Consider the following 55,432-nt stretch of genomic DNA (forward strand, 5'->3'; position numbering starts at 1 on the left):
GGCCACCCCCATCAGGCTCATCGCCAGCGCGGCAAAGGCGCCGCATTCGTCACTTTCCTGCAGGGCCACCGATGTGCCCACCGCATGCGCCGTCACACCCAATGACATGCCACGCGCCTCGGGGCTGTGCACGCCAAACCGGCTCAACAGCGCCGGGCCGAAAATCGCCCCGATCACCCCGGTAATCAGCACGAACACCGCCGCCAACGCCGCTACACCACCAATCTGCTCGGCTACCAGCATGGCGATGGGCGAGGTCACCGACTTGGGCGCCATGGTCATCAGGATCATATGCTCAGCTCCGAACCACCAGCCCAGCAGCAGGCAACAGAGCGTGGCGAACAGGCCCCCGAATACCAGCGTAGTAAATGTCGGCCAGAACAGCTGACGGATACGCCGCAGGTTGAGGTAGAGCGGCACGGCCAGGGCTACCGTGGCCGGGCCCAGGAGAATGTTCATGATCTCGGTGCTCTTGCGGTACTCGCGGTAGTCGATGCCGCACAGCAGCAGTACGCCGATCACCAGCAACATCGAGACCAGCACCGGTTGCAGGAAAATCCAGCGGGTCTTCTCGTAGGCGGCCAGCACCACCTGGTAAGCACCCAGGGTGATACCGATGCCGAACAGCGGGTGGTGAACGACGGCATCCAGTGCGCCTTGCCAATCGAACATCATGGCTGCTCCTCACGCTTGCCCTGGCGCTGCATGAGCCTCTGCATCAGCACGCCGACGAACACCAGGGTGAGCAGGCAGGAAATCAGCAATGCGCCGGCGATGGCCCAGAAGTCAGCGGCGATATCCTTGGCATACACCATCACCCCCACCGCCGGTGGTACCAGCAGCAATGGCAGGTAACGCAGCAGGCTGCTGGACGCCTCGTTCAGCGGCTTGCCGACTTCACCACGGGCCATGAGGAAGAACAGCAACAGCAAAAGGCCGATGATCGGCCCCGGCAGAATCGGCACGAACAAATGATTGATCGCCGTACCCAGCAGCTGAAACAGCACCAGCCAGGTCAAACCACGCAACAGCATAAGGATCTCCTTCGGGCATGCCGGCCATTATAAGCACGCCTCAGCCTATAAGCGGTTATTCGCCCGAATGCTGGCAACTTGACTCCTGCGATGCGTCGTGCTGATCTTGCACCTTCGTACCAAATGACAACCTTGGAGAGTCGCGATGCCCTATGTACCGGTTACCGAGCTTGCGCAGTACGTTGGAAAGGAACTGGGACGTTCCGACTGGCTGAAGATCGATCAGCAACGCATCAACCTGTTCGCCGAAGCCACCGGCGATTTCCAGTTCATTCATGTCGACCCGGAAAAGGCGGCGAAAACCCCCTTTGGCAGCACCATCGCCCACGGTTTCCTGACCCTGTCGCTGATCCCCAAGCTGATGGAGGACATCCTGGTTCTGCCGCAAGGCCTGAAGATGGTGGTCAACTACGGCCTGGACAGCGTGCGCTTCATTCAACCGGTGAAAGTCGACAGCAAGGTGCGGCTGAAGGTGGACCTGGGCGAGGTGACCGAGAAGAAGCCCGGGCAATGGTTGCTCAAAGCCACCGTAACTCTGGAAATCGAAGGCGAAGAGAAACCGGCCTACATCGCCGAGCCGCTTTCACTCTGTTTCGTCTGAACCTGTTCGGGGCCGCCACGCGGCCCCCCTGCCATGGCTGTCTCATCCGCCCCATTCTGCGGCATACTCGGCAGACCTTTTGCCTGGATTGCGCCATGCGTGCTCTGCTGCCCCTCGCCCTGACCCTGATGCTCGCCGCCTGTGGCGATGGCGAAGCGCTGTCCCCTCCGGACGCGCGCCTGCCCGACGGCGGCCGCTACCGGGGCCAGGTAGTCGATGGCCTGCTGCAGGGCGAGGGGCGCATCGACTACCCCAACGGCAGCTGGTATGCCGGCGGCTTCAAGGACGGCCAATGGCACGGCCAGGGCGAATGGCACGGCAGCAATGGCGAAGTCTATCGCGGCCAGTTCGCCGCCGGCCTGTTTCAGGGCCTGGGCGAGCTGAGCACCCCCGGCAGCCACTACGCCGGCACTTTCAGCCACGGCCGCCGCGACGGTGAAGGCACGCTCAAACAGGTGGACCAGACCTACCGCGGCCAGTTCAAGGACGACCAGTACCATGGCGCGGGCGAGCTCGAACTGGCCGATGGCAGCCGCTACCAGGGCCTGTTCGCCAAGGGCAAGCCCAACGGTGCCGGCGTACGCAGCGATGCCAGCGGCAACCAGTTCAGCGGCCGCTTCGTCGATGGCCTGCTGCAAGGCAGCGGCACCTATGACAGCGTCGATGGCGAGCAGTACATCGGCGAGTTCAAAGACAATCGCCTGGAGGGCCGTGGCCGCTACGAGAACGCCGACGGCGATGTCTGGATTGGCGAATTCAAGGACGGCTCGCTGGTCGGCGAAGGCGAGCTGCTGGGCAGCGACGGCAGCCATTTCAAGGGCAGCTTCGTCGACTGGCGCCTGGCCGGCCAGGGCAGTCTGCAACTGCCCGACGGCAGCAAGTATGTCGGTGGTTTTGCAAACGACGCCTACCAGGGCCAGGGCAAGCTGACCCTGGCCAGCGGCAAGGTCGAAAGCGGTTATTGGGTCAACGGTGTGCGCGTGCGCGACCACAAGGGCAGATTGCTCCCAGACCCACTGGACCTGGCCCTGCTCAACCAGGGCAAGCTGCTGGACGAGGCCCTGGCGCGCGTGCCCCACTCCGCGCCGCCGATCCAACTGTACAGCCTGGTGGTCGCCGGTGACGGCCAGCAGAGCGTGTTCCTGCGTGAAGCCGACTATGTCAGCAACCTGCTCAAAGTACGCTTCGGCGCGCGCGGCCAGGTGACCCTGGTCAACCACCGCGACCAGATGGCCACCCGGCCCATGGCCACCCGCGAAAGCCTCACCCGCGCCGCCCGCACCCTCGCCGAACGCAGCGGCCCGGAAGACCTGGTGTTCATCTACCTGACCAGCCACGGCAGCCAGGACCACCAACTGGTGTTCGACCAGCCGCGCCTGCAGCTGGCCGACCTGTCCGCCGACGAGCTCGCCAGCGCCCTGGCGCCACTGAAGAACCGCGACAAGGTGATTGTCATCTCCGCCTGCTATTCCGGTGGCTACATAGCCCCGTTGAAAGATGAGCGCACCGTGATCATGACCGCCGCACGCGCCGATCGGGTGTCATTCGGCTGCTCGGAAGAGGCCGACTTCACCTACTTCGGCGATTCCCTGTTCGCCCAGGCGCTGAACCAGACCGACGACCTGAAACAGGCGTTTGAACTGGCACGCGCCAGCGTTGCCGAACGGGAAGGAAGAGAAGGTTTCGAAGCCTCCGAGCCACAAATCTGGGCGCCGCCCGCAGTACTGGCACACTGGCAGCAATTGCGCCAGCAGCAGGCCGAGGAAGCCTTACGTAATGCCGCACAGGCGACCGCTGGGGAGCAGGAAAAAAAGCCCGCCAGCCACTAAGCTGTGTGTAACACAGGAGAGACATCATGTACTTGACGCCTCAGCATGTCCTGCTTGCCGGAGCCACTGGCCTGACGGGTGAACACCTGCTGGACCGCCTGCTCAACGAGCCCACCATCAGCCGCGTGCTGGCGCCGACACGTCGGCCGCTGGCTGAACACCCGCACCTGGAAAACCCGGTCGGCGACCCTGCGGTGTTTCTGCCGCAGCTGGCCGGGCGGGTCGATATCGCCTACTGCTGCCTCGGTACCACCCTCAAGCAGGCCGGGTCTGAACAGGCGTTTCGCGCCGTCGACCTGGACATGGTTGTGGCGTTCAGCAAACGCGCACGGGAAATGGGGGCGCGCCATCTGTTGGTGGTCAGTGCCATTGGCGCCGATCCCAAGTCGACGATTTTCTACAACCGGGTCAAGGGTGAGATGGAGGAAGCGCTGAAGGCGCAGGACTGGCCGCAGCTGACCATCGTAAGGCCGTCGGTGCTGTTGGGCGATCGCATTCCGCCGCGCCTGGGGGAACAGCTGATTTCGCCGCTGTCCCGGCTGATTCCGGGCAAGTACCGCGGGATCGAGGCTTGCACCTTGGCCCGAGCGCTGTGGCGGCTGGCGCTGGAGGAAGAGGACGGGATTCGGGTGGTCGAGTCGGATGAATTGCGAAAATTAGGCAAGAAATGACGGCATTCAAAGGCCACCCGTAGCCTGAAAACCAACCCCTGCCGCTGTCAGCAACGACAGCGGCAAGAACAAGGTATCCAGCAGCATGCTCCCTGGCAGATCCAACCTCGGATAAGCCGGCGCCTCAGCACCAAAACGGTCCTTCGGGCAGCACCCGCCATTGATCACATACAAATCCAGCCGGGTCCCGGCATACACCACCGGCGCGCCTGGCTTGTTGGCATCCAGCGTGCGCACCGTGGCACAGCCGGTAAGCGCCAGCATCGCCAGCACACCGAGCAAAATACGCTTCAATCATCGGCCCCAAGATGATGCTCACCCCAACGCGGCAGCATGTCCTGCGGAATGCTCAGCAGATTGAGAATGCGCGCCACGACGAAATCGACCAGGTCGTCGATGGTCTGCGGCTGATGATAGAAACCTGGCGCCGCCGGCAGGATCACCGCGCCCATCTGTGACAGCTTGAGCATGTTCTCCAGGTGAATGGTCGAGAACGGCGCCTCGCGCGGCACCAGGATCAGCTGGCGACGCTCCTTGAGGGTCACATCGGCCGCACGCTCGATCAGGTTGTTGCAGGCACCGATGGCGATGGCCGACAGCGTGCCCGTGGAACAGGGCACAACCACCATGGCCGCCGGGGCGCCGGAGCCAGAAGCCACCGGCGACATCCAGTCTTCCTTGCCGTACACGCGAATCTGCCCATCGGCAGCCCCGGTGTATTCGGTCAGAAACGCCTGCATTGCCTGGGGCTTGGCCGGCAACACCACGTCGGTTTCGGTCGACATCACCAGCTGCGCGGCCTTGGAGATGAGAAAGTGCACCTCGCGGTCTTCGCGCACCAGGCAATCGAGCAGGCGCAGGCCATACTGCGCGCCAGAGGCGCCGGTCATGGCCAGGGTGATGCGTTCCGGCCCGCTCACTTCAGAGCCTCGGCCAACTTGCCGTGCAGGCCGCCGAAGCCGCCGTTGCTCATGATCACCACGTGGGTGCCCGGACGCGCCTGGCCCTTGACCCGGTCGATGATCGCTTCGAGGCTGTCTGCGACCACGCTCGGCACCTTGCACTGCGCCGCAGTGGCTGCAAGGTCCCAGCCCAGGTTGGCCGGCGCATACCAGATCACCTGGTCAGCATCATTGACGCTCTCCGGCAAGCCATCCCGGTGCGCGCCCAGTTTCATGGAGTTGGAACGCGGCTCGATGATGGCAATCACCGGCGCCTCGCCCACGCGCTTGCGCAGGCCGTCCAGGGTGGTGGCGATAGCGGTCGGGTGGTGGGCAAAATCGTCATAGATGGTCACGCCCTGTACTTCGGCGACCTTCTCCATCCGCCGCTTGACGCTCTTGAAGGCGCTCAGGCCTTCGATCGCCATGGCGGGCACCACGCCGACGTGGCGGGCAGCGGCCAACGTGGCCAGGGCGTTGGCGACGTTGTGTTGACCGGTCAGAGCCCAATCCACGACACCTTGCGCCTCACCCTCAAACAGCACTTCGAAGCGCGAGCCGTCTGCGCTGAGCAGGCGCGCCTGCCACTGGCCGCCAACACCTGTGGTTTGCACCGGGGTCCAGCAACCCATGCCGATCACGCGCTCCAACGCTTGCTCGGTGGTCGGGTGAATGACCAGGCCTTCGCTCGGAATCGTCCGCACCAGATGATGGAACTGCCGCTCGATGGATGCCAGGTCGGGAAAGATGTCCGCGTGATCGAACTCAAGGTTGTTGAGAATCGCGGTGCGCGGGTGGTAGTGCACGAACTTAGAACGTTTGTCGAAGAAGGCGCTGTCGTATTCGTCAGCCTCAACCACGAAGAACGGCGTGTCGCCCAGACGTGCCGACACCGAGAAATTCTGCGGCACGCCCCCGATCAGGAAGCCCGGGCTCATGCCCGCATGTTCCAAGACCCAGGCGAGCATGCTGCTGGTGGTGGTCTTGCCGTGAGTACCGGCCACGGCCAGTACCCAACGGCCCTGCAGCACGTGATCAGCCAGCCACTGCGGACCGGACACATAAGGCAAGCCCTTGTTCAGGACGTATTCCACCGCCGGGTTGCCCCGCGACATGGCATTGCCGATCACCACCAGATCCGGCGACGGCTCCAGCTGGGCGGGGTCATAGCCCTGGGTCAGCTCGATGCCCTGGGCTTCGAGCTGGGTGCTCATGGGCGGATAAACGTTGGCATCCGAGCCGGTGACGCGATGGCCGAGCTCTTTGGCCAGCACGGCCAGCGAACCCATGAAAGTGCCGCAAATACCGAGAATGTGAATATGCATGGTCGACCTCGCAAAACATCGAGGCAGGTTAGCCCAGGGCGCAAAAAATCGCACCCGCTGTTTCGCTCAGGCGCCCCTGGCGATGCCGTGTTTGCGCAGTTTTCGATACAAGGTATTGCGGCTGATGCCCAAGTGCTCGGCGACACGGGTCAGGTGCCAGCGGTTTGCCTCCAGGGTGGACAGCAGGGCCTGACGCTCAGCCTCTTCCAGGCATCCAGGAATGCTTTTGTGGGAGCAGGCCCCATGGCCGCTGATAATTGCCGGCAGATCCGCAAATGTGACGAGACAATTCTCACACAGCGCCACCAGCGTGCGCAGCACATTGCGCATCTGCCGCACATTACCCGGCCAGGCAAAATCCAGCAGCGCCTGGCGCGCCCTCGATTCGAGCTCGATCACCTGGCCCTGCGCCTCCTGGCGCAGCAGAAAGTCCAGCAACTGAGCCTTGTCACTGCGCTCACGTATCGCCGGCAAGGCGACTTCCAGGCCATTGAGCCGGTAATACAGATCTTCTCGGAAGCTCCCCTGCTCCACTCGTTCCAGCAAGTCCCGGTGAGTCGCACTGACGATGCGCACATCCACCGCCTGTGGCTCACCCCCGATCGGCACCACCTGACGTTCTTCCAGCACCCGCAACAGGCGAGTCTGCAGCGCCAGCGGCATATCGCCAATCTCATCCAGCAGCAGCGTGCCACCATCGGCCTGCAGCAGCTTGCCACGCATGCCTTCCTTGCGCGCGCCGGTAAAGCTGCCGCCGCGATAACCAAACAGCTCGCTCTCGATCAGGCTTTCCGGGATCGAGGCACAGTTGACCGCCACGAACGGCTTGCCGCGACGCTGACTGGCCTGGTGCACGGCCTGGGCGAAGGCCTCTTTACCGCAACCGGTTTCGCCACTCAACAGCAGCGGCACATCCCGTTCGAACACCCGCACGGCACGACGGAAGTCATTCTGCAGCGCCGGGTCCAGCAGGCAGATGCCCGGCGCTTCTTCATGCCGGGCCTGAGGCAGACTGACCGGCACCGACCACACAGGCGCTTTCGCCTGACCCCGCAGGCTGGCGAACACCTGACGACCATCGCGGGTGTACAGCGGCCAGGCGGGGCTGCCGTTGGGCATGGCGCGGCTGAACAGTTCGTCATGGTTGCAGGCGAAGAACCGCTCCAGCGGCTTGCCCAGCACGCCGCCACGCACAGTACCCAGCAGGTTGAGAGCGCTCTGGTTGGCCGCACAGATGCGACCCTCGCCATCGAACGCCAGCAGTCCTTCGCTGAACAGCCCCACCGATTCGGCCTGAAGATGGAAGCGCAGCAGCCACTGCTGCTCGAAATGGCGCAGGAAATAACAACTCTCGATCATCTTGGCCGAGAGGTTGACCAGGGCCATTGTGTGGAACTGGCTCTGGCGCGAAACATCCGGCCGCGCCGAAGACACATCGAGCACGCCCAGCAACTCGCCATGCGGGTCGAACACCGGGCTGGCCGAGCAGGTCAGCCCGGTATGGCGACCGCGAAAATGTTCGTTCTGATGGATGGTCAGGGCCTGGCGCTCGACCAGGCAGGTGCCGATGCCATTGGTGCCCTCGCTGGCCTCGCTCCAGTCGGCGCCCAACCATAGCCCGGCGCGCTCGAAGATGCGCCGCTCGCTGGGCGCGGTCACACAGTTGAGGATCACCCCGCGGGCGTCGGTCAGCAGCACCGCGTGGCCAGCGCCGCTGAGCTGTTGATGGAGGCTATTCATTTCAGTGTCAGCGATCTGCAGCACCTGGCGCAGGCGCTCGCGGCTTTCCAGCAACCGGCCATGCTCAAGCACCACGGGTGCGGCCTGCATCGAAGGGTCGAGGTGGTAGTCCTCCAGGCAGCGTAGCCAGGAGCGGGCGATGGACGGGTCGCTGCCGCCCTCGCCATGGGCCACGGTATGCACCTGCTGGGCATGACGGCTGAGGTGGTTGCTCTGCATGGGTTGTTGTTCTCCGCAGATGAAGCCTGCCATCAGCATCCTCCACCCGCACAGGCTTTGCAACGCACCACCCTGGCGCGTGTCGCAAACGGCACAAAGTGTCACCCCAAACGTGCCAGCACCGGTACATAAGCCTTCAGCTTTTTTTACAGAAATGAGCTAAGCCATTGATTCAACTAGGCGCCCCGACGCTGGCCCGACCTTTGCTCTACGCTTTTCAACTCCTCAACAAACACAATTAACCAGGAGACACACCATGCGTTATGCACATCCCGGTACCGAAGGCGCGAAGGTTTCCTTCAAGAGCCGCTACGGCAACTTCATCGGTGGTGAGTTCGTAGCTCCGGTCAAGGGGCAGTATTTCGAAAACACCTCCCCGGTGAATGGCAAGCTGATCGCAGAATTTCCCCGCTCCACTGCCGAAGACATCGACAAGGCACTCGACGCCGCCCACGCTGCCGCCGACGCCTGGGGCCGCACCTCCGTGCAGGACCGCTCCAACGTGCTGCTGAAGATCGCCGACCGTATCGAGCAGAACCTCGAAGTCCTGGCCATCACCGAAACCTGGGACAACGGCAAGCCAATCCGTGAAACCCTCAACGCCGACATCCCGCTGGCAGTCGACCACTTCCGCTATTTCGCCGGTTGCATCCGCGCCCAGGAAGGCGGCGCCGCAGAAATCAACGAAGGCACCGTGGCCTATCACATCCATGAGCCGTTGGGCGTGGTCGGGCAGATCATCCCGTGGAACTTCCCGATCCTGATGGCCGCCTGGAAGCTCGCCCCGGCCCTGGCCGCCGGCAACTGCGTGGTACTCAAGCCGGCCGAACAAACGCCACTGGGCATCACCGTGCTGGTCGAGCTGATCGGCGACCTGCTGCCACCTGGCGTGCTCAACGTAGTGCAAGGCTATGGCCGCGAGGCCGGTGAAGCGCTGGCCACCAGCAAGCGCATCGCCAAGATCGCCTTCACCGGCTCCACCCCGGTCGGCTCGCACATCATGAAATGCGCCGCCGAGAACATCATCCCATCCACCGTCGAACTGGGCGGCAAATCGCCGAACGTGTACTTCGAAGACATCATGCAGGCCGAGCCGAGCTTCATTGAGAAGGCCGCCGAAGGCATGGTGCTGGCGTTCTTCAACCAGGGCGAAGTGTGCACCTGCCCATCGCGGGCGCTGGTGCAGGAGTCGATCTACCCGCAGTTCATGGAAGTGGTGATGAAGAAGGTCCTGCAGATCAAGCGCGGCGACCCGCTCGACACCGACACCATGGTCGGCGCCCAGGCCTCGCAGCAGCAGTTCGAGAAGATCCTCTCCTACTTGCAGATTGCCCAGGACGAAGGTGCCGAACTGCTCACCGGCGGCAAGGTCGAGAAGCTCGAAGGCTCGCTGGCCACCGGTTACTACATCCAGCCGACCCTGCTCAAGGGCAACAACAAGATGCGCGTGTTCCAGGAAGAAATCTTCGGCCCGGTGGTCAGCGTCACCACCTTCAAGGACGAAGCCGAAGCCCTGGCCATCGCCAACGACACCGAGTTCGGCCTCGGCGCCGGCGTGTGGACCCGCGACATCAACCGCGCCTACCGCATGGGCCGTGGCATCAAGGCCGGCCGCGTGTGGACCAACTGCTACCACCTGTACCCGGCGCATGCCGCGTTCGGTGGCTACAAGAAGTCCGGCGTGGGGCGTGAAACCCACAAGATGATGCTCGACCACTACCAGCAGACCAAGAACCTGCTGGTGAGCTATGACATCAACCCGCTGGGCTTCTTCTAAGCCCATCAGCAGAGCGGTTCGCGTGCACGAACCGCTCTGGCTCGCTTTCTGCAGTACTTATCACCATCGGCCCGGAACCCCTCCGGCCACCAAGAAAAACAACAGGTGAATCTATGCCAAGCGATCAATCCGCCGGCACGCCGGCAGGTGCATCCGTCGACTTCGAAAAGGTCGGCTCGGACTATTTCCAGCAACGTGAACTGAAAAAAGGCGCCGCCGGCTGGGTGCTGCTGGTGGGCCTAGGCGTGGCCTACGTGATTTCCGGCGACTACGCCGGCTGGAACTTCGGCCTGGCCCAGGGCGGCTGGGGCGGCATGTTCCTCGCCACCTTGCTGATGGCCACCATGTACCTGTGCATGTGCTTCTCGCTGGCCGAGCTGTCCTCGATGATCCCCACCGCAGGCGGTGGCTACGGCTTCGCCCGCAGCGCCTTCGGGCCTTGGGGCGGGTTTCTCACCGGCACGGCGATCCTCATCGAGTACGCCATCGCCCCGGCGGCCATCGCCGTGTTCATCGGCGCCTATTGCCAGTCACTGTTCGGCATCGGCGGCTGGATGATCTACCTGGCGTTCTACATCGTCTTCATCGGCATCCACATTTTTGGCGTCGGTGAAGCCCTGAAACTGATGTTCATCATCACCGCCGTGGCCGCCATCGCCCTGGCTGTCTTCCTGGTGGGCATGGTGCCCCATTTTGATGCAGCGAACCTGTTCGACATCGCCCAAACCGATGCGGTCGGCGCCAGCAGCTTCCTGCCCTTCGGCTACGTCGGCGTGTGGGCGGCCATCCCCTACGCGATCTGGTTCTTCCTGGCCGTCGAAGGCGTGCCGCTGGCCGCTGAAGAGACCAAGAACCCGAAACGCGACCTGCCGCGCGGCTTGATCGGTGCGATGCTGGTGCTGCTGGCCTTCGCGTTGTTGATTCTGGTGGTTGGCCCAGGTGGTGCAGGCTCAGAAGCGCTGAAAGCCTCCGGCAACCCACTGGTCGAGGCACTTTCCAAGGCATACGGCGGCTCTACCTGGATGGGCAGCTTCGTCAACCTGGTCGGGTTGGCTGGCCTGATCGCCAGCTTCTTCTCGATCATCTATGCCTATTCACGGCAGATCTTCGCGCTGTCCCGCGCGGGTTACCTGCCGCGCAAACTCTCCGAAACCAACAAGAGCAAGGCCCCGGTGCTGGCCCTGATCATCCCCGGCATCATCGGTTTCGCCTTGTCGTTGACCGGCCAGGGCGACCTGTTGATCCTGGTCGCGGTGTTCGGCGCCACGCTGTCCTATGTGCTGATGATGGCCGCGCACATCACCTTGCGCATCCGTCGGCCAAAAATGGAACGCCCCTACCGCACCCCCGGCGGCATCATCACTTCAGGCGTGGCGCTGGTGCTGGCTTGCATTGCCGTGGTCGCAGGCTTCCTGGTCGACCCGCGGGTGGTAATTGGCGCCGCCGTGATCTATGCCGTATTGATCGCCTACTTTGCGTTCTACAGCCGCCACCACCTGGTCGCGGGCACACCGGAAGAGGAATTCGCCGCGATCCAGAAGGCCGAAGAGGCCTTGCACTGATCGCCGACACCCGCCGCAGCCACCGGCTGCGGCGCTCTGGAGATTCTGTATGGCAAGTTTCGTACACACGGTAGGCCACCTGGTCTACCGCTTCGACAGCCTCAAGGACGTCATGGCCAAGGCCAGCCCGGCACGTTCCGGCGACTACCTGGCGGGCGTCGCCGCGGCCAACGACGGTGAACGGGTGGCAGCACAGATGGCCCTGGCCAATATCCCGCTAAGCCATTTTCTGACTGAAGCGCTGATCCCTTACGAGCAGGACGAAGTTACCCGCCTGATCATCGACACTCATGACGCCCAGGCCTTCGCCCCGGTCAGCCACCTGACCGTGGGCGGCCTGCGTGACTGGCTGCTCGGCGACGAAGCCGACGAGCACAGCCTGCGCGCCCTGGCACCTGGCCTGACCCCGGAAATGGCCGCCGCCGTATCGAAGATCATGCGTGTGCAGGACCTGGTGCTGGTGGCGCAGAAGATCCGCGTGGTCACCCAATTTCGCGGCACCATGGGCCTGCGCGGGCGCCTGTCAACCCGCCTGCAGCCCAACCACCCCACCGACGAGCCGGCCGGGATCGCCGCCAGCATCCTCGACGGCCTGTTGTACGGCAACGGCGACGCCATGATCGGCATCAACCCGGCCACCGACAGCATTGCCTCGATCTGCGCCCTGCTGGAAATGCTCGACGCCATCATCCAGCGCTACGACATCCCCACCCAGGCCTGCGTGCTGACCCACGTCACCACCTCGATCGAAGCGATCAACCGTGGCGTGCCACTGGACCTGGTGTTCCAGTCGATCGCCGGCACCGAAGCGGCCAACGCCGGCTTTGGCATCAACCTCAACGTGCTGCAGGAAGGTTACGAGGCTGGCCTGTCGCTCAAGCGCGGCACCCTCGGGCAGAACCTGATGTATTTCGAAACCGGCCAGGGCAGCGCCCTGTCGGCCAACGCCCACCACGGCGTCGACCAGCAGACCTGCGAAACCCGCGCCTACGCCGTGGCCCGCCATTTCAAGCCGTTTCTGGTCAACACCGTGGTCGGGTTCATCGGCCCGGAGTACCTGTACAACGGCAAGCAGATCATCCGCGCCGGCCTTGAAGACCACTTCTGCGGCAAGCTGCTCGGCGTGCCGATGGGCTGCGACATCTGCTACACCAACCACGCCGAAGCCGACCAGGACGACATGGACACCCTGCTGACCCTGCTGGGCGTGGCCGGGATTAACTTCATCATGGGCATACCCGGCTCCGACGACATCATGCTCAACTACCAGACCACCTCGTTCCATGACGCGCTGTACGCGCGCCAGACCCTGGGCCTCAAGCCGGGGCCGGAGTTCGAGGCCTGGCTGCAGCGCACCGGCATCTTCACCCAGGCCGATGGCCGCGTGCGCTTTGGCGACAACCTGCCGCCGGCGTTCCGCCAGGCCTTGGCGCAGCTTGCATAAGGATGACCATGGCAGACCGTACTCCCATCCCCGACAATCCCTGGCAGGCCCTGCGCGACCTGACCCCGGCGCGTATCGCCCTGGGCCGCTGCGGCACCAGCCTTCCGACCGGGGCGCAGCTGGATTTCCAATTCGCCCACGCCCAGGCGCGTGACGCCGTGCACCTGGCTTTCGACCACCAGACCCTGACCGAACAGCTCAAAGGCCGTGGCCGCGACAGCCTGGTGCTGCACAGTGCCGCCAGCGATCGCCATCAGTACTTGCAACGTCCTGATTTGGGGCGGCGCCTGAATGACGATTCGGCCGAACAGCTACGCCAGCATGCCCAGGCCAACCCAGGCGGGTTCGACCTGGCCATCGTGGTCGCCGACGGCCTCTCGGCGCTGGCCGTGCACCGCCATACCCTGCCGTTTCTGGCCCGCTTCGAAGAGCAGGCCGCCGCTGATGGCTGGAGCAGCGCTCCAGTGATATTGGTGGAGCAAGGCCGCGTGGCGGTGGCCGACGAAGTGGGCCAATTGCTCGGCGCGCGCATGACCGTGATGCTGATCGGCGAGCGGCCAGGCCTGAGCTCACCCGACAGCCTGGGCCTGTACTTCACCTATGCGCCGAAGGTCGGCCTGACCGACGCCTACCGCAACTGCATCTCCAACGTTCGCCTGGAAGGTCTCAGTTACGGCATGGCTGCGCACCGCCTGCTATACCTGATGCGCGAGGCCTGCCGTCGGCAGTTGTCCGGCGTGAACCTGAAGGATGAAGCAGAGGTCCATACCCTCGACAGTGAAAACACCCCCAATCAGAAAGGTAACTTCCTGCTCGGCAAAGGGTAAACAACATGTCACGGAAGGCGGATTGCGCTTCTGGCCGGCATTGGGCAGCATAAGTTTCGAAGCTGCTGGCATTCCGCCGTCTCCCCAAATGGACTCTGAGGGCCGCACATGCGCATCATCAAGGCAACCCTGGAACACCTCGACCTGATTACCCCGCTGTTCGTCCGCTACCGTGAGTTCTATGGGCAGCTGCCGTATCCGGACAGCTCGCGCAAATTTCTGGAAACGCGCCTGAAACGCGGCGAGTCGGTCATTTATCTGGCACTGCCGGATGACGACAATGACAAGCTGCTGGGCTTCTGCCAGCTGTACCCGAGCTTCTCGTCGTTGTCGCTGAAGCGGGTGTGGATTCTCAACGATATTTTCGTGGCCGAAGATTCGCGGCGCATGCTGGTGGCCGACCACTTGATGCGTGAGGCCAAGAAGATGGCCAAGGACACCCAGGCGGTGCGCATGCGGGTGTCGACCAGCGCCGACAACGAGGTGGCGCGCAAGACCTATGAATCCATCGGGTTTCGCAAGGATACCGAGTTCGAAAACTACATTCTGCCGATCATCCAGGACTAGCCTGCACCGGCCTCTTCGCGGCTAAGGCCGCTCCCACTGTGGGAGCGGCTTTAGCCGCGAAGAGGCCAGCACTGCCCCCAGTAACCCCCCGCTACAATCTCTCCGGGCATCATTCCTACATAGCCGTATAATGCCCTCTCCTGACATGTGTGAAAAATTACCCTCCCGCAGGTCCGCGTGCCCGTAGCTGCGGGTCAAGAACACAGGTGCTGTACATGGAATTCAACCCGCTGGACCTCATCCTGCATCTCGATGCCTACCTCGACCTGCTGGTCACCAACTACGGCCCCTGGATCTACGCCATCCTGTTCACCGTGATTTTTTGCGAGACCGGCCTTGTGGTGATGCCCTTCCTGCCGGGCGATTCGCTGCTATTTATCGCAGGTGCCGTGGCCGCCGGCGGCGGCATGGATCCGGTATTGCTGGCAGGCCTGCTGATGGCCGCGGCGATCATGGGCGACAGCACCAACTACGTGATCGGACGAACGGCGGGTGAACGGCTGTTCAACAACCCCAACTCGAAAATCTTCCGCCGCGATTACCTGCAGCGCACCCACGAATTCTATGAGCGCCATGGCGGCAAGACCGTCACCCTGGCGCGCTTCCTGCCGATCCTGCGCACCTTCGCGCCGTTCGTCGCCGGTATCGCTCACATGCATTACCCGCGTTTCCTGGGCTTCAGCGTCGCCGGTTCGATCCTGTGGGTCGGCGGCCTGGTCACCCTCGGCTACTTCTTTGGCAATGTGCCCTTCATCAAGCAGCACCTGTCGCTGATGGTGGTCGCCATCATCTTCCTGTCGCTGGTGCCGATGGTCCTCGGCCTGCTGCGCGGCCGCCTGAGCCGCACGGCCAAGGCACACTGACAACGTCCATGTGGTCCTTCAGCGCCTGGCGGCGCAAGCGCACCCTGGCGCGCTACCCGGTGGATCCGCAGCAATGGCAGGCGGTGCGCGAACGCCTGCCGATGCTCGACGGCATCAGCGACGACGAAGACCGCTGGCTGCGCGATGCCTGCATCCTGTTCCTGCTCGACAAGCACCTGACCACCCTGCCCGGGGTCGAATTGGGCGATGAACAGCGCCTGTTCCTCGCCGCCCAGGCCCAGCTGCCACTGCTGCACCTGGGCGAGCTGAACTGGTACCAGGGCTTCCACGAGATCATCCTCTACCCCGACGACTTCAAAAGCCCCCAGCGCCACCGCGACGCCAGCGGCGTGGAACATGTGTGGGATGCCGAGCACAGCGGCGAGGCCTGGCAGCAAGGCCCGGTGATCATGGCCTGGGCCGGGGTGCTGAGCAGTGGCGGTTGGGAGGCCTATAACCTGGTGATCCACGAACTGGCACACAAGCTCGACATGCTCAATGGCGATGCCAACGGTCTGCCGCCGCTGCACGCGGGCATGCAGGTGCAAGCCTGGGCCACGGCCATGCAGCAGGCCTATGACGACCTCAACCGCCAGCTGGACGCAGACCCCGACGCCGAGACTGCCATCGACCCTTACGCGGCTGAGAACCCAGCAGAATTCTTTGCCGTCAGCAGCGAATACTTTTTCAGCGCCCCCGACCTGCTGAAACAAGCTTATCCACAGGTGTACCAGCAGCTCGCGCTGTTCTACCGCCAGGACCCGCTGGCGCGCCTGACCCGCTTGCAGGCCGAACACCCGGACTATCGCCAAAGCCACGCCTGACGCGCCCGCGCATCAGGTGGGGCGTGGCATGCAGGGGCGGAATGTGCCTATAATCGCCGCCACTTTTTTCTGATCAGACACGGGGGCACTGCCCAATGAGCTACAGCAAGATTCCGGCTGGCAAAGACCTGCCGAACGACATCTACGTCGCCATCGAGATCCCGGCCAACCACGCGCCGATCAAGTACGAAATCGACAAGGACAGCGACGCCCTGTTCGTCGACCGCTTCATGGCCACCCCGATGTTCTACCCGGCCAACTACGGCTACATCCCGAACACCCTGGCCGACGACGGTGATCCGCTGGACGTGCTGGTCGTTACCCCGTACCCGGTTGCTCCAGGTTCGGTCATCCGCGCTCGCCCGGTCGGCATCCTGAACATGACCGACGACGGTGGCGGCGACGCCAAGGTCATCGCTGTTCCACACGACAAGCTGTCGCAGCTGTACGTCGACGTGAAGGAATACACCGACCTACCAGCTCTGCTGATCCAGCAGATCGAGCACTTCTTCGCGAACTACAAAGATCTCGAGAAGGGCAAGTGGGTCAAGATCGAAGGCTGGGACGGCGCCGACGCCGCCCGCGCCGCGATCACCAAATCGGTCGCTGCCTACAAGGGCTGATACCGGTTGCAGAAAGCCCCGCCTCGGCGGGGTTTTTTATGGGCGCTCGGCTGGAAGTAAAAAATCCTACGCAGTCCTAATCCAGTGCCCTACAACGAATCCCTTTTCGCACAGGTCGAGTCAACATCCGGTTCATTTCCCTGCTGGCACACCGCCGCTAGACTCGGCCGAATGAACAGATCCGGTGACCGCTTAAAGGCCCTGCTTCACGAATGTGGCCTGACCCCATCCGACTTCGCCGCCCAGCGCCGAGTGACACCTCAGCACGTCAACAATTGGTTCAAACGCGGCATCCCCCTGGCCCGCCTCGATGAGCTGGCCGACCTGTTCTGCGTCCAGCGCCGCTGGCTGCGCAGCGGCGAAGGCCCCAAGCACCCCAGTTCGATTCGCCGCAGCATCGCCGTGCAGCCCGCGTGGGAAGATTCGCCAACCTCGCTGCTGACACCAGCGACGCAGTTTGTGCAGGTGCCGTATCAAGAAGTGCGTGATGGCCGGCTCGTCTCCGTCGACAACCATTACCTGCAGCTTCCGGCTCAAGCATTACAAACCCTGGACGTGATAGTGAACAATGCGGCCTGCCTGGCCATGCCCAGCAACAACATGGCACCTTGGATCCCCCGCGACGCGATCCTGGCCATCGACCTCAGCCAGACCCAGGTCATAGACGGAGAAACCTACGCCCTGCTGCATAACGGCACCCTCAGGGTGAACAGCCTGAGCCTGGGCCACAACGGCACCCTATGCCTGCACAGTCACGACCGGCGCAATTACACCGTGGAACGCTTCACCCCTGCCCAGCGCCAGGCGCAACACCTGCAAATCCTCGGCTGGGTATTCCATTGGTCGCATTTCCGCCAGCACCGCCCTGGTTGAAACACCCTGTGCCATTTTTTGCTGGGCATCCTCCCTCGGCCCTTGTATGCTACGCCGCACATTCAGCCCAGGCCCGCGCAAGCCGCGATCCAGAGGGCTCGGCAGCGTTCCACACGAGCGTTCGCCATCTCTTCCAGGCCCTTGCTGGCCACACAGTTAAGGCGGTTGCGGCTTACCATAAATTAGCCGGAAGCGTCCCCGAGAAGCCGGCCACAAGCCGGCTTTTTAATGCCTGTTTGATGGCAAAGTGATTGTGATCATTGATTGATTTCCCCGAATTTTTGCTGCTCTGGCTGGCCTCATCGCGGCTGAAGCCGCTCCTACAGAGGATTGCGCGGTCCCTGTAGGAGCGGCTTCAGCCGCGATGAGGCCAGCCTGAGCAACGCATCACTACAGCCTCAATGCCGAGTCTTCGGCCCAACCGGCATCTGCACCTGAATCAGCGCCGATTCGAGCAAGGCCCGCAGTGCCTCCATTTCATGGATCGAGGCCATCATCAAGATCGACGCGGGGGATTTGGGCTGCAGCAGAAGCGCCTGATGGACGACCGTCGCCGCGCACAGCGCGTAGTCCGTGGCCTGGATCAGGGTGTCTTCGAGGGAATGAAAGTCGTGGGGTGGATCGGGGACAATTTTAAGCATGCTGTAATCTCGTCTGTGCCCTGAAGGACCACCACGACATCACTTGCATTTGATGGGTGGCGGCTACGTACGGGTCTGCAAGACCGGACAGACGATTAAACCGGCAGATCCGAAGATCTCCCGCACGCAGCCACCATTGACCGAGGTTGCCAGAAGGCAAATCGGGTAGCGGTTGTAATCGTCTGGCGGGCTTGCAGGCCCGGTCGCTGCTTCAACAACGACCGGGCCAGACTAGGCCGCAGCGAAAACCACCGCAATGGCGCAAAGGCGGTGAGAAGCTATTTCAGAAATAGACTACAAGCAACGGTAAAAATCTGATGATTCCCGGGCAGTCACGTCAGAAATCATACCGCGCCCCCACCATCATGCTGCGCGATGGCCCATAAAAGTTGAACGTCGAAGTCGACCCCACCCGCGACAGGTAATCCCGGTCGAACAGGTTGTTGACGTTGAACGTCGCGGTTAGCTTCGAGGTCACCGGATACGACAACATCGCATCCACCGTCGCATACCCCGGTGCATCGATGCGCACGCCGCCGTTCTCGGAGTAGAAGTTGCTCATCGCCGAAACCCCACCGCCGATGGCCAGCCCGGTCAGCGGGCCTTGGCTGATGGTGTACTTGCTCCACAGCGACGCCTGGTTGCGCGGCATGATGAAGAACGTGGTTTCGGCGTCACCATCGACGGTCTCGGTTTCCATCCAGGTGTAGCCCGCCAACAGTTCCCAGTTCGGGGTGAGCTTGCCGCTGACTTCCACTTCGGCGCCTTTGACGCGGGTCTTGCCGGAAGCGACGGAGAAGCCGGTGTCCACGCCATCTTCATCGTATTCGGTGCTGGCGCGGTTCTTGTCCGTCAGGCGGAAGACCGAGAAGCGCGTATTGAGATCGCCACCGAAATAGCTGCTCTTCAGGCCGAATTCGTACTGCTCGCCCTCACGCGGTTTGAGCACCCGTCCATTGCTGTCGGTGTCCGACTGCGGCTTGAACACCTGCGAATAGCTGGCGTACAGCGCATGGTTTTCGGTCAGGTCGTAGACCGCGCCAGCATATGGCGTGAAGCGGCCATCCACCCGTTTGTCGTCGTCAACCGTCGACCCGCTGCTCAGGGTCGTGGTGTAGAAATCACCGCGATACCAGCTGAAGCGGCCACCGGCAATCAGCGCCAGGCGCTCGATCGGGCGGAAGGTGACCTTGGAATACAGGCCGTATTCTTCCTCTTGCATGCCGGTTTCGGTGCTGTAGTTCGGCGACGGCTTGGCGAAGCGGGTCGGCGTGTAGGTGTTGACGTTGATGGCACCGAGGTTTGTGGTGCCATTGAGGTACTCGGTGTCGTAGTTCTTGTAGTCGGTGCCGACCACAAACTCGCTGACCTGGCCGAAAGTTTCGAACGGCTGGCTGTAGCTGGCGTCCAGCGAGTAGGTGTCCTGGGTGAAGTCACGGGCGCTGGCGCGCTCGGAGTTGGCCCCGGTGGTGGCGTTGGTCGCGGTGAAGGCATACAGGTAATTGGTGTCGCGGTGCGAGCCACGGGCAGCGATGCGGCCATAGCCGCCATTGTCGAAGCGGTGCGTCAGCTCGGCCACCAGGTCGGTGGTCTTGCCGTCGAAGTAGTTCCAGTCGGCGCCGAGGAAGCGCGAATGGCTGAAGTCAGGGACTTCACCGGACAGCGTGGCCGGGTAGCCGTTGTGCGGGGTGATGTTCTTCACTTCGTGGATCAGGCCGAACGACAGTTGAGTGTCGTCGTCCAGGTCGATATCCAGCGCGCCGTAGTAGCTGTTGCTGGTGTTGGCGTTGTAATCGACTTCGCCATTGGTGTCGTCACGCGAGGCGATGAAGCGTCCGCGCACGCGGCCCGCCTCGTCCAGCGGCCCGCTCAGGTCGATTTCTTCGTGGTTGGTGTCCCAGGTGCCGTAGCTGCCTTCGACATGCCCCTGGAATTCGGCGGTCGGGCGTTTGCGCACCATGTTGACGATGCCGCCCAGCTCGCTGGTGCTGCTGAACAGCCCGGCCGGGCCGCGCATGATCTCGACCCGGTCGAAGGCCGCCAGCGACGGCACGGTGCCGAAGATACTGGCCATCGGCGCCGGCAGGCCGTCGATGTTGAATTCGCTGTACTCGTAGCCACGGGCGTAGATCGACGAGCGGCCGCTGTCGTTGGTCAGCGTACGCAGGCCTGCCGTGTATTTGGCCAGGTCATCCAGGTGTACGAACTGGCGGTCCTTGACGTAGTCCTGGGTGTAGACGGTGATGGATTGCGGGATGTCCTTGAGCGCTGCAGGGGTCTTGGTGCCCACGGTGGCGGCGTCGACGCTGTAACCACCGGTTTGCTCCGAAGGCAGCATGTCGTACAGGCGGTTGCCTTCGATGGTCAGTGCCTGCAGGTCCAGCGAATTGCCCTCGGCTGCCTGGGTCGCTACCGTTTCAGCCAGTGCCGACAACGAAAATGGCGCCAGCAAACCCACAACCAACCATCCGCGAACCCGTCGCGTGCTCCCCACACGTTTAAAACCGCTCATGACACACCCTTCGCCCAAATGATATTTAATCGCAAACGAAACACGTTGCTTTTTGCGAAAGATACCGGACGAAAACCGGGGGTGCAGCAGACTTAACCTTCTTAACACATGCAGCTTGCACGGGACGATTGCCCTTCACCTACGTGCAATGGGATGATCGCCAACTGATACGAATTCTCATTCAAGACCCGCCATGCCCACCTCACTCCTGCTCGTCGAAGATGACTCACGCCTACGCGAGGACTTGCACCGCCACTTCCTCAACCGGGGATTCCAGGTGCACGACTGCAGCACCGGTACCAGCGCCCTGAGTGCTGTGCAGCAAAGCCGTTTCGACCTGGTGCTGCTGGACATCATGCTGCCCGGCATCGACGGTCTCAGCCTGCTCGACGAACTGCGTCGGCAGCAGGCTGTGCCGGTGATGCTGATGTCGGCCCTGGGCGCCGAGCAGGACCGCATCAGCGGCTTTACCCGCGGTGCAGACGATTACCTGCCCAAGCCCTTCAGCCTGGCGGAGCTGGATGCGCGAGTCGATGCTCTGCTGCGGCGCGTGGCCTTTGGTCGTGGGGCGGTCACTCACAGCGAGGCCAGCCAGCTGGTGTTCGACCAGGACCTGCAGGATGTGCTGCACCACGGCAAAGCCGCCGGCCTCACCACGTCCGAGTTCCGCTTGCTGGCGACGCTCAGCGCCCACCCTGGCGAGGCTTTGAGCAAAGCATTCCTTTACCAGACCGTGCTGCACCGGGCGTACACGCGCCTGGACCGCGGGCTCGACGTGCATGTGTGCAACCTGCGCCGCAAGCTCGCCGACATCGCCGCCCAGCATGTGCAGATCCAGGCCGTGCGCGGTCAGGGTTACATCCTGGTCGACACGGACCAGCCCTGATGCGCCGCCACCCGTTGCTGTGGAAGCTGGCGGCCCTGCTGGTCAGCTTCTGCCTGCTGCTGACCTGGCTGATCTGGACCTGGGGTCTGTCGGTGGAACGCAGCACCTATTTCCTGTCCCAGGCCGACCAGGATTACCTCGCACGCTACGCGCAGCAGGCTGAAGAGGCCTGGCAACAAAGTGGGGCGGCTGGTGCCGAGGCCTACCGTCGTGAACTGGAGCAAGCAGAAGACACATGGGCGGTGTTGATCGGCCCGCATCTGCAAAGCCTCGGCACCACGCCGCTGACTGCCGAGGAAGCCAGCCACCTGACCTTCATGCGCAAGCTCAGCTGGCCGATGAGCCGGCGCCTGCGCGATGAGCTGCCCTACGTCAGCATCGACTTCCCGCAGCACCCTGAAAACGGGCGACTGGTGCTGCAACTCCCCGAGCGCCTGTTGCCGACAGGCCTGACACCCTGGACCCACGTAATCACCCACGGCGTCGCCCCCACGCTGCTGGCCTTGCTGTTGGGCCTGGCGATCTATCGACAATTGATCGTACCGCTGAACCGCCTGCGCGACCGCGCCGACGCCTTGCGCGCGGACGACCTGGACAGCCCCGGCCTGCCGCTACAAGACCGCCGCGACGAGCTGGGCGAACTGGCGCAGGCCTTCGAACACATGGCCGGGCGCCTGCGCCAGAGCCTGGAGCAGCAACGCTTGCTGTTGCGCACGCTGTCGCACGAACTGCGCACGCCGTTGGCGCGGCTGCGCATCGCTCACGACAGCGACTTGCCGCCTGAGCAAATGCGCGAGCGCCTGGATCATGAAGTCAACGACATGCAAAAGCTGCTCGAAGACACGCTAGACCTTGCCTGGATGGACACCGAGCAACCGCAACTGCCCACCGAGCCAGTGTTGATTGTGTCGGTCTGGGAAGCGTTGTGCCAGGACGCCTGCTTTGAAAGCGGCTGGGACCGCGCGCGCCTGCCCTGCTCGCTCGGCACCGATTGCCGGGTGCAGGTGCATCTGGACAGCCTGGCCCAGGCGCTGGAAAACCTGATGCGCAACGCCATTCGCCACTCGCCCGCCGATGGCCGGGTCTGCCTCGATGGCTGGCGTGAGGGCGACTGCTGGCACCTGCGCCTGAGCGACCAGGGCCCCGGCGTGCCACAAGCGGACCTCGAACGCATCTTCCAGCCCTACCAACGCTTGCAAGGCAGCGGCGCAGGCTTCGGCCTGGGCCTCGCCATCGCCCGCCGCGCGGTCGAATTGCAAGGCGGCCGGCTGTGGGCCAGCAATGGCCAGCCTGGCCTCTGCCTGCACCTGTTGCTGCCGATCGCCCAGGAATGTTTAGAAAGTTAATGCGCTTTACGCTCAATCAGGACTGATTATCATCATCGCTCAAACGCCTTGCGCCCCTCGCAAAGCCCCAATGAGACGCCTGATGAGCACGATCACCCTGTCCCTGGCTTTGGCGCTGGCCCTCGCCACCCCGGTCGCCCTGGCGCAGCCCGAGCGCGAACAGAAAATGGACACCTCGTTGCTGCAGCGCCAGGACCTGGCCTACCGCTTCAGCCGCCTCGATCTGGATTCGGCCGATGGCCAGCGCCATTACCGCCTGTGGATTGGCAAGCCGGATCGCCCCGCGCCCGCTGAGGGCTATCCGGTGCTGTGGATGCTCGACGGCAATGCCGCACTGGGCGCCCTGGACAGCGCGCAGTTGAGCAAGCTCGCCGCTGGCCAGGCGCCCCTGCTGGTGGCGGTGGGTTACCAGACCGAGCAGCGCATTGAGCGTGCCGGGCGTACCTACGACTACACCCCGGCAATTCCTGGACTGTCAGAACAGCGCGACCCGCTGACGGGCCAGCCGAGCGGTGGCGTGGATGCATTCCTTGACCTGCTGACCCAGCGCATGCGGCCGATGGTGGCTGGCGTGGCACCCATCGACCTGCAGCGCCAGACACTGTGGGGGCACTCCTACGGCGGCCTGGCCGTGCTCCATGCACTATTTACCCGGCCTGGCGCTTTCAGTGACTACGCGGCGGCCAGCCCGTCATTGTGGTGGCATGACGGGGCGATCGTTCGTGAAGCGCAAGGGCTGCAACAGCGCTTGGCTGGCAGCCGCCCGGCGCTGTTGCTGATGCGCGGAAGTGATGAGCCTTCGAACCCGCGTGCCCGAGTGAAAGGCGATGTGGAGCGGCCAGCGCGGGAGCTGGCCAAGGACTTGGCCAAGGTGCCTGGGTTGCAGGTGCGCTACGAACGTTTCGAGGGGCTGGGGCACGGGCCCATGCTGCCGGCCTCGCTGAAGACCGTAATCGAAGGCATGTCCCGGTAATCGCCAAAGGTCGTAGATCATCGGCTTGCCAGCACCGTGGCACTCTGCGGTATGCTTGCCCGGTCTTCAGGGCGGGGTGAAAGTCCCCACCGGCGGTAAATCGAAAGATGAGCCCGCGAGCGCCCCGGCCATGCCGGGGGTCAGCAGATCTGGTGCGACTCCAGAGCCGACGGTCATAGTCCGGATGAAAGAAGGCGTCAGCCAAGGGCCGTTCGGGCGCCCTTGCGCGCGCATTTTGATCGCCCCGAGACGTTCATCGATCATTCACGAGGAGCGTTTCATGTCCCCCAAGCATCACCAGCAATTCCCCAATGTGTCCGCCGCCATCGCCGCCTTCCAGGCCGGCCGCCCCGTGCTGCTGCTCGACGATGACGACCGCGAGGACGAAGCCGACATCGTCGCCGCCGCCGAAAACCTGTCGCTGCAGACGATGGCCATGATGATCCGCGACTGCAGCGGCATCGTCTGCCTGTGCCTGGACGAAGCCACCGTCGATGCCCTGCAGCTGGCGCCGATGGTGCAGAACAACCAAGCCCGCCACGGTACCGGCTTCACCGTCACCATCGAAGCGGCCGAAGGCGTCAGCACCGGGGTTTCGGCCCAGGACCGCATTACCACCATCGAAGCCGCGCTGCGCTCGACGGCCGAGCAGCGGCATATCGTCAGCCCCGGCCACGTGTTTCCGTTGCGCGCGCGGGACGGTGGCGTGCTGACCCGGCGTGGCCATACCGAAGGCTCGGTAGACCTGGCGCGCCTGGCCGGGCTGCGCCCAGCGGCGGTGCTGTGCGAACTGATGAACCCCGATGGCAGCATGGCCCGGGGCGAGCAGGTGGCGGTGTATGCGCGGCAGTACAATCTGCCAGTGCTGACCATTGCCGAGCTGGCGCGGTGTCGGGAGGCGATGGTGGAGTTGGAATCCGAACTCGCCTGATGCACTGTGTGGGGCCGCTTTGCGGCCCTTTTCGCGGCTGAAGCCGCTCCTACAGGTACCCCACCAGCCTTGAGTATCTGTGGGAGCGGCTTCAGCCGCGAAGAGGCCCTCAAACTTTGCCGAAGTTTGCTCCCCCCGCCCCGCTCTGCTAACGTCGCGCCGTTCCGACCCGCTACCGAGACCCGTCGCCATGGCCCGCAAAAAAGCCTCCATCGATTTCGAGCAATCCCTCGCCGACCTGCAAGCCCTGGTCGAGCGCCTGGAGAACGGCGAGTTGTCGCTGGAAGACTCGCTGGCCGCCTTCGAGCAGGGCATCGCGCTGACCCGCGATTGCCAAGGCGCCCTGGCCCAGGCCGAGCAGAAAGTGCAGATACTGCTGGAGCGTGACGGCGAGCTCGCCGCGCAGCCCTTCGATGCGGAGCCTGAAGCATGATCAGCGCTTACCAGGCCAGCTGCCAGGCCCGCGTCGACGCCGCCCTCGAACCCCTGTTCATCGCGCCTTCCAAAGAGCTTGAGCGGCTGTACGCCGCCATGCGCTACAGCGTGATGAACGGCGGCAAGCGCGTACGCCCGCTGCTCGCCTATGCCGCCTGCCAAGCCTTGGGCGCGCCGGCCGAACAAGCCAACGGCGCGGCCTGTGCGGTGGAGTTGATTCACGCTTACTCGCTGGTGCATGACGACCTGCCGGCCATGGACGACGACGACCTGCGCCGTGGCCAGCCGACCACCCACAAAGCCTTCGACGAAGCCTGCGCGATCCTCGCTGGCGACGGCCTGCAGAGCCTGGCCTTCAGCGCCCTGCTCGACCCACGCCTGAGCCCGCTGCCCGACAGCATCCGCCTGACCATGGTCCAGGCTCTGGCCAAGGCGGCCGGCCCGGCCGGCATGGTCGGTGGCCAGGCCATCGACCTTGGCTCGGTGGGCCTGAAGCTCGATCAGCAGGCACTTGAATTCATGCACCGGCACAAGACCGGCGCGCTGATCGAAGCCAGCGTACGCCTCGGCGCCCTGGCCAGCGGCCGCGCCGAACAGGCCCAGCTGGACGCCCTGCAAACCTATGCACAGGCCATCGGCCTGGCCTTCCAGGTGCAGGACGATATCCTCGACGTGGAAAGCGACACCGCCACCCTCGGCAAACGCCAGGGCGCTGACATAGCTCGTGACAAACCAACCTACCCGGCCCTGCTGGGCCTGGAGGCGGCCAAGGCCTATGCGATCGAACTGCGCGACCAGGCGCTGGACGCCCTGCGAGGCCTGGGCGAAAACGCAGAACCCCTGCGGGCGTTGGCGCGCTATATCGTCGAACGCCGGCATTGATCGGGGCCGCTCTGCGGCCCAACAGCACACCCGTCTGAATGGGCAGTATTTCCCACAATGGGGTAAACTGCCGCGTCTTAACACCTATAACGACTCGCCTGATGCCCACGACGTTTCAAGAGATCCCCCGCGAACGCCCGGTCACGCCGTTGCTCGACCGCGCTGACACGCCTGCAGGCCTGCGCCGGCTGGCCGAAGCCGACCTGGAGACCCTGGCCGACGAGTTGCGCCAGGAGCTGCTGTACACCGTGGGTCAAACCGGTGGGCACTTTGGTGCCGGCCTGGGCGTGATCGAACTGACGATCGCCCTGCACTACGTCTTCGACACCCCGGACGACCGGCTGGTGTGGGACGTCGGCCACCAGGCCTACCCGCACAAGATCCTCACCGGCCGCCGTAACCGCATGCTGAGCCTGCGCCAGAAGGATGGCATCGCCGCCTTCCCGCGCCGCAGCGAAAGCGAATACGACACCTTTGGCGTCGGCCATTCCAGCACCTCGATCAGCGCCGCACTAGGCATGGCCATCGCCGCCCGCCTGCAGAACAGCGCGCGCAAGTCGATCGCGGTGATTGGTGACGGCGCGCTGACCGCCGGCATGGCCTTCGAGGCGTTGAACCACGCCCAGGAAGTCAACGCCGACATGCTGGTGATCCTCAACGACAACGACATGTCGATTTCGCGCAATGTCGGCGGCCTGTCCAACTACCTGGCCAAGATCCTCTCCAGCCGCACCTACGCGAGCATGCGCGAAGGCAGCAAGAAGGTGCTGTCGCGCCTGCCTGGCGCATGGGAAATCGCCCGCCGCACCGAGGAATACGCCAAGGGCATGCTGGTCCCAGGCACCCTGTTCGAAGAGCTGGGCTGGAACTACATCGGCCCGATCGACGGCCACGACCTGCCAACCATGATCGCCACCCTTCGCAACATGCGTGACCTCAAAGGCCCGCAGTTCCTGCACGTGGTGACCAAAAAGGGCAAAGGCTTCGCCCCGGCCGAAATCGACCCGATCGGCTACCACGCCATCACCAAGCTCGAACCCGCCGACAAGCCAGCCGCGCCGAAAAAGGCCAGCGGGCCGAAATACTCCGCAGTGTTCGGCCAGTGGCTTTGCGACATGGCCGCCGCCGACAATCGCCTGGTGGGCATCACCCCGGCGATGAAGGAAGGCTCCGACCTGGTCGACTTCAGCGAACGCTATCCCGAGCGCTACTTCGACGTGGCCATCGCCGAACAGCACGCGGTGACCCTGGCCGCAGGCATGGCCTGTGAAGGCAGCAAGCCGGTGGTGGCGATCTATTCGACCTTCCTGCAGCGCGCCTACGACCAGCTGATCCACGACGTCGCGGTGCAGAACCTCGATGTGCTGTTCGCCATCGACCGCGCCGGCCTGGTCGGCGAAGACGGCCCGACCCACGCGGGCAGCTACGACCTGTCGTACCTGCGATGCATCCCGGGCATGCTGGTGATGACGCCGAGCGACGAGAACGAACTGCGCAAGATGCTCAGCACCGGCCACCTCTACAACGGCCCGGCGGCGGTGCGTTACCCGCGTGGTACCGGCCCCAACGCGCCGATCAGCGGCGACCTGGAACCGCTGGAAATCGGCAAGGGTGTGGTTCGCCGCCAAGGCGAAAAAGTTGCTTTGCTGGTGTTTGGCGTGCAGCTGGCCGAAGCCCTGCAAGTTGCCGAGCAGATCAATGCCACCGTGGTCGACATGCGCTTCGTCAAACCGCTGGATGAGGCGTTGGTGCTTGAGTTGGCTGCCAGCCATGAATTGCTGGTGACCATCGAAGAGAACGCCATCATGGGCGGTGCGGGCGCTGCCGTGGGCGAGTTCCTGGCCAGCCAGTCGGTGATCAAACCGTTGCTGCACCTGGGGCTGCCGGACATCTATGTCGAACATGCCAAGCCTGCGCAGATGCTGGCTGAGTGTGGGCTGGATGCTGCTGGGATCGAAGCCTCGGTTAAAGCCCGGATGGCCAAGCTCGGCCTTTAAGGCCTCTTCGCGGGGCAAGCCCGCTCCCACAGGATTGCCGCAGTTCTTGAATACTGTGCAGTCCCTGTGGGAGCGGGCTTGCCCCGCGAATGCCATGGAACTGCCCATGAAGAAATTCGCTTGTACCGCCCTGCTCTGCGCCCCCACATTCATCTTGGCCGCCGAACGCGACGACGCCCTGAAACTCCCCGACGTGCTGATCAGCGCCAACCGCCAAGTCGAATCGCGCACCGCCACTAGCGCCGCCAACACCGTCTTTACCCGCAAAGACATCGACCGCCTGCAACCCACCAGCGTCACCGACCTGCTCGCCCGCGTACCCGGCGTACAAGTCGCGCCCACCGGTGGCCGTGGCAGCTTGCCGGGCATCTTCATCCGCGGCACCAAGGCCGCACAAAGCCTGGTGCTGGTCGATGGCGTGCGCATTGCCAATGCCACCTCCGGCGACAGCGGCCTGCAGTTTCTCGATGTCGACCAGATCGAGCGCGTCGAAGTGCTGCGCGGCTCGCGCTCGGCGGTCTATGGCAGCGATGCCATCGGCGGCGTGATCCAGATTTTCACTCGCCGCAGCAGCGGCCCCGGCCTGCAACCGCGCCTGCGCCTGGCCGCCGGCAGCAACCAGACCTGGCAACGCAGCCTGGGCCTGTCTGGCGGTGATGGCGCCACGCGCTTCAACCTCGGCGCCAGCCTGGACGAGACGGCGGGCATCGATTCCACCGGGCCGTCCTTCGCCAGTGACGGCGACCACGACGCCTACCGCGACAAGTCATTCAACCTGAGCCTGAGCCACACCTTTGGCGAGCGTTTCGAAACGGGCCTGAACCTGCTCGACAGCCGTGGCCGCAGCGAGTACGACAACCCATTCGGCGGTTTCGACCCGGTCACCTTCGAAAGCTTCGGGCAAAAGCCCTACACCGACTTCAACGTCAGCAGCCTGGGCACCTATTTCGACGCCCAGCTGAATGACGTGTGGCATTCGCGCCTGGAGCTCGGCCATAGCGAAAACCGCGACGACAAGCGCGACAAGCTCAGCGACGAACGTTTCGTGTTCAACACCTACCGCGACCAGGTCACCTGGCAGAACGACCTGGCCCTGACCGATCAACACAGCCTGCTGGTCGGTGGCGACTGGTATGAAGACCGGGTGCACGGCAGCACTGACTTCACCGAGGACAGCCGCTGGAACCGCGCCGCGTTCGTCCAGCACCGCTTCAGCGGCGAGCACTTCTCCACCGAACTGGGCATGCGCCGCGACCAGAACCAGCAATTCGGCGGCCAGACCACCTGGAGTGGCAGCCTGACCGTGCCGCTGAATGCGCATAACGACGTGCTGCTGTCCTACAGCGAAGGCTTCCGCGCCCCGACGTTCAACGACCTGTACTACCCGCAGTTCAGCAACCCGGACCTGGACCCGGAGCATTCCAAGAGCTATGAGTTGCAGTGGCGCAGCCAGCTGAGCCGCAACAGCCGCCTGGAAACCTCGCTGTACCGCACCGACCTGCGCGATGCGATCATCTTCGGCCAGGACTCGATCCCGCGTAATGTCGCCTCAGCGCGCATCAACGGCTTCGAAATGGCCCTGGACCAGCAGTGGGGCGAATGGCGCAGCCAGCTCGGCCTGGCCTTGATCGACCCACGTGACCGGGACAGCGGCCACACCCTCGCCCGCCGCGCGCGACGCACCCTGAGCCTGGACCTGGACCGGCAGTTCGAGAGTTTCAGCGTTGGCGGCAGCTGGCAAGCCGTGAGTGCCAGCTATGACGACGAGGCCAACCGCAATCGCCTGGGCGGCTACGGTCTGCTGGGCCTGCGCGGCAGTTGGGCGGCGACCGATGAGGTGAAGCTGGAATTGAAACTGGATAACCTGCTGGACAAAGGCTACAGCCGCGCACTGTATAGCTACCAAGGGGCCAGCTACGGCTACCGTGAAGAAGGCCGCACAGCCCTGTTCAGCGTCACCTGGACCCCGGCGCTTTAGCCGCAAGCAGCGCGCACAGGCGGGCGGTGGCTTCGATCATCTGCCCGCTGGGCCGCTCCAGACCTTTGTCGGGCACTACCAGCAAACGCGCTTTGAGCAGTGGCCAGGCCTTCCAGCTGAGCAGCTGCGCCGCATCACCGGCCAGGATTACCTGCGGATCGCGCAGCAGCACCGATTCAACATTCACCTGCGGCGCTGGCTGGCTCAGGTCGGCGAAGATGTTACGCGCCCCGCACACGGCCAGGGCATCGCTGACCACCTGATGCCCACCCAGGGTATACAACGGCCGGTCCCATACCTGATAGAACACCCGCAGCGGCTTCTCACGCCGGTACTGCTGGCGCAACTGCTGCAGACGCTCGCGCAACAGCTGGACATATTCCCGCCCGTGCTCTGCCCGGCCAACACGTACGGCAAGGGCCTCAATCTGTTCGATTAGCTGGTCAAGGGTGTGCGGTTCGGCACTATAGGTCGCGATATCCAGGCGCTTGAGCTGATCGAGCTGAGCCGCAGCCACACCCCCAGGCCAGAACAGCAGCAGGTCCGGTTTGAGGCTGAGCAGGCGCTCCATGTCCAGTTGCCCCTGGCGCCCTACCGAAGGCAGGTCACGCAGCGCCGCCGGCCGCTCGCCGCCGTCGAGCACACCCACCAGCAGGTCATCGGCCTGCAGTTCGAGCATGATCTCGCTCATCGAGGGCGCGAGGCTGACTACACGCAGCGGCTCACCCGCCTGGGCAGTGCAGGCCAGCAGCGCCAGCAGGCAAAGCAGGACGCGCATCAGCCCAGCTGACGCGGAATGCGGTAGAGGTAAAGAATCACCGCCGTGGACAACGCCAGGAGGATCTGCGGCACCGCCTCAAGCCCCACCAGTACCGACAACGCGGCGACCCACGCAGGGATGCAGGCGAACAGCATGGCCATGCGCCGCACGCGCGCCAGATCGATCCAGGCGGCAGGTTCTTCAGCCGTACCCATGACCTTGGAGGTGTCGATCAAGGCACGCTTGTAGGCGCCAAAGCGCGGCAGGCTGAGGAACATGGTCGCCGCACCGGCGATGAACAGCGGCATGGCCAGCACCGGGATCAGCGCATCGCCACCGCCAAAGGCCCAGGCCATCACCGGCAGCGGCACCAGGCCGACCGCCAGGTACTGCCACCAGGCCAGCGCCAGGCGCCGCTTCACCTCGCCACGGGTCACGCCTGGGGCACCTCGCCCTGGTGCTCGTTACCCAGCATGTGGCCGAGTTTGTCGGCCTTGGTCGCCAGGTAATAACGGTTGTGCGGGTTGTGCCCGGTGTGCAGCGGCACGCGCTCGGCGACCTTGATGTTCATGTCGGTCAATGCCTTGACCTTGCGCGGGTTGTTGGTCATCAGGCGCAGCGATTTCACGCCCAGATGCTCCAGCATCGGCAGGCAGATCGCATAGTCACGCTGGTCGGCGGCAAAGCCCAGGCGCTCGTTGGCCTCGACGGTGTCGGCGCCGCCGTCCTGCAGCTCGTAGGCGCGGATCTTGTTCAACAGGCCAATGCCACGGCCTTCCTGGCGCAGGTACAGCAGCACGCCACGGCCTTCACGGGCGATGGCCTGGAGGGCAGCTTCCAGCTGCGAACCGCAGTCGCAACGCTGGCTGAACAGGGCATCGCCGGTCAGGCACTCGGAGTGCAGGCGCCCCAGCACCGGCTCGCCGTCGCCGATATCACCCAGGCTGAGCACCACGTGCTCACGGCCGGTGGCTTCTTCGAGGAAACCATGCATGGTGAAAGTCGCAAAGGGGGTCGGGAGTTTAGAGGCGGCAACAAAGACGACGGGCACGTTGTGCTCCTGGATAAGTAGGAAATTTCTCGTGAAGCGATTGTATCAGCAGGTCGGCGCCTGCGCGCCGGTTGAATACCGTCGGTTAAGATCGAAAAGTTCGATGCTTAGCAGCGTCAAATCATTGTGGCTGGCTGTTGGTGGCGAATGGATACGGCTGCTTCCAATGCTCGAAAATCGGTCGTAACTCGCCACTGCGTACCAGCTCAGCCATGCGCTTATCGAACAGGTCGCGCAGGGCTTTGGCCTGGTCGTTGCGGGCGAAGGCCAGGTAAAGCGGCAACTCGGCCACATGGGTGCGGCGGAAGCGTTCGGGGTGTGGGCTCTGGCCGAGCACGTAATCGACTTCGGTCTGTGCATCGATGTAGAAGTCCACGCGGTCATGCTCAAGCATCGGCAAGATGCCCTCCCGGCGCTGGATCTCGCGGAAGTTCTTCACGTTGGGGAGATAACTGCCGTAGTCGTAGCCGCGCACCCAGGCCAAACGGTACTGACCCACGGTATCCAGGGTCGGCACCGGTTTGCCGGCAAGGCCCAGGGCATAGATATGGTCCATATCGAAGTGCCAGCGCGGGTAGAGGTTGTCGTCGTTCTCGTCCTTGTATGACCCAACCCAGGCATCGGCCTCGCCACGTTTGACCAGACCGACCGCACGGCTGTAGGGCGCGCTTTGGGGAACGACCTTGACCCCGGCCGGCTCGAACACCTTGCGCAGGACGTCCCAGGCTACTCCGCTGCCGTCGGCATTGGTGTAGTCGAGCCACTCTTCGCTGACCAGGTGAATCTGCTTCGGCACGCCTTCAGCCGCCGCCACCCAAGGGACAAAACTCAGCAAAATTGCCAGCAGCACAGTCCTTATGGCCATCGAAGCGCTCCCTGTTTCAGCCAACCGCCCACACCAGAACCTGCATGCCCAGCCAGGCGAACACGCCGGCCAGGATATCGTCGAGCATGATGCCGACACCGCCGTGCACATGGCGATCGATCCAACGAATCGGCCACGGCTTGAGGATGTCGAAGAAGCGGAACATCAGGAACCCGGCGAGGATCCACTGCCACCCTTCTGGCACCAGCCACAGGGTGATCCACATGCCGACCATCTCGTCCCAGACAATGCCTTCATGATCGTGAACGCGCAAGTCATTGGCCACCTTGCCGCACAGCCAGAAGCCAAACAGCATGGTCACGCCCAACAACAGCCAGTAGCCCCAGTCGGGGAGCATCTGCCACAGCGGGATGAATGGGATCGCCACCATCGAGCCCCAGGTGCCGGGGGCCTTGGGCAAGGTGCCGGAACCGAAGCCAAAGGCGATGAAGTGCCACGGGTTGCGCCAGACCGAGGGCGGAACGAACTCCGCAGGCACCTGGTTCGGGTGGTCGGTCACGGTGTCTCCCTAAAGTGTTGATAGCCCCGCTGTACGGGGGTGATGTCCTGGCCCTGCGGGTTTAGCAGGGTCACGCCCTGCCCTTCACGGACCTGGCCGATAACATACACACCAGCGTCGACCAAAGATGAAAGCGCTTCAGCCGGTAGCGTGAAGGCCAGCACGTAGTCGTCGCCGCCGATGAGCGCCGCCTGCACCGCCGCTTCGCGGCCAAGAAAGGCTTCTAATGCAGGAGACACTGGCACCTGTGCCAGGTTCACCTCAAGCGCGACCGCCGACGCCTTGGCGATATGCCCGCAGTCGGCAAGCAGGCCGTCGGAGATGTCCAGCGCCGCCGTGGCCAGGCCACGCAAGCGCAGGCCGAGGTCGAGTTGGGGCTGCGGCGACCAATAGTGCGCCAGCAGCGGCTCGGCCTGCTCGGCCGGCGCTTCGCGCTCGCCCAGCACCAGCGGCAACGCCCCGGCAGCCTTGCCCAGCACGCCGCCGACACACAGCAGGTCGCCCGGACGAGCGCCGCTACGGCGCAACGCCTGGCCGGCCGGCACACGGCCGAACACGGTCACGGTAATGCTCAGGGGACCGCGAGTGGTGTCGCCGCCGATCAGGCTCATGCGGCAACGCTGGGCCATGCGGCTGAGGCCGTCGGCAAAGGCTGCAAGCCAGTCCGGGCCAACGTTGGGCAGGGTAAGTGCGAGGGTAAAGCCGATGGCGTGGGCACCCATCGCCGCCAGGTCGCTGGCCGCCACGGCCAATGCGCGCTGGCCAAGCAGCTGAGGGTCGCAGACCGCCGGGAAGTGCACCCCGGCGACCAGGGTGTCGGTCGACACCGCCAGTTGTTCGCCGGGGGGAAGGTCGAGCAGCGCGCAGTCGTCGCCGATGCCCAGGGCCACGCCCTCGCCACCCTGCGCACAAGGCGCGGCGGCGAAGTAATGGTTGATCAGCTCGAACTCACCCATGGCTCGACAGCGCCAGGATCAGCGCTTGTTCGCCTTGACTTCTGCTTCGCGCAGCGAAGGCGCCAGCTTGTCCAGCACGCCGTTGACGAACTTGTGGCCGTCAGTGGCGCCGTAGACCTTGGCCAGTTCCACGCCTTCATTGATTACCACGCGGTACGGCACGTCGACGCGCTTGATCAATTCCCAGGTGGACAGGCGCAGCACGGCCAGTTCGACCGGATCGAGCTCTTCCATGGCAATGGTCATGCACGGCTTCAGCGCGTTGTCGATTTCGCCCTTGATCGCCGGAACCCCATGCAGGATCTCGCGGAAATAGGCACCGTCGACATCGGTGAAATCGTTATCGACCCGGAACTGCGCTTCGATCTCGTTCAGCGAATGCTGGGCCATGTGCCATTGGTACAGGGCCTGGGTCGCGAGCTTGCGGGCTTCGCGGCGCTTGGCGCTTTTCGATGGCTTGCCGGCATCCGCAGGTTTTGGATCGCGCGGGTTGAAACGATCGCTTTCGTCGCTAATCACTTGGCCTCCAACTGCGCCAGCAGGCTGACCATTTCCAGAGCGGACAGGGCAGCTTCAGCACCTTTGTTACCGGCCTTGGTGCCGGAACGTTCGATGGCTTGCTCGATGGAGTCGACGGTCAGCACGCCGAACGCCACAGGCACGCCGAACTCCATGGACACCTGGGCCAGGCCCTTGGTGCACTCGCCCGCCACGTATTCGAAGTGCGGGGTACCGCCACGGATCACGGCGCCCAGGGCGATGATCGCGTCGTATTCACCCTGCTGGGCGACTTTCTGTGCCACCAGCGGGATTTCGAACGCGCCCGGGGCACGGATGATGGTGATCTCGCTTTCGCTGACACCGTGGCGTACCAGGGCATCAACGGCGCCGCTTACCAGGCTTTCGACAACGAAGCTGTTGAAGCGGCCAACCACCAAAGCATAGCGACCTTTGGGGGCGATGAAGGTACCTTCGATGGTCTTCAGGGTCATTCCGATATTCTCATGTTCAAGAGCGAGGCCGCATACAAGCGGCCTCGGCAGGGGTCTGGACTCGAGCTTAAGGGCGTCAATGCCGCCTCAAGTCACTCGGAGGGCACGTATTCTACAACTTCCAGATCGAATCCGGATATCGCATTGAACTTCATCGGCGAACTCATCAGGCGCATCTTGCGCACACCGAGGTCACGCAGGATCTGTGAACCGGCGCCGACGGTGCTGTAGGTGGTCGGGGCTTTGGTCGGCGCATCACCCGCACTTTCGCGGATGTGCGCCAGCAGCACGTCGCCATCCAGCGGGTGGCCCAGCAGCAGCACCACGCCGCTGCCGGCCTCGGCTACGGCGGACATGGCAGCGCGCAGGCTCCAGCGCCCCGGTTGCTTGACCATCAGCAGGTCGCGCAGCGGGTCCATGTTGTGCACACGCACCAGGGTCGGCTCTTCGGCGCAGATCTTGCCCAGGGTCAGGGCCATGTGCACGTCGCCTTCCACCGCGTCGCGGTAGGTGACCAGGTTGAACTCGCCCAGCTCGCTTTCGATCGGCTGCTCGGACACGCGCTGCACGGTGCGCTCGTGGATCATGCGGTAGTGGATCAGGTCGGCGATGGTGCCGATCTTCAGGCCGTGCTCGGCGGCGAACACTTCCAGCTCGGCGCGGCGCGACATGGTGCCGTCGTCGTTCATCACTTCGCAGATCACGCCGCTCGGCTCGAAGCCGGCCATCCGCGCCAGGTCGCAGGCGGCTTCGGTATGGCCGGCGCGGGCCAGGGTGCCGCCAGGCTGGGCCATCAGCGGGAAGATGTGGCCGGGGCTGACGATGTCTTCGGCCTTGGCGTCCTTGGCGGCGGCAGCCTGCACGGTGCGGGCGCGGTCGGCGGCGGAAATGCCGGTGGTGACACCTTCGGCGGCTTCGATCGACACGGTGAACTTGGTGCCGAAGCCCGAACCGTTGCGCGGCGCCATCAGCGGCAGCTTCAGCGTTTCGCAGCGCTCGCGGGTCATCGGCATGCAGATCAGGCCACGGGCATGCTTGGCCATGAAGTTGATGTGCTCAGGCAGGCAGCACTCGGCGGCCATGATGATGTCGCCTTCGTTCTCGCGGTCTTCGTCATCCATGAGGATGACCATTTTGCCCTGGCGGATATCTTCGACCAGTTCTTCGATGCTGTTGAGCGCCACGCGGCACCCCCTTCTCAATCAGGATTTCAAGAAGCCGTTGGCGGCCAGGAAGCTTTCGGTGATGCCACTGCCCTTGCTCGGTTCGGCCGCCTTGTCGCCCAGCAGCAGACGCTCCAGGTAACGGGCCAGCAGGTCGACCTCAAGGTTGATCCGACGCCCTGCGCGGTAGTCGGCCATGATGGTTTCGGACAGGGTGTGCGGGACGATGGTCAGCTCGAATTCGGCGCCATCGACCTCATTGACCGTCAGGCTGGTGCCGTCGACGGTGATCGAGCCCTTGTGGGCGATGTACTTGGCCAATTCCTTGGGCGCACGCACGCGGAACTGGATGGCGCGAGCGCTATCGCTGCGCGAGATGATTTCGCCGACGCCGTCGACGTGGCCGCTGACCAGGTGGCCGCCCAGGCGGGTGGTTGGGGTCAGGGCTTTCTCCAGGTTGACCTTACTGCCGCTCTTGAGGTCGATGAAGGCGGTGCGCTTGAGGGTTTCAACGCTGACGTCGGCCCAGAAACCATCGCCTGGCAGCTCGACTGCGGTCAGGCACACGCCGTTGACGGCGATGCTGTCGCCGAGCTTGACGTCGCCCAGGTCGAGCTTGCCGGTCTCGACGTAGACGCGCACGTCACCGCCCTTGGGGGTCAGGCTGCGGATGGTGCCGATGGATTCGATGATGCCGGTGAACATGGGGTCTTCCTCAAAAACGGGTTGCGCGGGGCAAGCCCGGCATTATACGCCGGGCGCCGGCAGGGGGATGGCCGTGACCCGCCAGTCATCGCCCACTGCGCGCATTTCGGTGATTTTCAGCCTTGGCGCTTCGCTCATCTTGCTCAGCGGCCAGTCCAGCAGCGGCCGGGCCTGGGAACCGAGGAAGGTGCCAGCGACGAACAATTGGTACTCGTCGACCAGGCCTTGCTGGGCAAAGGCGCCGACCAGGCCGGCGCCGGCTTCCAGGAGGATCTCGTTGACCCCACGGGCGGCCAGGGCCTTCAGCAATGATGGAAGATCTACCTGGCCGTCGCCGCCGGGCAGGCTCAGCAGTTCGTGGCCGGCCTCGGCGTAACGCGGGTCACCGGTCTGGGCGGTCACCACCAGGGCTGGGCCGGCCTGGAAGAATGGGGCATCCAGCGGCAGGCGAAGACGGCCATCAATCAGTACGCGCAGGGGTGTGCGGCTCATCGCCAGGGCGGTGGTTTGTTCATCCAGGCCCAGCTCGGCAGCGCGCACGGTCATCCGCGCGTTGTCGGCCAGCACGCTGGCGGCACTGGTCAGCACCACACTGGCACGGGCCCGCAGGCGCTGCACGGCGGAACGGGCGGCGGGGCCGGTGATCCACTGGCTTTCGCCGCTGGCCATGGCGGTGCGGCCGTCCAGGCTCATGGCCAGCTTGGCGCGGACGAACGGCAGGCCACGTTCCATGCGCTTGAGGAAACCGGGGTTCAGGGCACGGGTTTCGGCTTCGAGCACGCCGCTGGCGACTTCGATGCCGGCATCGGCCAGACGCTGCAGGCCTTGACCCGCGACCTGCGGGTTGGGGTCCTGCATGGCGGCGACTACGCGCGCCACGCCCGCCTTCACCAGCGCTTCGGCGCAGGGTGGGGTGCGGCCATGGTGGCTGCACGGTTCAAGCGTCACGTAAGCACAGGCGCCGCGGGCACGCTCACCGGCCTGGCGCAGGGCATGCACCTCGGCATGCGGCTCCCCGGCGCGCACGTGCCAGCCCTCACCGACCACCTCGCCATCGCGGACGATCACGCAACCCACACGCGGGTTGGGGTGGGTGGTGTAGACGCCCTTGCGCGCAAGCTCCAGGGCACGGGCCATGTAGTGGGCGTCGAGGATCGCAGTCTGGCTCGGCATGCTCACTCTTTAGCCGGCTCGCGGGCCAGGCGGTCGATTTCTTCGCGGAATTCGTCGAGGTCCTGGAAGCGCCGGTACACCGAAGCGAAACGGATATAGGCGACTTCGTCGAGCTTGCGCAGCTCGGCCATCACCAATTCACCGACCACCAGCGACTTGACCTCACGCTCGCCAGTGGCGCGCAGGCGGCTCTTGATATGCGCCAGCGCAGCTTCCAGGCGTTCGACGCTGACCGGGCGCTTTTCCAGCGCACGCTGCATGCCGGCACGCAGCTTGTCTTCGTCGAAAGGCTGGCGGGTGCCGTCCTGCTTGATCAGCCGGGGCAATACCAGCTCGGCGGTTTCGAAGGTGGTGAAGCGCTCGCCGCAGGCGACGCATTCGCGACGGCGGCGCACTTGCTCGCCCTCGGCGACCAGGCGCGAGTCGATGACCTTGGTGTCGTTGGCACCGCAAAAGGGACAGTGCATGGTGGCAGGCAACAAAAAAAGGGAGGGCCATGGTAGCGCATCCCACTGGCAAGACAAGCCAAAGGGGTTAACATCCATGGAATTCTGTCCGTGAAGGATTACCCCATGCATCTTCGAGCGCTCGCCGTGCTGTGCTGCGCCGCCCTGCTCACCGCCTGTGGCAGTGACCGGCCCAAATCTGAACCAGCCCCCGCCCCCGCACCCGCCAAGGTGGCGAAAAAGGCCCAACCGCTCGGCCCCTTGCCGGCCTACCAGCGCGAGCTGAGCGGCACGTTGATGGCAATTCCGGCCGGCGCCGACGTGGAGCTGGCGCTGCTGATCATCGACGAGCGCGGCCGGCCGCAACAGCTGCTGGCCAGCAGCACCCTGACCGGCACCGGCCAGGCACTGCCCTACCAGCTGCGTTTCAACCCCGAAGCCTTTCCGGCCGGTGCGCGGGTAGAACTGCGAGGCCGTGCGAGCAACTCCGGGCAGTTGATCCTGCACCTGCCGCCCGTACGCATTACCCAGGCCCAGACCCAGGCCACCGGCCCGCTGCAATTCGAAAAGGCGCCGTAAGTGGCGCCGCTTGCCCTGCAACAGGCACTCAGTGGCCTGATCGGTGAGGCGCGTCTGGTGGTCAGCGAGTTGCCGGAGTGCCCGCTCAAGCTCTGGTTGATCGACGACCAGAACATGGACCGCGCATTCAGCAGCGAAGAAACCCGGCGCATTCTTGAAGAGCCGCCGTATTGGAGCTTTTGCTGGGCCAGCGGGTTGGCAATGGCCCGTTACTTGGCGACACACCCAGAGTGGGTGGCGGGCAAACGGGTGCTCGACTTTGGCGCAGGCTCCGGTATCGCCGGGATTGCCGCGGCGCGTGCCGGCGCCCTGGAAGTGGTGGCCTGCGACCTCGACCCGTTGGCCCTGCAGGCGTGTCAGGCCAATGCACTGTTGAACGGCGTGGAGCTGGGCTACAGCAGTGATTTCTTCAATGAAGCCGACCGATTCGACCTGATTCTGGTCGCCGATGTGCTCTATGACCGCGCCAATCTGCCGCTGCTCGATGCCTTTCTCGGCCGGGGTCGCCAGGCACTGGTGGCCGATTCGCGGGTCCGTGATTTCAATCATCCGCTGTATCGGCCATTAGGCGTGCTCGAAGCGCTGACCCTACCCGACCTGGCCGAGCCGCACGAATTCCGCCGGGTCAGCCTGTACCACGCCAGCCGCGAGCCTTTATAGTGGTGCCATTCACCGATTTGCGAGAGTCCAGATGAGTCAGGAAACGCCTTACATCTTCGACGCCACCGATGCCAACTTCCAGCAGCTGGTGATCGAGAATTCCTTCCACAAGCCGGTCCTGGTGGACTTCTGGGCCGAGTGGTGCGCGCCGTGCAAGGCGTTGATGCCGCTGTTGGCGAAAATCGCCGAGGGTTACCAGGGCGAGCTGCTGCTGGCCAAGATCAACTGCGATGTGGAACAGCAAGTCGTCGCCCAGTTCGGCATTCGCAGCCTGCCGACCGTGGTGCTGTTCAAGGATGGCCAGCCGGTCGATGGCTTTGCCGGTGCGCAGCCGGAGTCGGCGATCCGCGCCCTGCTCGAACCGCACGTGCAGATGCCGCCACCACCAGCAGCCTCGCCGCTGGAGCAGGCCAAGGGCCTGTTCGCCGAGAGCCGTTTCGCCGAGGCCGAAGCCTTGTTGCAGGCGCTGCTGGGTGAAGACAACAGCAATGCCGAGGCGCTGATCCTGTATGCCCGCTGCCTGGCCGAGCGCAATGAGCTGGGTGAAGCCCAGGTGGTGCTGGACGCAGTCAAGACCGACGAGCACAAGGCAGCGTTGGCCGGCGCCAAGGCCCAGATCACCTTCCTGCGCCAGGCCGCCAGCCTGCCGGAAGTCGCCGAGCTGAAGAGCCGCCTGGCGCAGAACCCGCAGGATGATGAAGCGGCTTACCAGCTGAGCATCCAGCAACTGGCGCGCCAGCAATACGAGGCGGCGCTGGATGGGCTGTTAAAGCTGTTCCAGCGTAACCGGGGCTATGAGAACGGGTTGCCGCAAAAGGCGATGTTGCAGGTGTTCGAATTGCTGGGAGGAGATCATCCGTTGGTGGGTGTTTATCGCCGTCGGCTGTCTTCGGCAATGTTCTGAAGCTGTTATGGGGCCGCTATCGCGGCCCCATGTGCTTTAGCACTCAACCGACCCAGTGATACACCGGGGCATCCGCCCCACTTTCCACCTTCACCTCACTGCTGTGCCGCAACCGCACCAGCAGCCGCTTACCCGCCGCCGTACTGCCCGTCAGCCCCTCCAGCCGATCAAGCAACTCCGGCCCGTTCATCTGCCCCGCCTGGCGTAACACCTCACGCGCCGCCGACCACTGCCCGTCATCCTGGCGCGACACCACAGGCGTAGTCGTTGCCGCCGCTTCGGTCACCACCGGCACTTCGATCTGCCGCCCCAACTGCGCCCACTCCGCCGGCTCCAGCTCGATGGTCAGGTCCACCGGCCAGTCACCAATCTGTCCACGAATTCTCACGATGATTTCCTTGATCGCAGGTCAATAGGGCCATGCTACAGCAACATGAAACCTGCGCCACGCAGGCTGGCGGCGCCGACAAAAGTTGTTATAACATTACTAAATCATTCACAGCCTGCTCCTGGAGTCGTTCATGCGTCGTCTGCTGCTTGCCCTGCCCTTCGCCCTGCTGCCCCTGGCCGTGGCCCATGCCCACGACGATCATGACCATGACCACGCCCACGGCACGCTCGGTGCTCACGAGCATGGCGTGGCCAAACTCAATGTGGTGCTCGACGGCAATACCCTGGAGCTTGAGCTGGACAGCCCGGCAATGAACCTGGTCGGTTTCGAGCACAGCGCCAGCAGCGACGCCGACAAGGGCAAGGTCGCCGCCGTGCGCCAGCAACTCGAACAGCCGCTGAAGCTGTTCGGCCTGGCAGCGGCAGCCGGTTGCAAGGAAGACGCTCAGGAGCTGGAGAGCCCGCTGTTCGGTGATGCGGCAAAGGATGACGACGGTGATGAACACGAGCACGGCCACCAACACAGCGACATCAATGCCCACTATCAGCTGAACTGTTCCGCGCCGGAAAAACTCACCCAGCTCGACCTCAGCCCGCTGTTCAAGACCTTCCCCGCCACGCAAAAGATCAACGTGCAGTTGATCGGCCCGAACGGCCAGAAAGGCCTGGAAACCTCGCCTGCCAAGGCCGTGGTCGCGTTCTGAATGAGCCAGCCACTGATCGACCTGCAGGACCTGGTGTTCGCCTGGCCAGGCCAGGCGCCGCTGCTGGAGATCCCGGCGTTGTGCCTGGACGCCGGCGAGGCATTGTTTCTCAAAGGCCCCAGCGGCAGTGGCAAGACCACCCTGCTGGGCCTGCTGGGCGGTGTCAACCTGCCGGGCCAGGGCCGCATCCGGCTGCTGGGCCAAGACCTCGCCGCGCTGGGCCAAGGCGCCCGCGACCGTTTCAGGGTCGACCACACGGGCTATATCTTCCAGCAGTTCAACCTGCTGCCGTTTCTGTCGGTGCGTGAAAACGTCGAACTGCCCTGCCGCTTCTCGCACAGCCGTGCCGAGCGTGCGCGGCAGCGCCATGGCAGTGTCGACCAGGCGGCTACCGAATTGCTCGCCCACCTGGGCCTGAACGACCCGACGCTGCTCGCCCGCCGCGCCGGCAGCCTGTCGATCGGCCAGCAGCAGCGCGTGGCCGCCGGCCGTGCGCTGATCGGCCAGCCGGAGCTGGTGATCGCCGACGAACCGACCTCGGCGCTGGATGCCGACACCCGCGAAGCCTTTATCCGCCTGCTGTTCGACGAGTGCCGGGCGGCCGGTTCCAGCCTGCTGTTCGTCAGCCATGACCAGAGCCTGGCACCGCTGTTCGACCGTCATTTGTCCCTGGCCGAGCTGAACCGCGCGGCCAAGCCCCGGGAGGCCTGATGTATCTGCTTCGCCTTGCCCTGGCCAGCCTGGCCAACCGCCGCTTCACCGCCTTCCTCACCGCCTTCGCCATCGCCTTGTCGGTATGCCTGCTGCTGGCCGTCGAGCGCGTGCGTACCGAAGCCCGCGCCAGCTTCTCCAGCACCATCAGCGGCACCGACCTGATCGTCGGCGCCCGCTCGGGGTCGGTGAACCTGCTGCTGTATTCGGTGTTCCGAATCGGCAACGCCACCAACAACATCCGTTGGGACAGCTACCAGCACTACGCCCAAGACCCACGGGTTAAGTGGGCGATCCCGATCTCGCTCGGCGACTCGCACCGGGGCTACCGGGTGATGGGCACCACCGGCGACTACTTCAGCCATTACCAGTACGGGCGCCGGCAACATCTGGAATTAAGCCAGGGCCGTGAGTTCGCCGATGATCCGTTCGAAGTGGTGCTCGGCGCCGAAGTCGCCGACGCCTTGCACTACAAGCTTGGCGACAAGCTGGTGCTGGCCCATGGCGTGGCGGCGATCAGCCTGGTCAAGCACGACGACAAACCGTTTACCGTAGTGGGCGTACTGAAACGCACCGGCACGCCGGTCGACCGGACCCTGCACATCAGCCTCGCCGGCATGGAGGCCATCCACGTCGACTGGCACAACGGCGTGCCAGCCCGTGGCGCCGGGCGCATCAGCGCCGAGCAGGCACGCGGCATGGACCTGCAGCCAGCGGCGATCACCGCGTTCATGCTCGGCCTGAACAACAAGATCGCCACGTTCAGCCTGCAACGCGAGATCAACGAATACCGCAACGAACCGCTGCTGGCGATCTTGCCCGGGGTCGCGCTGCAGGAACTGTGGAGCCTGATGGGCACGGCCGAACAGGCGCTGTTCGTGGTCTCGCTGTTCGTCGTGCTGACCGGGCTGATCGGCATGCTCACGGCGATCCTCACCAGCCTCAACGAACGCCGTCGGGAAATGGCGATCCTGCGCTCGGTGGGTGCCCGCCCCTGGCACATTGCCGGCTTGCTGGTATTGGAAGCCTTGGCGCTGGCGACGGCGGGGATCGTCGCCGGCCTCGGCCTTATGTACGCTGGCATCGCCCTCGCCCAAGGTTACGTGCAGGCCAGCTATGGCCTGTACCTGCCGCTGGCCTGGCCCAGCGCGCACGAGTGGACATTGCTGGCTATCATCCTCGGCGCCGCCCTGCTGATGGGCAGCGTGCCGGCCTGGCGCGCTTACCGGCAGTCGCTGGCCGATGGACTGTCGATACACCTTTGAGAGAACGCCATGCTTCGCGCGCTGTTGTTATCCCTGCTGATGTTCGCCGCCCCAACCTGGGCGGCGGAGCCCCACGAACTCGACTGGCCTGCACTGATCCCGGAAGGTGCACCGGTCATCCCGCCTCAGCTGGCACCCCTGCACGACATGTCGCAGCTGAGCAACGCGCTGTCCGCCGAATCGGCCCCCCCGGCGCGCCAACAGGCGCCCGATGCGCCGGTGGTCAAAAGCCTGGACGGCCAGCAGATCAAGCTGCCGGGCTATATCGTGCCGCTGGAAGTCAGCGAAGAAGGCCGCACCACCGAGTTTCTGCTGGTGCCCTACTACGGCGCGTGCATCCATGTGCCGCCACCGCCGTCCAACCAGATCGTGCATATTTTCAGCGAGATGGGTGTACGCGTCGAAGACCTCTACCAGCCCTACTGGATCGAAGGAAAGATGCAGGTTAGAGCCTCCAGCAGCGAACTGGCCGACGCCGGTTACCAGATGGAAGCCGAGAAAATATACGCTTATGAGCTGAAGTGAGAACTGTTTCGAATTCGTGAACACAGTTATTTGAGCTGGGTCAAACAATCGGTTTAGACCGCTCCGTACCATTGGACTACTCGATTAATAACGTCCTTTGGGAGCTTCCATGAACAAGTCCTTGCTCGGTGCCTCGCTTGTGGCCCTTGCGCTCGTCGCCCCTGCCGCCCACGCCTATCAGGCGGGGGACATGATCCTGCGCGCAGGCGCCATCACCACCGCCCCGAACGAAAGCAGCGGCGATCTGAAGTTCGACGGCAACAAGGTGTCGGGCACCAAGGCGACCCTGGACAGCGACACCCAACTGGGCCTGACCTTCGCCTACATGCTCACCGACCACATCGGCGTCGAGCTGCTGGCCGCCACGCCGTTCCAGCACACCGTCGGCGTCAAGGGCCTGGGCGGCGGCCTGGATGGCAAGCTGGCCGACATCAAGCAACTGCCACCGACCCTGTCGCTGCAGTACTACCCGATGGAGCCGAACTCGCGCTTCCAGCCCTACGCTGGCATCGGCATCAACTACACGCTGTTCTTCGATGAAGACCTGAGCAGCGAGCGCAAGCAACAGGGCTTCAGCAACCTCAAGCTGCAGGACTCGGTGGGCATTGCCGGCCAGCTGGGCATGGACTACATGCTCACCGACAACCTGCTGGTCAACGCCTCGGTCTGGTACGTCGATATCGACACCAAGGCCAGCGTCGATGGCCCGAGCGCACTCGGCTACAGCAAGACCAAGGTCAATGTGGAAGTCGACCCGTGGGTGTACATGGTCGGCCTTGGCTACAAGTTCTGATCATTGCAGTGAAGGGCGGCCGAGGCCGCCCTTTCTGTTTGCAGCCACAGCCAGTAACCCAGCGCTACCGCGCTGATCGCCATCCCCAACGCGCACACCGCGTGCCAGCCCCAGCGGGCGTACACCCAACTCGCCACTACCGCACCCAGGCCACTGCCAATCGAATAGCAGCACATGTAGGCGCCGATCAATCGGCTGGCCATCGCTGCGCGACCGGCCAACAGCAGGCTCTGGTTGGTGACGTGCACCGCCTGCACGGCAAAATCCAGCATCAGCACGCCGAGCGTGAACGCGATCAACGATTGCCCGACCAAGGCCGTGGGCAGCCAGGACAGCGTCAACAGTGCCAGCGCCAGACCCGTGGTGCGTTCGCCCGACCCTTGATCGGCCCACCGGCCGGCACGCGCAGCTGCCAATGTGCCGGCAATGCCGGCCAGGCCGAAAAGGCCGATTTCGGTATGGCTCAGCCCCAGAGGGGCGCTGCCCAGGGGCAAGACCATGCTGCTCCACAGTACGCTGAAGGCCCCGAAAATCAGCAAGCCGAACAGCCCTCGCCGACGCAGCAGGCGGTCGTCTCGATAGAGGCTGAACAGTGACTTGATCAGTGCCACATAACCCGAGCGATGCACCGGGCGGCGGCCTGCCGGCAGGCAGTAGCATAGCGCCAGCGCCATCAACAGCAGGCCCCCCGCCGCCACGAAGTAGACGCTACGCCAGCCGGCCACATCAGCGAGCGCACCCGACACCAGGCGCGCCAGCAGAATGCCCAGCACCACACCGCTGGTCACCGTGCCTACGGCCTGGCCCTGCTCGGCGGGTGAGGCAAGGGTCGCGGCATGCGCCACCATCACTTGCACCATCACCGCCATCAACCCGACCAGCGCGAGGGCTGCCAGCAATACGGCCCAGTCCTGCGCCATCCCGGCGGCGACCAGCGCCAACGCCGCGACCAGCAGTTGGCCGAGCACCAGGTGCTTGCGGTCGAACAGATCACCCAGCGGCACGATCAGAATCAGCCCCAAGGCATAGCCCGCCTGGGTTGCACCGACTACCCAGCCGATACGCGCTTGAGCAACGCCAAGGTCCGCCGCGATCGACTCCAGCAGCGGTTGGGCGAAGTACACCGTGGCCACGGCCATGGCGCAGGTGGCGGCGAGCAAAAGGGTTATCCAGCGTGTCGGCGAGTTCATCGGGTCAGCTCCTGCAAACCTGGTTTCAAATCAAAACCACTTACTGGCTATTTAGCAAATGTGGTTTTAATCTGCAACCAGATAAGCACAGCAGGTTAGGCCCGATGCTCGATGAAGTGAATGCGCAATGTCCCGTAGCACGGGCGCTGGAGGTACTGGGTGACCGCTGGGCGTTGATGATCCTGCGCGATGCCTTCGATGGCTTGCGACGCTTCAGTGAATTCCAGAAGAACCTGGGATTGGCGAAGAACATCCTCGCGTCACGGCTGAAGTTATTGGTGGAAAGCGGCTTGCTGCAGCTGCAGCCGGCGTCAGATGGCAGTGCCTACAAGGAATATGTGCTGACCGACAAAGGGCGGTCGGTGTTTCCGATCGTGGTGGGGCTGCGACAGTGGGGGGAGCGGTTTTTGTTCGCGGCGGGGGAAACGCGCTCGGCGTTGCTGGACAGTGCCAAGGGGCAGCCGGTCGAGACGCTTCGGGTGCTTGCCCAGGATGGGCGTGTGTTAGGGCCTGAAGACTGCGTCCGGAAGCGCTGAAAGCTTTGTGGGAGCGGCTTCAGCCGCGAACAACGGCGAAGCTGGTGCCAACCATCGCGTCGCTTGATTCGCGGCTAAAGCCGCTCCCACAGGGGGGCTTCGTTCTCAGGCCTTGCCGAGCAGGCGAGCCAGGCCTTCGACCATCGATGTCGGCTCCGGAAATTCGAACCGCGCCAGCAACCGCTGATTATCTGCCCGCGAGTGACGAATATCACCCGAACGCGCTTCATCGTAGCTGATCGCCGGCAAGCTCCCAACCACCGTTTCCAGCGCCTTGAGCAGCTGATTCAACGAAGTCGCCTGGTTCAGGCCGATATTCACCGCCCCCTCTTCTACCTGCGGCTGCTCCAGCGCCTGCACCATCACCTGCACCAGGTCGCCTACATAGAGGAAATCCCGGGTCTGCTCGCCATCGCCGAACACCGTGATCGGCAAGCCTTGAGTCGCCCGCTCGCTGAAGATGCTGATCACCCCGGAGTACGGCGAGGAAGGGTCCTGGCGTGGGCCAAAGATGTTGAAGAAGCGGAACACCACCGGCTCCAGGCCATGCTGGCGGCGGTAGAAGTCCAAATACTGCTCGCTGGCCAGCTTGTCCACCGCGTAGGGGGTCAACGGCGCCTTGGGCGTATCTTCGGCAATCGACTGGCCTTCGCCGTTGTTGCCATAAACCGCTGCGCTGGAGGCGAACAGCACGCGGCGCACACCGTGCACGCGCATGGCCTCGCAGACATTGAGGGTGCCGATGAAATTGCTCTGATGGGTCTTTACCGGGTCTTCGACCGAAGCCTGTACCGAGGCGACAGCGGCCAGGTGAACCACGGCGCTGCAGCCAGCCGCAGCACGCTGGACCAATGCGGCATCAGCCACATCACCTTCGATCAGTTCCAGGCGCGGATTTCCCAGTTGCAGGTTGTCGCGCTTGCCAGTGGAGAGATCATCGAGCACACGTACCGCGTAGCCTTTGGCCAGCAACGCATCGCACAGGTGGGAGCCAATGAAGCCGGCGCCGCCGGTGATCAGGATGGGGGCATCAGCCATGGCGGTAGAATCGGTCCAGTAGTGGCGGCAAACCAGCGCGCCAGGCACGCGGCTTGATGCCGAAGGTATGAAGGATTTTCTTACAGGCCAGCACCGCATTCTGCGGCTCTTCGCTGGCATCCGGCCGGGCGGCATGCGCCTGCGCGGTCGGCGCCTGCACCGCCAGCTGGCGATGCTGCCCGGCCTCGGTGAGGATCGCCTGGCCCAGCGCCAGCGGCGTGGTCGCCTCGTTGCCCGCGTAGTGGTAGGTGCCCCACAACGGCGCGCTGCAGTCGAGCTGCTTGAGCACCGAGAGGATGACCCGGGCGGCATCGTCGACCGGCGTCGGGTTGCCCCGGCGGTCATCGGCCAGCAGCAGCTCCTGCGGTTGCTCGGCGCGGGTCAGGAAGCGGCCCAAGGCACCGTCGATGCTCTCGTCCAGCAACCAGCCGAAGCGCAACAACACATGCTGCGGGCAAGCCGCGCGCACGCTCTGCTCGATGCGCCACAAGGCCTGACCACGCAGTCCCAACGGCACCGGCTCGTCCTTTTCGCTGTAGGCCGTGGCCCGCGAGCCATCGAACACCCGGTAGCTGGACGGCTGCACCAGGGTGATCTGATGGTGCTGGCACAACTCTGCCAGCCGCTCCACCGCCCGTTCCTGCAGCGCCAGGCGCTGTTCGCTGACCGACTCGGCCTGGAACCAGTCGAAGTAGTAAGCCAGGTTGACCAGGGCATCGGGGCGATGATCATCGAGCAACTGGGTCAGGCTGGCCGGTGCCCAGCCATCTTCCGGCGGGCGCGGCGCCAGGAATGCGATGTCCTCCTCGGCCCCGAGACGAATCAGCGCTTGCCCGAGGGCATTGCCACCACCCAACAGCATCAGGCGCATACGCATAGAGTCAGCAGATCCGAACAGGTTGATTGAGGAAAGAGGCCATTTTGCGGTTTCCGGGCGGGGAAGTCCAACATGGGTGGGGGGCCGGCGGGTGCCATGTGGCGCCCCACCCGGTAAAGACCTACTCGATCTCGAACAAGCCGTTACTGATCGGCCCCACACTCAACCGCTCGCGCACATCGTCATCGATCCGTGGGTCATCCGGCCGATACAACTTCACCTGGCGGTAGGCATTGATGCGGTTGATCTCTTCCCCCAGGTACTCCCATACCACGCGGGTGCAGGCCGGGTTGCGCCGGTCGCCGCTGGAAACGCCGGTCTTCAGGCCGTTCAAGCGGGTGATGCGACTTTTGAAGCTGGGGATGAGGATGGTCTGGCTCATCTCGTTCAGGGTCAGCGACTCGTAGTCGATGAGAAACACCCGGTCCTGCAACTGGAACGCCGCGCCCAGGTAGCGGCAACGCACTTCGGCATGCTGGTCGGTGGCGCTGGAGCGTTCTTGCCGCTCCTGGCGCTCGAAGAGGAAGCGGCCACGCTCTTCGCGCAGGTGCACCAGCGATACCAGGATGCTGCCCGGTACCGACATGCAATTGGAGTACTCGAAGTAGTAGCCGCAATAGCGTGACAGGTTGCCGGCGTGCTCCTGCAACGGACGGAACAGTTCGCTGATCGGGTCGCTGGGCTGGTCGCTCACTGCCGACACCCGGGCGCCGATCAGGCGGGCGAACTGTTCGGGCGGCACATTCAGTTCGTAATCCTCGACACCGAAGAAATCACCGATGCGCTTGAGGTTGTAAGCCGTCGGACGGCTCTGCCCACTCAGGTACTTGTTGAACTGCGCGCGGTTGATCGACAGCTGGCGGCAAACTTCGGAGATAGAGCGGTAGTGGCTGCAGGCCAGTTTGAGATTGGTAGCGAAATGATCGCTCATGGTCAGGATCCAGGATGACGCGAATGGCGCCAGTGTAGCATCAAGTCGCATCAAGTCAGAGCAACCCGCGAAATTGTAACCACTCTTGTCATGGCCAACCATGCGCCCCAACGATAGCGGTGCGCCTGCCGTCCGCTGGTCTTTTCACACGAAGAATAAGAATCGAGGTCATTTTCCAATGCTCGAAGTACTCAACGATTTCCTCTCGGGGAAGCTCCTCATCGTGTTGATCGTCGGTCTCGGCGGTTACTTCACCATTCGCTCGCGCTTCGTCCAGTTCCGCCACTTTGGCCACATGTTCGGTGTGTTCAAGGAATCGCTGCGTGGCCAGGCAGGCCAGCTGAGCTCCTTCCAGGCCCTGATGCTGAGCCTCGCCGGCCGCGTCGGCGCCGGTAACATCGCCGGTGTCGGCATCGCCGTGACCCTGGGCGGCCCAGGCGCGGTGTTCTGGATGTGGGTCACTGCGCTGGTGGGCATGTCCAGCAGCTTCTTCGAGTGCACCCTGGCCCAGGTCTACAAGCGCGCCGATGGCGACGGCCTGTACCGTGGCGGCCCGGCCTACTACATCCTGCATGGCCTGAAGCGCAAAAGCATGGCCATCGTGTTCTCGATCCTGCTGCTGGTCACCTACGGCTTCGCCTTCATCGGCCTGCAGTCGTACACCGTGACCCACTCGCTGCAGAACGCCTTCGCCTTCGACCCGAGCCACACCGGTATCGTCCTGGCCGTGCTGCTGGCCATCACCTTCATCGGCGGCATCAAGCGCATCGCCGCCGTGTCGGACCTGCTGGTACCGGTCAAGACCCTGGCCTACATCGGCGTGACCCTGTACGTGATCGGCACCCAGATCGAACATGTGCCGGCCATGCTGGAAACCATCTTCAAGAGCGCCTTCGGCCTTGACCCAGCGTTCGGCGGCCTGCTCGGCAGCGCCATCGTCATGGGCGTGAAGCGTGGCGTGTTCGCCAACGAAGCGGGCCTGGGCAGTGCGCCCAACGTCGCCGCCGTTGCGGCCGTGAAGCACCCGGGCGCGCAAGGCGTGGTTCAGGCCTTCAGCGTGTTCCTCGACACCTTCGTGATCTGCACCTGCACCGCGCTGCTGATCCTGCTGTCGGGCTTCTACACCCCAGGCTTCGAGGGTGACGGCATCGTCCTGACCCAGAACTCGCTGGCCGCCGTGGTCGGTGACTGGGGCCGCCTGTTCGTCAGCGTCGCGCTGTCGCTGTTCGTCTTCACCTGCATCCTCTACAACTACTATCTGGGCGAAAACAGCCTGCAGTTCCTCACCCGCAACCGTACCGTGCTGATGCTGTTCCGTGGCCTGGTGCTGGCGCTGGTGGTGTGGGGCTCGATGCAGGATCTGACAACGGTGTTCGCATTCGCCGACATCACCATGACCTGCCTGGCCTTCGTCAACCTGATCGCCCTGGCCCTGCTGTTCAAGGTCGGCCTGCGGGTGATGCGCGACTACGACGAGCAGCGCAAGGCGGGCATCAAGCAGCCGGTGTTCGACTCGGCCAAGTTCGCCGACCTGGACCTAGACCGCAATGCCTGGCCTGCCAATCCGCAGGCTGAAACGGCCGCTGACAATAGCGTCGGCCAAGCCCAGCCGCAGCGCTGATATCCTGCCCTGCCCAGCCGCCCCGTCCGTGGGCGGCTGCATACCCTCCGCTCACCGCTACGGATGCTTTCCATGCGTGCAGTCAAGAATCTTCTCGTCCTCTACACCGGGGGCACCATCGGCATGCTCCAAACTACCGAAGGCCTGGCGCCGGCCGGTGGTTTCGACGCGCGCATGCGCGAACACTTCGCCCAGCTGAGCGATGCGCCCCAGGTACATTGGACGCTGCAGGAACTCAACCCGCTGCTCGACAGCGCCAACATGCAGCAGCACAACTGGCTGGCCATGCGCGATGCCATCGTCGCGGCGGTGGAACTTGGTGGGCATGACGGCGTGCTGGTGCTGCACGGCACCGACTCGCTGGCCTACAGTGCCTCGGCGCTGGCGTTCCTGCTGCTTGGCTTGCCGGTGCCGGTGTTGCTGACCGGCTCGATGTTGCCGGCAGGCGCACCGGGCAGCGATGCCTGGGACAACCTCTGCGGTGCCCTGCGCCAGTTCGAGCAGGGCCTGGAAAATGGCGTGCAGCTGTACTTCCACGGCCAGTTGCTGCCGGGCTGCCGCGCGTCGAAGCTGCGCAGTGAAGCCTTCGATGCGTTTGCCGCATTGCCGCGCCACCGCGAAGGCGAGCGTGCGGGCGAGCTGCCTGCTGCCTTGGGTTATGGCCAACAGCGCCAGCCAGTCAACCTCGCGGTTATGCCGGTATTTCCCGGTTTGCAGGCCGAGCACCTGCGCGCGCTGCTCGACACTGGCGTGCAAGGGCTGCTGCTGGAATGCTATGGCAGTGGGACCGGGCCGTCGGACGATCAAGCCTTGCTCGACGTACTGCGCGCGGCGCGCCAGCGCGGGGTGCTGCTGGTTGCCATCAGCCAGTGCCCAGAGGGTTCGGTGGTGTTCGACACCTATGCGGCGGGTAACCGACTGCGCGCTGCCGGGCTGGTCAGTGGCGGTGGCATGACCCGTGAGGCGGCACTGGGCAAGATGTTTGCGCTGCTGGGTGCCGGGTTGGATGTCGATGCTGCAGAGCAGTGGTTCGCTCTGGACCTGTGCGGCGAGCGCGCTTGAAAGCGTAAATGGCGGAAGGCAGCGGGAGTCGAACCTGCCCGGGAACGGCTGCCGTCCCCAACCGGGTTTGAAGCCCGGCCGCGCCACCGGGCGCGATTGCCTTCCTTGAACTCAGGGACTGGCCTGTTGCTGGGCCAGCGCGCTGTCGGCGCGGATATGACGCTGATCGGCGACCCTGCGGGTCAGGCCGATGCGGTCGAAGTATTCGAGAACCTGCACACTGCGCTTGCGACCGATGCCCAACATATCGCGAAACGCGGCCACCTGCACTATCGACGTTTCACGGGATTGCCCAAGCAACAGCTCTGCCATGCGCTGCAGGGTCGTCTGTGGATAGAACAGGTCACGGACCACCTGATGCACCAACCCTAGCCTGGCCAGCTTGCGCAGTAACAGCCGCACCTCTGCTTCGGTGCATTTTTCATCGCTGGCCAGCGTCCTGACCCACGGCGGGTCGAACTGTCCTTCCAGTAGCCTGGGTTGCAGACGCGCCCATAAAGCGCTGTCGGCTTCGCTCAACTGAACCTTGTGATCCGGCAGGTGCAGCCACGGACCGCTGCTGGCGATACTGCCTTCACCGAGCATTTCATCCAGCAGGCTGACGAATGCTGGGCGTTCGACTGGCAACGCCGCGAAGCGCCGTAGGCGATCGCGGTCTGGGCCAAGTTGATCAGGCTCCTGCTCGTGGAATAGCGCCAGTTGCTCCAGTAACTGTTGTTTAAGGGCTTGCCACTGGGTGTTGGCGAACAGCAACTGGCCCTGCTTTGTGGTTACAACCAGCACGTCGGCAGATAACTGCCAGGTTTCACGCAAGCGGTTGAATTGGCGTTCCAGGCGTTGAGGGTCAAGACCGCCTGGCGCGGTGTCGAGCAATGCCGCCAAAGCGTCCTCCAGACCTTCGGCATCACGCAGCACCTGCAGTTGGCGCAGGCGCGCCTCACTGCGGCGCTGACGGCTCGGCGCGAACGGGTCGAGCACCATGCCACCGCCGAGTGTGCGCTGGGCACGCTGGTCGCGCAGCACCAGGCGGTCGCCGTGCACGGCTTGCAGCGGCGCGTTGAGCAGCAACTGGGCAAACATGCGCTGGCCTGCCAGCAGGCGCTCGCCTTCGAGCAGCGCGACGCGGGCGGTGACATCCTGGGTGCCCAGGTGCACATGCACGGCGCTGAAATGCTCGAAGGGCCGGCTATCTCCCGGCAGCAACTGCAGTTCGATATCGACCCGTACGCTGGGCGAATGCAGCCACTCAGGCACCAGCCAGTCGCCACGGTGCACCTGCTCCACCGCCAGGCGTTCGGCGGCGATGTTCAGCGCCACTCGCTGCCCCGCCTCCGCCACCAGCGCGGCCTGGTTCTGCGCATGCAGGCCACGCACCCGCACCGGCTTACCCGCCTTGCCCAGCAACAGCGTGTCGCCGGCACTGACCCGACCGGCCAACGCGGTGCCGGTGACCACCACACCGGCACCGGTCACGGCGAACGCGCGGTCGACCGCCAGGCGAAAACCGCCTTGCACGCTGCGCTGCCGCACGCGAGCGGCGGCCGCAAGCAGTGCTTGGCGCAAGGCGTCGATACCTTCGCCGGTCACACTCGACAAGGGCAACTGTTGCGCGCCGGCATAGGGCCCTGGCGCCAACAGTTCAGCCACTTGCAATTGCACCTCGGCGACCCGCGCAGGCGCTACCCGGTCGCACTTGCTGATCGCCACCAGCGCCTGGGGAATGCCCAGCAACTCGATGATCGCCAGATGTTCACGGGTCTGCGGCATGACGCCGTCGTCCGCCGCCACCACCAACAACACCAGGTCAATGCCATGGGCCCCCGCCAGCATGTTGTGGATGAAGCGCTCGTGCCCAGGTACGTCGATGAAGCCCGTCAGGGGCGCGCCCTCAGCCAGGGCGGCATAGCGATAGCCGAGGTCGATGGTCATGCCGCGCTCGCGTTCCTCCTGGCGATGGTCGCCGGCCTGCCCGGTCAGGGCCTGGAGCAATGCAGTCTTGCCGTGGTCGATGTGGCCGGCGGTACCAACGATCACTGCACCGGCCCCAGTCGCAGGGCGGGCAGTTGCGCCAGCCACTGGGCTTCGTCGTCCAGCTGGCGCAGGTCGAGCCACAGCGCGTCGTCGTCGATGCGGCCGAGCACCGGCACCGGTAGCTCACGCAAGGCGCGCTCCAGCACATGCAGGCTGCGCCCGCGCAGCTTTTTCGACACCTGCGGGCGTAAGCACAAAGCGGCGCTCGGCAGCCGCGCCACCGGCTGGCTGCCACTGCCGATCATGCCCAGTGCCGGCTCCACGCTGACGGTCCATTGCGCATCCAGACGAGCTTTGAGCGCGGGTGCCAGGCGCTCGGCCTGGGCCTGGATCTCGGCCTGGCTGCGGGTCAACAGGCGCAGGCTGGGCAGGCGCTCGGCCAGGCGGTCCGGGTTGCGGTACAGCGCCAGCACGGCTTCGAGTGCGGCAAGGGTGATCTTGTCCACGCGCAAGGCACGTTTGAGCGGGTTCCTCTTGATCTTGGCGATCAGTTCCTTGCGCCCGACGATGATCCCCGCCTGCGGGCCGCCTAGCAGCTTGTCGCCGCTGAAGGTGACGATATCGGCGCCATCGGCCAGGGCCTGGCGCACGGTCGGCTCGGCGGGCAAGCCCCAGCGCGTCAGGTCAAGCAGGCTGCCGCTGCCGAGGTCTTCGAGCAGCGGCAGTTCATGTAGATGGGCGAT

General features: G+C 64.2%; 58 protein-coding genes, 1 tRNA gene and 1 riboswitch (2 of these 60 cut by a window edge). Of the genes, 31 read left to right on the top strand and 28 right to left on the bottom strand.

What is annotated here, in order from left to right:
• Positions 1-675 carry the 5' portion of an LrgB family protein gene (locus ACIQUF_RS22550; RefSeq protein ID WP_403135627.1) on the bottom strand. Its footprint begins 42 nt before the window's first position, so 675 of the gene's 717 nt are visible here — the first part of the coding sequence; the start codon lies at positions 673-675; its stop codon lies beyond the left edge, outside the window.
• Complete coding sequence (locus ACIQUF_RS22555) at positions 672-1,034, bottom strand: CidA/LrgA family protein (RefSeq protein WP_403135629.1); 363 nt, start codon at positions 1,032-1,034, stop codon at positions 672-674. Before ACIQUF_RS22555 ends, ACIQUF_RS22550 begins: the two co-directional genes overlap by 4 nt.
• Positions 1,035-1,179: 145 nt before the next feature.
• On the opposite strand from ACIQUF_RS22555, the gene ACIQUF_RS22560 reads away from it, so the two are divergent.
• From ACIQUF_RS22560 to ACIQUF_RS22570, 3 genes are all read left to right on the top strand, one after another.
• Complete coding sequence (locus tag ACIQUF_RS22560; RefSeq protein ID WP_400798715.1) at positions 1,180-1,635, top strand: MaoC family dehydratase; 456 nt, start codon at positions 1,180-1,182, stop codon at positions 1,633-1,635.
• Between the two features lie 95 nt (positions 1,636-1,730).
• Positions 1,731-3,464, top strand: a complete 1,734-nt coding sequence (locus ACIQUF_RS22565) for a C13 family peptidase (RefSeq protein WP_403135631.1) — start codon at positions 1,731-1,733, stop codon at positions 3,462-3,464.
• A 26-nt stretch (positions 3,465-3,490) separates the two neighbouring features.
• Positions 3,491-4,135 carry an oxidoreductase gene (locus ACIQUF_RS22570; RefSeq protein WP_403135633.1) on the top strand — a complete coding sequence of 215 codons (645 nt, stop codon included), beginning with the start codon at positions 3,491-3,493 and terminating at the stop codon, positions 4,133-4,135.
• Between the two features lie 6 nt (positions 4,136-4,141).
• On the opposite strand, the gene ACIQUF_RS22575 is transcribed toward ACIQUF_RS22570, so the two are convergent.
• From ACIQUF_RS22575 to ACIQUF_RS22590, 4 genes are all read right to left on the bottom strand, one after another.
• A complete protein-coding gene (locus tag ACIQUF_RS22575) occupies positions 4,142-4,429 on the bottom strand; it encodes a YceK/YidQ family lipoprotein (RefSeq protein WP_403135635.1) in 288 nt (95 codons plus the stop codon).
• The gene (ubiX, locus tag ACIQUF_RS22580; RefSeq protein WP_403135637.1) at positions 4,426-5,055 is read right to left on the bottom strand and encodes a flavin prenyltransferase UbiX; all 630 of its coding nucleotides are present in this window, start codon (positions 5,053-5,055) and stop codon (positions 4,426-4,428) included. Before ubiX ends, ACIQUF_RS22575 begins: the two co-directional genes overlap by 4 nt.
• The gene (gene mpl, locus ACIQUF_RS22585) at positions 5,052-6,401 is read right to left on the bottom strand and encodes a UDP-N-acetylmuramate:L-alanyl-gamma-D-glutamyl-meso-diaminopimelate ligase (protein ID WP_403135640.1); all 1,350 of its coding nucleotides are present in this window, start codon (positions 6,399-6,401) and stop codon (positions 5,052-5,054) included. The genes ubiX and mpl overlap by 4 nt, the downstream gene beginning before the upstream one ends.
• A 66-nt stretch (positions 6,402-6,467) precedes the next feature.
• The gene (locus ACIQUF_RS22590) at positions 6,468-8,360 is read right to left on the bottom strand and encodes a sigma-54-dependent Fis family transcriptional regulator (RefSeq protein WP_403135795.1); all 1,893 of its coding nucleotides are present in this window, start codon (positions 8,358-8,360) and stop codon (positions 6,468-6,470) included.
• A gap of 256 nt (positions 8,361-8,616) precedes the next feature.
• Between ACIQUF_RS22590 and ACIQUF_RS22595 the strand changes: the two genes are divergently transcribed.
• The 9 genes from ACIQUF_RS22595 to ACIQUF_RS22635 all read left to right on the top strand — a co-directional run bounded on the left by ACIQUF_RS22595 (position 8,617) and on the right by ACIQUF_RS22635 (position 17,720).
• The gene (locus ACIQUF_RS22595) at positions 8,617-10,137 is read left to right on the top strand and encodes an aldehyde dehydrogenase family protein (protein WP_403135643.1); all 1,521 of its coding nucleotides are present in this window, start codon (positions 8,617-8,619) and stop codon (positions 10,135-10,137) included.
• Positions 10,138-10,250: 113 nt separating this feature from the next.
• Positions 10,251-11,699, top strand: coding sequence for an ethanolamine permease (gene eat / locus ACIQUF_RS22600; protein ID WP_403135645.1), 1,449 nt, complete (start codon positions 10,251-10,253; stop codon positions 11,697-11,699).
• A 49-nt stretch (positions 11,700-11,748) separates the two neighbouring features.
• The gene (locus ACIQUF_RS22605; RefSeq protein ID WP_403135648.1) at positions 11,749-13,143 is read left to right on the top strand and encodes an ethanolamine ammonia-lyase subunit EutB; all 1,395 of its coding nucleotides are present in this window, start codon (positions 11,749-11,751) and stop codon (positions 13,141-13,143) included.
• 8 nt (positions 13,144-13,151) lie between these two features.
• On the top strand, positions 13,152-13,970 hold the full coding sequence (eutC, locus tag ACIQUF_RS22610; RefSeq protein WP_403135650.1) for an ethanolamine ammonia-lyase subunit EutC: 819 nt from the start codon (positions 13,152-13,154) through the stop codon (positions 13,968-13,970).
• 108 nt (positions 13,971-14,078) lie between these two features.
• Positions 14,079-14,537 (top strand): GNAT family N-acetyltransferase, encoded by a 459-nt coding sequence (locus ACIQUF_RS22615; protein WP_403135652.1) that lies wholly within the window; start codon positions 14,079-14,081, stop codon positions 14,535-14,537.
• 215 nt (positions 14,538-14,752) lie between these two features.
• Complete coding sequence (locus tag ACIQUF_RS22620; protein ID WP_403135654.1) at positions 14,753-15,400, top strand: DedA family protein; 648 nt, start codon at positions 14,753-14,755, stop codon at positions 15,398-15,400.
• An 8-nt stretch (positions 15,401-15,408) separates the two neighbouring features.
• The gene (locus ACIQUF_RS22625) at positions 15,409-16,224 is read left to right on the top strand and encodes a zinc-dependent peptidase (protein ID WP_403135656.1); all 816 of its coding nucleotides are present in this window, start codon (positions 15,409-15,411) and stop codon (positions 16,222-16,224) included.
• Between the two features lie 95 nt (positions 16,225-16,319).
• Entirely contained in the window at positions 16,320-16,847 is a 528-nt protein-coding gene (gene ppa, locus ACIQUF_RS22630) for an inorganic diphosphatase (RefSeq protein ID WP_110737970.1), read from the top strand.
• Positions 16,848-17,018: 171 nt separating this feature from the next.
• Positions 17,019-17,720 (top strand): helix-turn-helix transcriptional regulator, encoded by a 702-nt coding sequence (locus ACIQUF_RS22635; protein ID WP_403135660.1) that lies wholly within the window; start codon positions 17,019-17,021, stop codon positions 17,718-17,720.
• Between the two features lie 398 nt (positions 17,721-18,118).
• Here ACIQUF_RS22635 and ACIQUF_RS22640 read toward each other — a convergent pair whose 3' ends face one another.
• Together ACIQUF_RS22640 and ACIQUF_RS22645 are read right to left on the bottom strand one after the other, a co-directional pair.
• The gene (locus tag ACIQUF_RS22640; protein ID WP_403135662.1) at positions 18,119-18,361 is read right to left on the bottom strand and encodes a hypothetical protein; all 243 of its coding nucleotides are present in this window, start codon (positions 18,359-18,361) and stop codon (positions 18,119-18,121) included.
• 337 nt (positions 18,362-18,698) lie between these two features.
• Positions 18,699-20,873 (bottom strand): TonB-dependent siderophore receptor, encoded by a 2,175-nt coding sequence (locus ACIQUF_RS22645; RefSeq protein ID WP_403135665.1) that lies wholly within the window; start codon positions 20,871-20,873, stop codon positions 18,699-18,701.
• A gap of 193 nt (positions 20,874-21,066) precedes the next feature.
• Between ACIQUF_RS22645 and ACIQUF_RS22650 the strand changes: the two genes are divergently transcribed.
• From ACIQUF_RS22650 to ACIQUF_RS22685, 8 genes are all read left to right on the top strand, one after another.
• Entirely contained in the window at positions 21,067-21,759 is a 693-nt protein-coding gene (locus tag ACIQUF_RS22650) for a response regulator transcription factor (protein ID WP_403135668.1), read from the top strand.
• The gene (locus ACIQUF_RS22655) at positions 21,759-23,105 is read left to right on the top strand and encodes a histidine kinase sensor domain-containing protein (protein WP_403135671.1); all 1,347 of its coding nucleotides are present in this window, start codon (positions 21,759-21,761) and stop codon (positions 23,103-23,105) included. Before ACIQUF_RS22650 ends, ACIQUF_RS22655 begins: the two co-directional genes overlap by 1 nt.
• Positions 23,106-23,187: 82 nt before the next feature.
• The gene (locus tag ACIQUF_RS22660) at positions 23,188-24,078 is read left to right on the top strand and encodes an alpha/beta hydrolase (protein ID WP_403135674.1); all 891 of its coding nucleotides are present in this window, start codon (positions 23,188-23,190) and stop codon (positions 24,076-24,078) included.
• Between the two features lie 58 nt (positions 24,079-24,136).
• Positions 24,137-24,278, top strand: a riboswitch (FMN riboswitch).
• Between the two features lie 80 nt (positions 24,279-24,358).
• The gene (gene ribB, locus ACIQUF_RS22665; protein ID WP_403135677.1) at positions 24,359-25,009 is read left to right on the top strand and encodes a 3,4-dihydroxy-2-butanone-4-phosphate synthase; all 651 of its coding nucleotides are present in this window, start codon (positions 24,359-24,361) and stop codon (positions 25,007-25,009) included.
• Positions 25,010-25,199: 190 nt separating this feature from the next.
• Positions 25,200-25,442, top strand: a complete 243-nt coding sequence (locus ACIQUF_RS22670) for an exodeoxyribonuclease VII small subunit (protein WP_008092375.1) — start codon at positions 25,200-25,202, stop codon at positions 25,440-25,442.
• The gene (gene ispA, locus ACIQUF_RS22675) at positions 25,439-26,326 is read left to right on the top strand and encodes a (2E,6E)-farnesyl diphosphate synthase (protein WP_403135682.1); all 888 of its coding nucleotides are present in this window, start codon (positions 25,439-25,441) and stop codon (positions 26,324-26,326) included. The genes ACIQUF_RS22670 and ispA overlap by 4 nt, the downstream gene beginning before the upstream one ends.
• A gap of 101 nt (positions 26,327-26,427) precedes the next feature.
• Positions 26,428-28,323 (top strand): 1-deoxy-D-xylulose-5-phosphate synthase, encoded by a 1,896-nt coding sequence (dxs, locus tag ACIQUF_RS22680; RefSeq protein WP_403135685.1) that lies wholly within the window; start codon positions 26,428-26,430, stop codon positions 28,321-28,323.
• 106 nt (positions 28,324-28,429) lie between these two features.
• Positions 28,430-30,301, top strand: coding sequence for a TonB-dependent receptor domain-containing protein (locus ACIQUF_RS22685; protein WP_403135688.1), 1,872 nt, complete (start codon positions 28,430-28,432; stop codon positions 30,299-30,301).
• On the opposite strand, the gene ACIQUF_RS22690 is transcribed toward ACIQUF_RS22685, so the two are convergent.
• From ACIQUF_RS22690 to nrdR, 12 genes are all read right to left on the bottom strand, one after another.
• Positions 30,279-31,079, bottom strand: a complete 801-nt coding sequence (locus tag ACIQUF_RS22690; RefSeq protein ID WP_403135691.1) for a cobalamin-binding protein — start codon at positions 31,077-31,079, stop codon at positions 30,279-30,281. The two genes, ACIQUF_RS22685 and ACIQUF_RS22690, sit on opposite strands and share 23 nt — an antisense overlap.
• The gene (locus ACIQUF_RS22695; RefSeq protein ID WP_403135694.1) at positions 31,079-31,498 is read right to left on the bottom strand and encodes an MFS transporter; all 420 of its coding nucleotides are present in this window, start codon (positions 31,496-31,498) and stop codon (positions 31,079-31,081) included. Before ACIQUF_RS22695 ends, ACIQUF_RS22690 begins: the two co-directional genes overlap by 1 nt.
• A complete protein-coding gene (gene ribA, locus ACIQUF_RS22700; protein WP_403135697.1) occupies positions 31,495-32,112 on the bottom strand; it encodes a GTP cyclohydrolase II in 618 nt (205 codons plus the stop codon). Before ribA ends, ACIQUF_RS22695 begins: the two co-directional genes overlap by 4 nt.
• A gap of 121 nt (positions 32,113-32,233) precedes the next feature.
• Positions 32,234-32,977 carry a substrate-binding periplasmic protein gene (locus ACIQUF_RS22705; RefSeq protein ID WP_403135700.1) on the bottom strand — a complete coding sequence of 248 codons (744 nt, stop codon included), beginning with the start codon at positions 32,975-32,977 and terminating at the stop codon, positions 32,234-32,236.
• A gap of 16 nt (positions 32,978-32,993) precedes the next feature.
• The gene (locus tag ACIQUF_RS22710) at positions 32,994-33,497 is read right to left on the bottom strand and encodes a phosphatidylglycerophosphatase A (RefSeq protein ID WP_313714135.1); all 504 of its coding nucleotides are present in this window, start codon (positions 33,495-33,497) and stop codon (positions 32,994-32,996) included.
• Positions 33,494-34,453: a thiamine-phosphate kinase gene (gene thiL / locus ACIQUF_RS22715; RefSeq protein ID WP_403135703.1), complete on the bottom strand. Its 960-nt coding sequence runs from the start codon at positions 34,451-34,453 to the stop codon at positions 33,494-33,496. The genes ACIQUF_RS22710 and thiL overlap by 4 nt, the downstream gene beginning before the upstream one ends.
• Before the next feature lie 18 nt (positions 34,454-34,471).
• Positions 34,472-34,972, bottom strand: a complete 501-nt coding sequence (nusB, locus tag ACIQUF_RS22720) for a transcription antitermination factor NusB (RefSeq protein WP_400798789.1) — start codon at positions 34,970-34,972, stop codon at positions 34,472-34,474.
• Positions 34,969-35,445, bottom strand: coding sequence for a 6,7-dimethyl-8-ribityllumazine synthase (gene ribE / locus ACIQUF_RS22725; RefSeq protein WP_317660021.1), 477 nt, complete (start codon positions 35,443-35,445; stop codon positions 34,969-34,971). Before ribE ends, nusB begins: the two co-directional genes overlap by 4 nt.
• A gap of 92 nt (positions 35,446-35,537) precedes the next feature.
• Positions 35,538-36,629 carry a bifunctional 3,4-dihydroxy-2-butanone-4-phosphate synthase/GTP cyclohydrolase II gene (gene ribBA, locus ACIQUF_RS22730; RefSeq protein ID WP_387530108.1) on the bottom strand — a complete coding sequence of 364 codons (1,092 nt, stop codon included), beginning with the start codon at positions 36,627-36,629 and terminating at the stop codon, positions 35,538-35,540.
• Between the two features lie 18 nt (positions 36,630-36,647).
• The gene (locus ACIQUF_RS22735) at positions 36,648-37,313 is read right to left on the bottom strand and encodes a riboflavin synthase (RefSeq protein ID WP_403135708.1); all 666 of its coding nucleotides are present in this window, start codon (positions 37,311-37,313) and stop codon (positions 36,648-36,650) included.
• Between the two features lie 42 nt (positions 37,314-37,355).
• The gene (gene ribD / locus ACIQUF_RS22740; RefSeq protein ID WP_403135711.1) at positions 37,356-38,486 is read right to left on the bottom strand and encodes a bifunctional diaminohydroxyphosphoribosylaminopyrimidine deaminase/5-amino-6-(5-phosphoribosylamino)uracil reductase RibD; all 1,131 of its coding nucleotides are present in this window, start codon (positions 38,484-38,486) and stop codon (positions 37,356-37,358) included.
• 2 nt (positions 38,487-38,488) lie between these two features.
• Complete coding sequence (nrdR, locus tag ACIQUF_RS22745) at positions 38,489-38,953, bottom strand: transcriptional regulator NrdR (protein ID WP_016393425.1); 465 nt, start codon at positions 38,951-38,953, stop codon at positions 38,489-38,491.
• Between the two features lie 105 nt (positions 38,954-39,058).
• On the opposite strand from nrdR, the gene ACIQUF_RS22750 reads away from it, so the two are divergent.
• Genes ACIQUF_RS22750 through trxA form a run of 3 tightly spaced genes read left to right on the top strand, consistent with a single transcriptional unit; the run spans position 39,059 to position 41,075 of the window.
• Positions 39,059-39,511 (top strand): YbaY family lipoprotein, encoded by a 453-nt coding sequence (locus ACIQUF_RS22750; RefSeq protein ID WP_403135716.1) that lies wholly within the window; start codon positions 39,059-39,061, stop codon positions 39,509-39,511.
• Complete coding sequence (locus tag ACIQUF_RS22755; protein WP_403135718.1) at positions 39,512-40,171, top strand: class I SAM-dependent methyltransferase; 660 nt, start codon at positions 39,512-39,514, stop codon at positions 40,169-40,171.
• Positions 40,172-40,202: 31 nt separating this feature from the next.
• Positions 40,203-41,075 (top strand): thioredoxin, encoded by an 873-nt coding sequence (trxA, locus tag ACIQUF_RS22760; RefSeq protein WP_403135721.1) that lies wholly within the window; start codon positions 40,203-40,205, stop codon positions 41,073-41,075.
• Between the two features lie 43 nt (positions 41,076-41,118).
• Here trxA and ACIQUF_RS22765 read toward each other — a convergent pair whose 3' ends face one another.
• Positions 41,119-41,463: a hypothetical protein gene (locus ACIQUF_RS22765; protein ID WP_403135724.1), complete on the bottom strand. Its 345-nt coding sequence runs from the start codon at positions 41,461-41,463 to the stop codon at positions 41,119-41,121.
• A gap of 133 nt (positions 41,464-41,596) precedes the next feature.
• Here ACIQUF_RS22765 and ACIQUF_RS22770 point away from each other — a divergent pair, with 133 nt between their 5' ends.
• From ACIQUF_RS22770 to ACIQUF_RS22790, 5 genes are all read left to right on the top strand, one after another.
• Positions 41,597-42,169 (top strand): DUF2796 domain-containing protein, encoded by a 573-nt coding sequence (locus ACIQUF_RS22770; protein WP_403135727.1) that lies wholly within the window; start codon positions 41,597-41,599, stop codon positions 42,167-42,169.
• Entirely contained in the window at positions 42,170-42,880 is a 711-nt protein-coding gene (locus ACIQUF_RS22775; protein ID WP_403135730.1) for an ATP-binding cassette domain-containing protein, read from the top strand.
• On the top strand, positions 42,880-44,145 hold the full coding sequence (locus ACIQUF_RS22780) for an ABC transporter permease (RefSeq protein WP_403135733.1): 1,266 nt from the start codon (positions 42,880-42,882) through the stop codon (positions 44,143-44,145). Before ACIQUF_RS22775 ends, ACIQUF_RS22780 begins: the two co-directional genes overlap by 1 nt.
• A 9-nt stretch (positions 44,146-44,154) precedes the next feature.
• Complete coding sequence (locus ACIQUF_RS22785; RefSeq protein WP_403135735.1) at positions 44,155-44,670, top strand: DUF3299 domain-containing protein; 516 nt, start codon at positions 44,155-44,157, stop codon at positions 44,668-44,670.
• A gap of 109 nt (positions 44,671-44,779) precedes the next feature.
• Entirely contained in the window at positions 44,780-45,463 is a 684-nt protein-coding gene (locus tag ACIQUF_RS22790) for an OmpW family protein (protein WP_403135737.1), read from the top strand.
• On the opposite strand, the gene ACIQUF_RS22795 is transcribed toward ACIQUF_RS22790, so the two are convergent.
• The gene (locus ACIQUF_RS22795; RefSeq protein WP_403135740.1) at positions 45,451-46,653 is read right to left on the bottom strand and encodes an MFS transporter; all 1,203 of its coding nucleotides are present in this window, start codon (positions 46,651-46,653) and stop codon (positions 45,451-45,453) included. The two genes, ACIQUF_RS22790 and ACIQUF_RS22795, sit on opposite strands and share 13 nt — an antisense overlap.
• Before the next feature lie 104 nt (positions 46,654-46,757).
• Between ACIQUF_RS22795 and ACIQUF_RS22800 the strand changes: the two genes are divergently transcribed.
• Positions 46,758-47,189 carry a winged helix-turn-helix transcriptional regulator gene (locus tag ACIQUF_RS22800; RefSeq protein ID WP_403135741.1) on the top strand — a complete coding sequence of 144 codons (432 nt, stop codon included), beginning with the start codon at positions 46,758-46,760 and terminating at the stop codon, positions 47,187-47,189.
• A gap of 105 nt (positions 47,190-47,294) precedes the next feature.
• Here the strand turns inward: ACIQUF_RS22800 and ACIQUF_RS22805 are convergent, their stop codons facing one another.
• From ACIQUF_RS22805 to ACIQUF_RS22815, 3 genes are all read right to left on the bottom strand, one after another.
• On the bottom strand, positions 47,295-48,227 hold the full coding sequence (locus ACIQUF_RS22805) for an NAD-dependent epimerase/dehydratase family protein (protein WP_403135743.1): 933 nt from the start codon (positions 48,225-48,227) through the stop codon (positions 47,295-47,297).
• Positions 48,220-49,104: a sugar nucleotide-binding protein gene (locus ACIQUF_RS22810; protein ID WP_400798830.1), complete on the bottom strand. Its 885-nt coding sequence runs from the start codon at positions 49,102-49,104 to the stop codon at positions 48,220-48,222. The genes ACIQUF_RS22805 and ACIQUF_RS22810 overlap by 8 nt, the downstream gene beginning before the upstream one ends.
• Positions 49,105-49,225: 121 nt before the next feature.
• The gene (locus tag ACIQUF_RS22815; protein WP_403135744.1) at positions 49,226-50,035 is read right to left on the bottom strand and encodes a helix-turn-helix domain-containing protein; all 810 of its coding nucleotides are present in this window, start codon (positions 50,033-50,035) and stop codon (positions 49,226-49,228) included.
• Between the two features lie 178 nt (positions 50,036-50,213).
• On the opposite strand from ACIQUF_RS22815, the gene ACIQUF_RS22820 reads away from it, so the two are divergent.
• Positions 50,214-51,656, top strand: coding sequence for an alanine/glycine:cation symporter family protein (locus tag ACIQUF_RS22820; protein ID WP_403135748.1), 1,443 nt, complete (start codon positions 50,214-50,216; stop codon positions 51,654-51,656).
• A gap of 72 nt (positions 51,657-51,728) precedes the next feature.
• Entirely contained in the window at positions 51,729-52,718 is a 990-nt protein-coding gene (locus ACIQUF_RS22825; protein WP_403135752.1) for an asparaginase, read from the top strand.
• Positions 52,719-52,727: 9 nt separating this feature from the next.
• Here the strand turns inward: ACIQUF_RS22825 and ACIQUF_RS22830 are convergent.
• The 3 genes from ACIQUF_RS22830 to selA all read right to left on the bottom strand — a co-directional run.
• Positions 52,728-52,823 (bottom strand) — tRNA-Sec (locus ACIQUF_RS22830).
• Positions 52,824-52,829: 6 nt separating this feature from the next.
• Positions 52,830-54,752: a selenocysteine-specific translation elongation factor gene (selB, locus tag ACIQUF_RS22835; protein WP_403135755.1), complete on the bottom strand. Its 1,923-nt coding sequence runs from the start codon at positions 54,750-54,752 to the stop codon at positions 52,830-52,832.
• On the bottom strand, positions 54,749-55,432 hold the 3' portion of the coding sequence (selA, locus tag ACIQUF_RS22840) for an L-seryl-tRNA(Sec) selenium transferase (RefSeq protein WP_403135757.1). Its footprint extends 744 nt past the window's final position; 684 of the gene's 1,428 nt are visible here — the last part of the coding sequence; its start codon lies off the right edge, out of view — the gene reads right to left on this strand; the stop codon is at positions 54,749-54,751. Before selA ends, selB begins: the two co-directional genes overlap by 4 nt.

This window comes from Pseudomonas sp. NPDC090233 (genome assembly GCF_044772285.1).
Lineage (GTDB): Bacteria > Pseudomonadota > Gammaproteobacteria > Pseudomonadales > Pseudomonadaceae > Aquipseudomonas.

Coding starts and splice junctions, on each gene's coding strand:
- ACIQUF_RS22555 (WP_403135629.1), bottom strand. CDS start 1,034: ATGCTGTTGCGTGGTTTGACCTGGCTGGTGCTGTTTCAGCTGCTGGGT.
- ACIQUF_RS22560 (WP_400798715.1), top strand. CDS start 1,180: ATGCCCTATGTACCGGTTACCGAGCTTGCGCAGTACGTTGGAAAGGAA.
- ACIQUF_RS22565 (WP_403135631.1), top strand. CDS start 1,731: ATGCGTGCTCTGCTGCCCCTCGCCCTGACCCTGATGCTCGCCGCCTGT.
- ACIQUF_RS22570 (WP_403135633.1), top strand. CDS start 3,491: ATGTACTTGACGCCTCAGCATGTCCTGCTTGCCGGAGCCACTGGCCTG.
- mpl (WP_403135640.1), bottom strand. CDS start 6,401: ATGCATATTCACATTCTCGGTATTTGCGGCACTTTCATGGGTTCGCTG.
- ACIQUF_RS22590 (WP_403135795.1), bottom strand. CDS start 8,360: ATGCAGAGCAACCACCTCAGCCGTCATGCCCAGCAGGTGCATACCGTG.
- ACIQUF_RS22595 (WP_403135643.1), top strand. CDS start 8,617: ATGCGTTATGCACATCCCGGTACCGAAGGCGCGAAGGTTTCCTTCAAG.
- eat (WP_403135645.1), top strand. CDS start 10,251: ATGCCAAGCGATCAATCCGCCGGCACGCCGGCAGGTGCATCCGTCGAC.
- ACIQUF_RS22605 (WP_403135648.1), top strand. CDS start 11,749: ATGGCAAGTTTCGTACACACGGTAGGCCACCTGGTCTACCGCTTCGAC.
- eutC (WP_403135650.1), top strand. CDS start 13,152: ATGGCAGACCGTACTCCCATCCCCGACAATCCCTGGCAGGCCCTGCGC.
- ACIQUF_RS22615 (WP_403135652.1), top strand. CDS start 14,079: ATGCGCATCATCAAGGCAACCCTGGAACACCTCGACCTGATTACCCCG.
- ACIQUF_RS22620 (WP_403135654.1), top strand. CDS start 14,753: ATGGAATTCAACCCGCTGGACCTCATCCTGCATCTCGATGCCTACCTC.
- ACIQUF_RS22625 (WP_403135656.1), top strand. CDS start 15,409: ATGTGGTCCTTCAGCGCCTGGCGGCGCAAGCGCACCCTGGCGCGCTAC.
- ppa (WP_110737970.1), top strand. CDS start 16,320: ATGAGCTACAGCAAGATTCCGGCTGGCAAAGACCTGCCGAACGACATC.
- ACIQUF_RS22635 (WP_403135660.1), top strand. CDS start 17,019: ATGAACAGATCCGGTGACCGCTTAAAGGCCCTGCTTCACGAATGTGGC.
- ACIQUF_RS22640 (WP_403135662.1), bottom strand. CDS start 18,361: ATGCTTAAAATTGTCCCCGATCCACCCCACGACTTTCATTCCCTCGAA.
- ACIQUF_RS22645 (WP_403135665.1), bottom strand. CDS start 20,873: ATGAGCGGTTTTAAACGTGTGGGGAGCACGCGACGGGTTCGCGGATGG.
- ACIQUF_RS22650 (WP_403135668.1), top strand. CDS start 21,067: ATGCCCACCTCACTCCTGCTCGTCGAAGATGACTCACGCCTACGCGAG.
- ACIQUF_RS22655 (WP_403135671.1), top strand. CDS start 21,759: ATGCGCCGCCACCCGTTGCTGTGGAAGCTGGCGGCCCTGCTGGTCAGC.
- ACIQUF_RS22660 (WP_403135674.1), top strand. CDS start 23,188: ATGAGCACGATCACCCTGTCCCTGGCTTTGGCGCTGGCCCTCGCCACC.
- ribB (WP_403135677.1), top strand. CDS start 24,359: ATGTCCCCCAAGCATCACCAGCAATTCCCCAATGTGTCCGCCGCCATC.
- ACIQUF_RS22670 (WP_008092375.1), top strand. CDS start 25,200: ATGGCCCGCAAAAAAGCCTCCATCGATTTCGAGCAATCCCTCGCCGAC.
- ispA (WP_403135682.1), top strand. CDS start 25,439: ATGATCAGCGCTTACCAGGCCAGCTGCCAGGCCCGCGTCGACGCCGCC.
- dxs (WP_403135685.1), top strand. CDS start 26,428: ATGCCCACGACGTTTCAAGAGATCCCCCGCGAACGCCCGGTCACGCCG.
- ACIQUF_RS22685 (WP_403135688.1), top strand. CDS start 28,430: ATGAAGAAATTCGCTTGTACCGCCCTGCTCTGCGCCCCCACATTCATC.
- ACIQUF_RS22690 (WP_403135691.1), bottom strand. CDS start 31,079: ATGCGCGTCCTGCTTTGCCTGCTGGCGCTGCTGGCCTGCACTGCCCAG.
- ACIQUF_RS22705 (WP_403135700.1), bottom strand. CDS start 32,977: ATGGCCATAAGGACTGTGCTGCTGGCAATTTTGCTGAGTTTTGTCCCT.
- thiL (WP_403135703.1), bottom strand. CDS start 34,453: ATGGGTGAGTTCGAGCTGATCAACCATTACTTCGCCGCCGCGCCTTGT.
- ribE (WP_317660021.1), bottom strand. CDS start 35,445: ATGACCCTGAAGACCATCGAAGGTACCTTCATCGCCCCCAAAGGTCGC.
- ACIQUF_RS22735 (WP_403135708.1), bottom strand. CDS start 37,313: ATGTTCACCGGCATCATCGAATCCATCGGCACCATCCGCAGCCTGACC.
- ribD (WP_403135711.1), bottom strand. CDS start 38,486: ATGCCGAGCCAGACTGCGATCCTCGACGCCCACTACATGGCCCGTGCC.
- nrdR (WP_016393425.1), bottom strand. CDS start 38,953: ATGCACTGTCCCTTTTGCGGTGCCAACGACACCAAGGTCATCGACTCG.
- ACIQUF_RS22750 (WP_403135716.1), top strand. CDS start 39,059: ATGCATCTTCGAGCGCTCGCCGTGCTGTGCTGCGCCGCCCTGCTCACC.
- trxA (WP_403135721.1), top strand. CDS start 40,203: ATGAGTCAGGAAACGCCTTACATCTTCGACGCCACCGATGCCAACTTC.
- ACIQUF_RS22770 (WP_403135727.1), top strand. CDS start 41,597: ATGCGTCGTCTGCTGCTTGCCCTGCCCTTCGCCCTGCTGCCCCTGGCC.
- ACIQUF_RS22775 (WP_403135730.1), top strand. CDS start 42,170: ATGAGCCAGCCACTGATCGACCTGCAGGACCTGGTGTTCGCCTGGCCA.
- ACIQUF_RS22780 (WP_403135733.1), top strand. CDS start 42,880: ATGTATCTGCTTCGCCTTGCCCTGGCCAGCCTGGCCAACCGCCGCTTC.
- ACIQUF_RS22785 (WP_403135735.1), top strand. CDS start 44,155: ATGCTTCGCGCGCTGTTGTTATCCCTGCTGATGTTCGCCGCCCCAACC.
- ACIQUF_RS22790 (WP_403135737.1), top strand. CDS start 44,780: ATGAACAAGTCCTTGCTCGGTGCCTCGCTTGTGGCCCTTGCGCTCGTC.
- ACIQUF_RS22795 (WP_403135740.1), bottom strand. CDS start 46,653: ATGAACTCGCCGACACGCTGGATAACCCTTTTGCTCGCCGCCACCTGC.
- ACIQUF_RS22800 (WP_403135741.1), top strand. CDS start 46,758: ATGCTCGATGAAGTGAATGCGCAATGTCCCGTAGCACGGGCGCTGGAG.
- ACIQUF_RS22805 (WP_403135743.1), bottom strand. CDS start 48,227: ATGGCTGATGCCCCCATCCTGATCACCGGCGGCGCCGGCTTCATTGGC.
- ACIQUF_RS22810 (WP_400798830.1), bottom strand. CDS start 49,104: ATGCGTATGCGCCTGATGCTGTTGGGTGGTGGCAATGCCCTCGGGCAA.
- ACIQUF_RS22815 (WP_403135744.1), bottom strand. CDS start 50,035: ATGAGCGATCATTTCGCTACCAATCTCAAACTGGCCTGCAGCCACTAC.
- ACIQUF_RS22820 (WP_403135748.1), top strand. CDS start 50,214: ATGCTCGAAGTACTCAACGATTTCCTCTCGGGGAAGCTCCTCATCGTG.
- ACIQUF_RS22825 (WP_403135752.1), top strand. CDS start 51,729: ATGCGTGCAGTCAAGAATCTTCTCGTCCTCTACACCGGGGGCACCATC.